At 34.2% G+C, this 57,671-nt stretch carries 48 protein-coding genes (1 of these 48 running past the window's edge); 14 read left to right on the forward strand and 34 right to left on the reverse strand.

The features are described 5' to 3' along the window. Positions 1-516: 516 nt before the first annotated feature. Positions 517-972, reverse strand: a complete 456-nt coding sequence (locus tag VB776_RS06200; protein ID WP_323327091.1) for a hypothetical protein — start codon at positions 970-972, stop codon at positions 517-519. Positions 973-1,154: 182 nt separating this feature from the next. Here VB776_RS06200 and VB776_RS06205 point away from each other — a divergent pair, with 182 nt between their 5' ends. Then, positions 1,155-1,424, forward strand: a complete 270-nt coding sequence (locus VB776_RS06205; RefSeq protein WP_323327093.1) for a hypothetical protein — start codon at positions 1,155-1,157, stop codon at positions 1,422-1,424. Between the two features lie 275 nt (positions 1,425-1,699). Here the strand turns inward: VB776_RS06205 and VB776_RS06210 are convergent, their stop codons facing one another. The 8 genes from VB776_RS06210 to VB776_RS06245 all read right to left on the reverse strand — a co-directional run bounded on the left by VB776_RS06210 (position 1,700) and on the right by VB776_RS06245 (position 11,181). Then, positions 1,700-2,518 (reverse strand): helix-turn-helix domain-containing protein, encoded by an 819-nt coding sequence (locus VB776_RS06210; protein WP_323327095.1) that lies wholly within the window; start codon positions 2,516-2,518, stop codon positions 1,700-1,702. A gap of 58 nt (positions 2,519-2,576) precedes the next feature. Beyond that, a complete protein-coding gene (locus tag VB776_RS06215) occupies positions 2,577-3,614 on the reverse strand; it encodes an SDR family NAD(P)-dependent oxidoreductase (protein WP_323327097.1) in 1,038 nt (345 codons plus the stop codon). A gap of 424 nt (positions 3,615-4,038) precedes the next feature. Further along, a complete protein-coding gene (locus tag VB776_RS06220) occupies positions 4,039-4,539 on the reverse strand; it encodes a YcxB family protein (RefSeq protein ID WP_323327099.1) in 501 nt (166 codons plus the stop codon). A 222-nt stretch (positions 4,540-4,761) separates the two neighbouring features. After that, on the reverse strand, positions 4,762-6,849 hold the full coding sequence (locus tag VB776_RS06225) for an alpha-L-fucosidase (RefSeq protein WP_407653797.1): 2,088 nt from the start codon (positions 6,847-6,849) through the stop codon (positions 4,762-4,764). 236 nt (positions 6,850-7,085) lie between these two features. Beyond that, positions 7,086-8,513, reverse strand: a complete 1,428-nt coding sequence (locus VB776_RS06230) for a M56 family metallopeptidase (protein ID WP_323327103.1) — start codon at positions 8,511-8,513, stop codon at positions 7,086-7,088. After that, positions 8,510-8,881: a BlaI/MecI/CopY family transcriptional regulator gene (locus VB776_RS06235; protein WP_323327105.1), complete on the reverse strand. Its 372-nt coding sequence runs from the start codon at positions 8,879-8,881 to the stop codon at positions 8,510-8,512. The genes VB776_RS06230 and VB776_RS06235 overlap by 4 nt, the downstream gene beginning before the upstream one ends. 315 nt (positions 8,882-9,196) lie before the next feature. Next, positions 9,197-10,021 carry a helix-turn-helix domain-containing protein gene (locus VB776_RS06240; RefSeq protein ID WP_323327107.1) on the reverse strand — a complete coding sequence of 275 codons (825 nt, stop codon included), beginning with the start codon at positions 10,019-10,021 and terminating at the stop codon, positions 9,197-9,199. Positions 10,022-10,182: 161 nt separating this feature from the next. Further along, the gene (locus tag VB776_RS06245) at positions 10,183-11,181 is read right to left on the reverse strand and encodes an SDR family NAD(P)-dependent oxidoreductase (RefSeq protein ID WP_323327109.1); all 999 of its coding nucleotides are present in this window, start codon (positions 11,179-11,181) and stop codon (positions 10,183-10,185) included. Positions 11,182-11,474: 293 nt separating this feature from the next. Here VB776_RS06245 and VB776_RS06250 point away from each other — a divergent pair, with 293 nt between their 5' ends. Continuing rightward, positions 11,475-12,071, forward strand: coding sequence for a hypothetical protein (locus VB776_RS06250; RefSeq protein ID WP_323327111.1), 597 nt, complete (start codon positions 11,475-11,477; stop codon positions 12,069-12,071). Between the two features lie 391 nt (positions 12,072-12,462). Here VB776_RS06250 and VB776_RS06255 read toward each other — a convergent pair whose 3' ends face one another. From VB776_RS06255 to VB776_RS06295, 9 genes are all read right to left on the reverse strand, one after another. Beyond that, the gene (locus VB776_RS06255) at positions 12,463-14,124 is read right to left on the reverse strand and encodes a S8 family serine peptidase (RefSeq protein ID WP_323327113.1); all 1,662 of its coding nucleotides are present in this window, start codon (positions 14,122-14,124) and stop codon (positions 12,463-12,465) included. Continuing rightward, the gene (locus VB776_RS06260) at positions 14,111-14,812 is read right to left on the reverse strand and encodes a hypothetical protein (RefSeq protein ID WP_323327115.1); all 702 of its coding nucleotides are present in this window, start codon (positions 14,810-14,812) and stop codon (positions 14,111-14,113) included. The genes VB776_RS06255 and VB776_RS06260 overlap by 14 nt, the downstream gene beginning before the upstream one ends. Positions 14,813-14,950: 138 nt before the next feature. Next, the gene (locus tag VB776_RS06265; RefSeq protein WP_323327117.1) at positions 14,951-16,822 is read right to left on the reverse strand and encodes a M61 family metallopeptidase; all 1,872 of its coding nucleotides are present in this window, start codon (positions 16,820-16,822) and stop codon (positions 14,951-14,953) included. A gap of 109 nt (positions 16,823-16,931) precedes the next feature. Then, on the reverse strand, positions 16,932-17,513 hold the full coding sequence (locus VB776_RS06270) for a hypothetical protein (protein WP_323327119.1): 582 nt from the start codon (positions 17,511-17,513) through the stop codon (positions 16,932-16,934). 140 nt (positions 17,514-17,653) lie between these two features. Continuing rightward, complete coding sequence (guaA, locus tag VB776_RS06275) at positions 17,654-19,183, reverse strand: glutamine-hydrolyzing GMP synthase (RefSeq protein WP_323327121.1); 1,530 nt, start codon at positions 19,181-19,183, stop codon at positions 17,654-17,656. Positions 19,184-19,323: 140 nt separating this feature from the next. Then, the gene (locus VB776_RS06280) at positions 19,324-20,799 is read right to left on the reverse strand and encodes an MBOAT family O-acyltransferase (protein ID WP_323327123.1); all 1,476 of its coding nucleotides are present in this window, start codon (positions 20,797-20,799) and stop codon (positions 19,324-19,326) included. A 152-nt stretch (positions 20,800-20,951) separates the two neighbouring features. Beyond that, a complete protein-coding gene (locus tag VB776_RS06285; protein WP_323327125.1) occupies positions 20,952-22,910 on the reverse strand; it encodes an ArnT family glycosyltransferase in 1,959 nt (652 codons plus the stop codon). A gap of 94 nt (positions 22,911-23,004) precedes the next feature. Further along, positions 23,005-23,979, reverse strand: a complete 975-nt coding sequence (locus VB776_RS06290; protein ID WP_323327127.1) for a hypothetical protein — start codon at positions 23,977-23,979, stop codon at positions 23,005-23,007. A 45-nt stretch (positions 23,980-24,024) separates the two neighbouring features. Further along, the gene (locus tag VB776_RS06295) at positions 24,025-25,203 is read right to left on the reverse strand and encodes an exo-beta-N-acetylmuramidase NamZ family protein (RefSeq protein WP_323327129.1); all 1,179 of its coding nucleotides are present in this window, start codon (positions 25,201-25,203) and stop codon (positions 24,025-24,027) included. Between the two features lie 167 nt (positions 25,204-25,370). Between VB776_RS06295 and VB776_RS06300 the strand changes: the two genes are divergently transcribed. Beyond that, a complete protein-coding gene (locus tag VB776_RS06300; RefSeq protein WP_323327131.1) occupies positions 25,371-26,591 on the forward strand; it encodes an ABC transporter permease in 1,221 nt (406 codons plus the stop codon). Positions 26,592-26,683: 92 nt separating this feature from the next. Here the strand turns inward: VB776_RS06300 and VB776_RS06305 are convergent, their stop codons facing one another. Beyond that, positions 26,684-27,607 carry an ROK family protein gene (locus VB776_RS06305; protein WP_323327133.1) on the reverse strand — a complete coding sequence of 308 codons (924 nt, stop codon included), beginning with the start codon at positions 27,605-27,607 and terminating at the stop codon, positions 26,684-26,686. A gap of 266 nt (positions 27,608-27,873) precedes the next feature. Between VB776_RS06305 and VB776_RS06310 the strand changes: the two genes are divergently transcribed. Beyond that, positions 27,874-28,035, forward strand: coding sequence for a DUF1328 domain-containing protein (locus VB776_RS06310; protein ID WP_323255719.1), 162 nt, complete (start codon positions 27,874-27,876; stop codon positions 28,033-28,035). Between the two features lie 90 nt (positions 28,036-28,125). After that, positions 28,126-28,920 carry a transglutaminase family protein gene (locus VB776_RS06315; protein ID WP_323327135.1) on the forward strand — a complete coding sequence of 265 codons (795 nt, stop codon included), beginning with the start codon at positions 28,126-28,128 and terminating at the stop codon, positions 28,918-28,920. Position 28,921: 1 nt separating this feature from the next. On the opposite strand, the gene rsgA is transcribed toward VB776_RS06315, so the two are convergent. Both rsgA and VB776_RS06325 read right to left on the reverse strand, forming a co-directional pair. Beyond that, positions 28,922-29,845, reverse strand: coding sequence for a ribosome small subunit-dependent GTPase A (gene rsgA / locus VB776_RS06320; protein ID WP_323327137.1), 924 nt, complete (start codon positions 29,843-29,845; stop codon positions 28,922-28,924). 7 nt (positions 29,846-29,852) lie between these two features. After that, positions 29,853-31,127, reverse strand: a complete 1,275-nt coding sequence (locus VB776_RS06325; RefSeq protein WP_323327139.1) for a 3-deoxy-D-manno-octulosonic acid transferase — start codon at positions 31,125-31,127, stop codon at positions 29,853-29,855. A gap of 111 nt (positions 31,128-31,238) precedes the next feature. Here VB776_RS06325 and ytxJ point away from each other — a divergent pair, with 111 nt between their 5' ends. Next, entirely contained in the window at positions 31,239-31,577 is a 339-nt protein-coding gene (ytxJ, locus tag VB776_RS06330) for a bacillithiol system redox-active protein YtxJ (protein WP_323327141.1), read from the forward strand. 131 nt (positions 31,578-31,708) lie between these two features. On the opposite strand, the gene VB776_RS06335 is transcribed toward ytxJ, so the two are convergent. Then, positions 31,709-32,125, reverse strand: coding sequence for an OsmC family protein (locus tag VB776_RS06335; RefSeq protein WP_323327143.1), 417 nt, complete (start codon positions 32,123-32,125; stop codon positions 31,709-31,711). A gap of 204 nt (positions 32,126-32,329) precedes the next feature. Between VB776_RS06335 and VB776_RS06340 the strand changes: the two genes are divergently transcribed. Continuing rightward, positions 32,330-33,109, forward strand: coding sequence for a hypothetical protein (locus VB776_RS06340; protein ID WP_323327145.1), 780 nt, complete (start codon positions 32,330-32,332; stop codon positions 33,107-33,109). A gap of 190 nt (positions 33,110-33,299) precedes the next feature. After that, the gene (gene lipA / locus VB776_RS06345) at positions 33,300-34,184 is read left to right on the forward strand and encodes a lipoyl synthase (RefSeq protein ID WP_323327147.1); all 885 of its coding nucleotides are present in this window, start codon (positions 33,300-33,302) and stop codon (positions 34,182-34,184) included. A 141-nt stretch (positions 34,185-34,325) separates the two neighbouring features. On the opposite strand, the gene VB776_RS06350 is transcribed toward lipA, so the two are convergent. Together VB776_RS06350 and VB776_RS06355 are read right to left on the reverse strand one after the other, a co-directional pair. Continuing rightward, positions 34,326-35,645 carry a RagB/SusD family nutrient uptake outer membrane protein gene (locus VB776_RS06350; protein WP_323327149.1) on the reverse strand — a complete coding sequence of 440 codons (1,320 nt, stop codon included), beginning with the start codon at positions 35,643-35,645 and terminating at the stop codon, positions 34,326-34,328. Positions 35,646-35,715: 70 nt separating this feature from the next. Further along, entirely contained in the window at positions 35,716-38,730 is a 3,015-nt protein-coding gene (locus VB776_RS06355; protein ID WP_323327151.1) for a SusC/RagA family TonB-linked outer membrane protein, read from the reverse strand. A gap of 213 nt (positions 38,731-38,943) precedes the next feature. Here VB776_RS06355 and VB776_RS06360 point away from each other — a divergent pair, with 213 nt between their 5' ends. Both VB776_RS06360 and aroB read left to right on the forward strand, forming a co-directional pair. Beyond that, positions 38,944-39,711, forward strand: coding sequence for a DeoR/GlpR family DNA-binding transcription regulator (locus tag VB776_RS06360; protein WP_323327153.1), 768 nt, complete (start codon positions 38,944-38,946; stop codon positions 39,709-39,711). Between the two features lie 101 nt (positions 39,712-39,812). Then, positions 39,813-40,838 (forward strand): 3-dehydroquinate synthase, encoded by a 1,026-nt coding sequence (aroB, locus tag VB776_RS06365; RefSeq protein ID WP_323327155.1) that lies wholly within the window; start codon positions 39,813-39,815, stop codon positions 40,836-40,838. A 54-nt stretch (positions 40,839-40,892) separates the two neighbouring features. Here the strand turns inward: aroB and VB776_RS06370 are convergent, their stop codons facing one another. The 9 genes from VB776_RS06370 to VB776_RS06410 form a co-directional block, all read right to left on the reverse strand. Further along, entirely contained in the window at positions 40,893-41,486 is a 594-nt protein-coding gene (locus tag VB776_RS06370) for an OmpH family outer membrane protein (RefSeq protein WP_323327158.1), read from the reverse strand. Positions 41,487-41,512: 26 nt separating this feature from the next. Then, on the reverse strand, positions 41,513-42,154 hold the full coding sequence (locus tag VB776_RS06375; protein WP_323327160.1) for an OmpH family outer membrane protein: 642 nt from the start codon (positions 42,152-42,154) through the stop codon (positions 41,513-41,515). A gap of 142 nt (positions 42,155-42,296) precedes the next feature. After that, the gene (gene bamA, locus VB776_RS06380; RefSeq protein WP_323327162.1) at positions 42,297-44,915 is read right to left on the reverse strand and encodes an outer membrane protein assembly factor BamA; all 2,619 of its coding nucleotides are present in this window, start codon (positions 44,913-44,915) and stop codon (positions 42,297-42,299) included. 46 nt (positions 44,916-44,961) lie between these two features. Then, entirely contained in the window at positions 44,962-45,738 is a 777-nt protein-coding gene (locus VB776_RS06385; protein ID WP_323327164.1) for an isoprenyl transferase, read from the reverse strand. 309 nt (positions 45,739-46,047) lie between these two features. Then, on the reverse strand, positions 46,048-46,716 hold the full coding sequence (gene porG / locus VB776_RS06390) for a type IX secretion system protein PorG (protein WP_323327166.1): 669 nt from the start codon (positions 46,714-46,716) through the stop codon (positions 46,048-46,050). Positions 46,717-46,776: 60 nt separating this feature from the next. Continuing rightward, the gene (locus tag VB776_RS06395) at positions 46,777-47,820 is read right to left on the reverse strand and encodes a DUF6089 family protein (RefSeq protein ID WP_323327168.1); all 1,044 of its coding nucleotides are present in this window, start codon (positions 47,818-47,820) and stop codon (positions 46,777-46,779) included. Between the two features lie 166 nt (positions 47,821-47,986). Next, positions 47,987-48,877 (reverse strand): NAD kinase, encoded by an 891-nt coding sequence (locus tag VB776_RS06400; RefSeq protein ID WP_323327170.1) that lies wholly within the window; start codon positions 48,875-48,877, stop codon positions 47,987-47,989. Positions 48,878-49,118: 241 nt separating this feature from the next. Then, a complete protein-coding gene (locus VB776_RS06405; RefSeq protein ID WP_323327173.1) occupies positions 49,119-49,784 on the reverse strand; it encodes a CBS domain-containing protein in 666 nt (221 codons plus the stop codon). 71 nt (positions 49,785-49,855) lie between these two features. Beyond that, positions 49,856-50,635, reverse strand: a complete 780-nt coding sequence (locus VB776_RS06410) for an alpha/beta fold hydrolase (protein ID WP_323327175.1) — start codon at positions 50,633-50,635, stop codon at positions 49,856-49,858. Between the two features lie 606 nt (positions 50,636-51,241). On the opposite strand from VB776_RS06410, the gene VB776_RS06415 reads away from it, so the two are divergent. Beyond that, positions 51,242-52,459, forward strand: coding sequence for an NAD(P)/FAD-dependent oxidoreductase (locus VB776_RS06415; protein ID WP_323327177.1), 1,218 nt, complete (start codon positions 51,242-51,244; stop codon positions 52,457-52,459). A gap of 24 nt (positions 52,460-52,483) precedes the next feature. Here the strand turns inward: VB776_RS06415 and VB776_RS06420 are convergent, their stop codons facing one another. Then, a complete protein-coding gene (locus VB776_RS06420; RefSeq protein WP_323327180.1) occupies positions 52,484-53,425 on the reverse strand; it encodes an NAD(P)/FAD-dependent oxidoreductase in 942 nt (313 codons plus the stop codon). A 247-nt stretch (positions 53,426-53,672) separates the two neighbouring features. Here VB776_RS06420 and VB776_RS06425 point away from each other — a divergent pair, with 247 nt between their 5' ends. The 3 genes from VB776_RS06425 to VB776_RS06435 all read left to right on the forward strand — a co-directional run. Continuing rightward, positions 53,673-54,992 carry a vanadium-dependent haloperoxidase gene (locus VB776_RS06425; protein ID WP_323327182.1) on the forward strand — a complete coding sequence of 440 codons (1,320 nt, stop codon included), beginning with the start codon at positions 53,673-53,675 and terminating at the stop codon, positions 54,990-54,992. A 92-nt stretch (positions 54,993-55,084) separates the two neighbouring features. Beyond that, entirely contained in the window at positions 55,085-56,434 is a 1,350-nt protein-coding gene (locus VB776_RS06430) for a methyltransferase RsmF C-terminal domain-like protein (protein ID WP_323327184.1), read from the forward strand. A gap of 321 nt (positions 56,435-56,755) precedes the next feature. Beyond that, on the forward strand, positions 56,756-57,671 hold the beginning of the coding sequence (locus tag VB776_RS06435) for a DUF349 domain-containing protein (RefSeq protein ID WP_323327185.1). It continues 1,076 nt past the right edge of the window; 916 of the gene's 1,992 nt are visible here — the first part of the coding sequence; it begins with the start codon at positions 56,756-56,758; its stop codon lies off the right edge, out of view.

The raw sequence follows: 57,671 nt of genomic DNA on the forward strand, positions 1-57,671 counted from the left end.
TAAAGTTTTTTGTTGGGGCTTTGATTTTTTAAAAAATCAAAGCCCCAACAAAACTTACACAACTAAGGGGAGGGTGCCACGTAGGCTCTCCTACAACTTAAAATTTAAATAAGCGTCCGCTCATTCGAGTAAAACTGGTTTTTCCTTCGATGACACAAAACATCTCTCTGGAATCACTTTACATCTCTTCGATGACACAAAATGTCTCTCGGGAATCACTTTATATCTCTTCGATGACACAAAACATCTCTCGGGAATCACTTTACATCTCTTCGATGACACAAAACATCTCTCGGGAATCACTTTTTATCTCTTCGATGACACAAAATTTCTCTCGGGAATCACTTTACATCTCTTCGATGACACAAAACATCTCTCGGGAATCACTTTACATCTCTTCGATGACACAAAATATCTCTCAGGAATCACTTTATATCTCTTCGATGACATAAAATATGGCTAATGATTATTGACCTCATTAGCCATATTCATCATTCCGAAAATAATTAAAGAATTTTAATCTTTCTTATTTTTCTTTTTGTATCTCAATGCAATTCTGGCTAAAAGTTCGTTAATCGCTCCGTCTTCTTTGGCAGCTCCTTTTAGTGAATCATACACTTTATCAGAAGTAACCATCGCATCGGCACTTGCGGCGTCCATCGTATCATCAATTCTTGCTAATAAATCTGCCACCGCTATGCGTACACTCCATAGCTGACTAATCAAATTCACATCCCGTTCAAATTCGGGTGCATCAAAATCCGCTCTCATCTTGGTTGGATATGTTCTAACTCCTTCCAAGCAAAGTCCTACATACTCTACACTGCTGGGTCCCATTTTATGTTTAGGAGCTTGCCCAATAGGCGTACTAATCAAAAAAGGTAATTTGGTTTTTACTTGTTCAAGTAAAGCGAGGGTTGCGGTTTTGTCTGCTTCGGGCAAAACGGCTGAGATTTTGTTTGTGTTACTCATTTTATTGGATGTTTAAAATTGCAATAGATAAGAGTATGCTTTTTTCGGGGCAATCATCCAGAAAGGTGCAATCGTTTTGTAAGAATTTCTTCTCTCAAAAAGAAGCTGGAACGTAAATTTTCTGAATGATAATGGCAACGAAAGGGTATCGCTAAAGATGGTTTATCGGTGTCGAATATCAGGTGCAACTACCAATCTATCAGCGTTATATCAAACATAAAGAAAAATTTGATTGGGACGTAAAAAATGGAGGAATATTTAATCGCTTTTTTATTAAACGGTATTTGGAGACTTTAGGACTGGAGGATTTTAGGACTTTAGGGGAGACTAAAGAAGCAAGAGACAAGAGGCAAGATTTGGGATTTGGGACTTTAGGGGAGACTAAAGAAGCAAGAGATAAGATGCAAGATTTTGGATTTGGGGTTTGGGACTGGAGGATTTTAGGACTTTAGGGAAGACTAAAGAAGCAAGAGACAAGAGGCAAGATTTTGGATTTGGGGTTTGGGACTGTAGGATTTTAGGACTTTAGGGGAGACTAAAGACGCAAGAGACAAGAGGAAAGATTTGGGATTTGGGGTTGGGGACTTTAGGATTTTAGGACTTTAGGGGGGACTAAAGACGCAAGAGACAAGATGCAAGATTTGGGATTTGGGGTTGGGGATTTGGGACTTTAGGATTTTAGGACTTTAAGACTAAAGAGACAAGACTTTGGATTTGGGGTTTGGGATTATTTCCTTGCCGTGGTAAGTTCTGTGGGCGATTGTCCGAACTGTTTTTTGAAAGCGTAAGAAAAATGCGATAGGTTCTCAAAACCAACCTCGTAGAAAACGTCAATGGGTTTTCTGCGTTCTTTGGTAAGTTGATAATAGGCTCGTTCTAAACGTTTTTCAGTTAACCACTTTTGTGGTGTCGTGCTAAATGCTTTTTTGAAGTCCCGTTTGAAAGTAGTCAAACTTCTACCTGTTAAATAACCAAATTTTTCGATTGGAATATTGAACATATAATTGCGTTCCATAAACTCAACAAGGTTGATTTTATGAGGCTCCGAAAAGTCAGATAAAATGTTGTCGATGTCTTTATTTAAAGATTGTAAAACGGTAACAGCCTCATAAATTTTCAATTTGGAAAGTTCTTGTGGCAATTTGTATTCCAAGTCAAAATAGGGTAACATCGAACTGAAAAAGCTATCCAGTAAAGGGCTTTGGGGCAATGGAATGATATGTTCAGATTTAGGAACAATAGCGATTTGATTCTTTTTTTGCTCATAAAAATCCCTCAAAACATCTTGCGTAAGTTTTACAATAATGGCTTGATAAGGAAGCCCGTCTTTTTCGGATGTTATTAATGTAGCCAGTCGATGCCTTGGAAACAAATGCGTTTCTCCTGCTCCAAAAACGTAGGTTTTATTAGCTTGTATCACTTTTAATTCCCCCGACAACACCCGAACAATAGAATGTTCTTCTGCAATTAATTCGGTATTGTAGAAAACTGCTTCACTACAAGTGAACACAATTTCAGCGTTATTATTAGTTTGTCTTACTGGCATACTGCAAAGGTAAAAATTAATGAGGCTCATCAATGTGAACCTCATTAATTTCAAATTATTATATTTCAAATTTAGTCTGCGTTAACTCTTCACTTAGCGTCCAAAGTTTTTGTGCTGATTCCTGATCCAACGCATAAGGTGCTATACCTGCAAAGCCCCCGGGATTTCTATAAGTTGTTGCAATACTATCATAATTAGCCTCATCAAATTGAGCCACTTCAACATCTTCTAAATACACACCTCCAATATTTTGAAGTTGCGGACTGGTTGCTGCCCATACTGCTGTTGCTGCTCCTTGTTCCTTAGTTTTTTGGATGCTTTTCATAGCCGCTTCTGCTTCAGTGTTGGGCGTTCCGTCAGGATGTAAGATGCCTAAAGTAATAAAATCTTCAAAGGTTAAATGCCTACCCAAATTGGTTTCCAAGCTCAAACCTGGATTCAAAGCATAAGACCGAACGCCAAACTGCTGTCCTCCTTTATCTAATTCTACTGCAAAAAGTACATTTGCTGTTTTAGATTGCCCATACGCTTCAAATTTATTGTATTCTCTTGTATAAAAGTTTACGTCTTCAAAACTAATAGGAGAATAATGGTGTGAAGAAGACGAAACATTTACCACTCTTGCTCCATTTGCCTTTTTTAGTGCGTCCCAAAGTTTGGCAGTAAGTTGAAAATGTCCTAAATGATTGGTAGAAAATTGTCCTTCATTTCCTTTTTGGTCACGATACAAAGGCGTCCACATAATACCTGCATTGTTAATGAGTAAATGCAATGGTCTGCCCGATTGTAAAAACTTCTCTGCAAAAGCGTTAATAGATATAGGTTCATTTAAATTTAATGTTTCTACTTCTACATTGGCAATTCCATTTAAAATTTCTTTTGATTTTTCTACATTTCTAGCAGGAACAATAACTGTTGCTCCTGCCGAAGTCAATGCTTTGGTGATTTCTAAACCATAACCTCCGTCACCACCTGTAACGATTGCAATTTTGCCCGTAAGGTCAATTCCTTTTATAACATCTATAGTTGATGATTTTGCGTTGAAGCCAGAACCTACAGGTTTTTGTAATGCTCCGTTGTAATTTGTTTGTCCCATTTTTAAATTAAATTTTAATTTTTTGATGAGACAAAGTTAGATATTGTCTTGTAGGGCAACTTTGTTTTAAAGTCCGAATTGCTTTGTTTATAGGGTCATTAGCAACACGGAATGATGAAAATAATTAGGTTAGTAAAATTTGCAGTCAGAGAAGCATTTATTTGTGGGGCTATTGAAAAAATACTTGGACTAGAAAGAGAACTGGATAACATAATACGTTTGCCGTTTTGGGATTATCATGCCTGCAAAAGGCAACCGCAAGGGATTGCCTCTACAAGGTTTGACAACACAATGTGTTTACTCTCTTGCCGTTGTCTGTTTCTCTCTGACAAATTTAGTTCATTAATGAAAGTAGCAGAGATGTGCAGTTTAAACGTTTATTTGTGGGGCTATTGAAAAAATACTTGGACTAGAAAGTGCTGTTTTATTTACTCAACTTATATATCAATTTACTGTGTAAGCTTACAATATTTTTAAGTGCTTGAAGTTCACCCTCTTTAAAATCTCGCTTTGGCACTACATTAGCTACTTGTTTATTTTGCCAAATCAATATCCAATCTTTATTCTCTGTTACACTATAAATTTTGTCCCATGAAAATTTAGCCTCAAAAGATTCACCAGTCACTAGGACATTTTCATTATCAAATTCATAGCTTATTCTTTCCCCTATTCGTGCATTGGTTTTATAGTTTTTTTTTGCACTAAAGTAAACTGAGATTGGTTGACCAATGGTTAAGAATAATCCAAACACTAATTGAAACCAAGGAAATTCATTGAATGAATGAAATGCATAAAGAAGCGAAATAAGCATAAAAACACCAACACCAGTCATAACTTTGACTGTCAATTTTCGATAAAATAAATGATAATTAATCTTGATGTAGTCTTCAATACTAAGCTTTGTTATTAAAACAATCTTGTCCATCTGTTTATTTATTTAATATTTTCTAAGGTTACGATTATTCCATCATTGTGTTCGCTAAAGTATCAAATTAAAAGTAAATCTCGTGTTAACAACCACCATTTCTTCCAAAAACTTATTAAATGGTATTTTCTTAAGCTAAAATTACTTAGAATATCTTCCTAAAAATAAAATTCCTATTAGCTGGCGAATTAATTCGCCAGCTAATAGGAATTTTATAATAAGCTATTCCGTAATAATATCAATTTCCGAATACCCCACTCTATCGTTGTCCTCGGTATTTTTCAAAGCTCTTAATTTTATATAGCGTGCTTTGCTTGGGCTAAAGGTTTTGGTTTGCCATAAAGGATTATTCTTGATATTTGAAAATTCACCTTCACTTACTTGTTTCCAATCGTTACCATTTTCAGAGATAAAGAAACTGTAATGTGTAATAATGCCCGAACCCCACCAATGTTGGTCTGGCAAGTATTTGAAACCGCTAATGTTCTGATTTTTACCTAAATCAATTACCAAATCAACAGGCATTTTAAGCGTATTTTTTTGATACCATTGCGAATCAGTATTGCCGTCTAATAAGTTGTTTGCCTCCTTATCTTCAATCCCAACAATTTTCCAAGCTTTTTTAGAAACATCAAATTTTTCCTCCGTTAAAGTACTTGTCTTTTTACTTTTCGGGTCATAGCTAATACATTTTAGGAGTACTTTACCATCGTCTGTTTTGATAGGCTCAGTATATTGATTCGATTTTAAAGTAGGTGTGCTACCATCCAATGTATAATATATTTGCGATTCCATGTCAGACGCAATAATACGAACATCTCCCGAACGCTCACGCATGGCTACGGGAGGCACTAATATTTGAGGGGCATCGTAAATGCCAATATTTGAAATCAAAGGACAGGCTTTGGCATCTGTTATGTTCAAACGCAATTTGGTAGCTTTAACAGTTTTGAAACGTAGAATACGTTTATAGCCTATCGTTGTTTCCTTGGCGATTTCTTGCCACTGATTGTTTACGAAGGCTTCTAAAGTAAAGGCTTTTACTCTTTGTCCTAATTTGATATACTCCTGAACCAAAAAGCGATTGAAGGTAGTAGGTTTTGCAAAATTGAAAGTCAAACTAGCAGACTTTACCTTATCATCGGTTGTCCAATAACTTTCTGTACTTACATCAATTGCTTTGTTTCCTCCAAATTTCGGGTCGTTCCCACGCACATTAGAAGCTACTACTTTTGCCCCTTTGATAAGGTTTACAGCAAATGCTTCTTTAACGGCTTTACCAAAATCTAAGGCAGCTTTTTCGTCAAAAGGGTGAATCAAACCATTCGGCATGATGGGAAAGTTTAACAGCAAAGTAGCATTTCTACCGATAGAATTATAATAAGTATCCATCAATTGTGGCAACGTTTTTACTTGGCTATCTTCTTTGGGATGATAAAACCATTCAGGTCTGATAGAAGTATTTACTTCGCCTGGGACCCAAGCATTGCCATTTTCTACACCATAACGAAGCATTTCTTCGGGAACATCGCCTTTGTCGTTCAATAAACTCCAATTGGTTTCGCCAACATATCCTCCTTCTGTTCCTACCCAACGAAGGTCGGCTCTGTCGCCACCATCGTTCCAAATTACGATTTTGGGTTGTAAAGAACGAACAAGTTTATACGTGTTTTCCCAATCGTAGTAAGTAGTGCGGTCAATTTTACGAGTTTCGTTTGCTCCTCCATAATATCCAGAACCCCCATTTGCACCGTCGAACCAGACTTCAAAGATTTCTCCGTAGTTGGTCAAAAGTTCACGCAATTGGTTTCTGAAATAAGTAATGTATTCGGGTTTTCCATAGTCTGGATGGTTTCTGTCCCACGGAGAAAGGTAAATTCCTAGTTTTAAGCCATACTCTTTACAAGCATCGGCCATCTCACGCACCATGTCGCCTTTTCCATTTTTCCAAGGTGAATTCTTTACTGAATAATCTGTGTATTTTGATGGCCAGAGGCAAAAGCCACTGTGATGTTTTGCCGTAATAATAATGCCTTTCATGCCTGATTCTTTGCAAATTCTTGCCCATTGACGGCAATCTAATTTATCAGGATTGAAAATTCTTGGGTCTTCATCCCCTTTTCCCCACGACATATCCGTATAAGTATTCACTGAAAAATGGACAAAAGAATAATATTCCATTTGTTGCCATCTCATTTGGTTTTGGTTTGGTATCGGAAAAAGCGGAGAAGGTGCTTTTACTTGTGCGAATGTTGAAATAATGGCATTGGCAAAGATGAAGCATGTTAAAATAAAGTTTTTAAAATTCATGTTTTTGTAAGATTTGGATAAAGTTATCGCTGTCTCCTTCAAAAACAGCTCTTTGATTAAAGTAAATTTACTTAGAAAATACTTTATCAAAAGCCAATATTTTCAATAGAGCATTATGCAATACTTATTCCCGACTTTAGGATTTGTAGATTTTGGGCTTTTTGACATCAAAAAAGAAGCTTTGCTAAATTTTGGAAATTTAACAAAGCTCTTCAATTACTCTTAATCATAGAAGGTCAGCTCTTCTTAATCATTTTACGAGGTTTAATTCCTACGAAAACAGACATATAGTACCTATTTTCTCCTGTTGTCTCTTCTTTATAATATTTTTCATAGCCTTCATTCGTCATTAAGTTTATCTGATAATAATGCTTTCCATAATTGATTGCATTTTTCTCAAGCTTACTTACAAATTCATGTGCAAAATCAGTGTTTTTGTATTGATTTAATACGGCGTTATTTACTCGTTTATCATCAATCCAAACGCCATAAATCTTATCATTTTTCCAAGCTTCGATTTGTTCTTGAGTTGGAACAGTTTTTGGAAATGGTGGGAGATTTGGAACAAATGTTACACGCTGTTTGGCTTGTTGAGCTTTGCTCATTGATAAATATATAGTCTCTAACCTTTTTCTTTCTGCATCTGTAATCTTAAATATTAGAGGGATTCCCTTTTTATTCTTTTTACTGTTAACAATTTGCTCGTACTCATCTAATAATGCTTGAGAAACGCCATCTTGAGTAGATGGTACTACAATCTCTTTGGCTTTTTGGGTACTACTGGGCTTTTCTTGTGCAAGAGATATTGTACTAAATGCAAATACCGCAATTGACAACACTGGAATAATAGTTAATTGCTTGAATAAAGCCTTTTGAGGTGATTTTGATTTGGTCATCATGATTAATCGTTGTTTAGTTATGAGATAATTGAAAGAACTTGAAAGGTTATACGTATTACTTTTACTGGCTTTTTCAATCAGTAGATACTGATAACTGGCTACATTTGGATATGTATTTATCACGGCTTCATCCGCTAAAAATTCATGATTTAGCTGTATTGCTTTTTTATACATGAATAGGGTTGGATTAAACCAACAAACTATTTGTAGGATTTCTACCAACAAAATATCGTAAGAATGCCTCTGCTGAATGTGTGCGTATTCATGCAATAAAATTTCCTTTTCAATTCCTCCACTCAAATATTCTTGGTTATTGACAAACAAATAATTCAAAAAACTATGAGGACTCAGTGCTTCATCACTTAATACTATTTGAGAATTGATAAAGGGAATCTTTTTACTATTACGGGTTTTAGCAAGAATTTTATAGAGATTAATGATAAAACGTACCAAGAAGAAAGTACTAATCAAGCCATAAAGTATTGGTAACACTAATAAAGTGTAATCTGTCTTTTCAATCGTTGATACTTCTTGAATGATGTTATTATTATTTATAAGATTAGTTGGCAAGATTTCATCTCCTGAAATAGGTAATGTAGGTGTCGTATAATGAAAAGTTATTAGAGGTATCACAAATGATAGTAGCAGACTTAATAATAAGTAGCCTCTATTGAAGCCGTGCATTTTTTCTTTTTCAAGCAGTAGTTTATAAGTAAAAATAAACACTGCCGAACAGAGAACTAGTTTGATGATGTAGGTTATCATTGTTCTTTTCTTTTGATTTCTTGTTCAACAATTTTTTTTAGATCTTCTAATTCTGAGGACGACAAATCTGTAGAGGTTGTAAAAAACGAAGCGAATTGTATGGGCGAATTGTTAAAAAAGTTTTCAATAATCCCTTTTACATGCTTAGAAAAGTAATCTGATTTTTTCACTAAAGCATAATACTGTCTGGAATTCCCAAACAGATTATAAGCTACAAAACCTTTGTCTTGCATTCTTTTTAATAAAGTAGCTATAGTTGTTGATGCGGGTTTTGGGTCTGGATAGCTATCGATTAAATCTTTCATAAAGACTTTTTCATACTTCCAGATTACTTCCATTAGTTGTTCTTCTGCCTTAGATAATTGCATTGCTCTATGTTTATGTAATTTACTCTACAAATGTAGAATAAAATTTCAATAAAACAACATTCATGTAAAAATATTTAGAATGATTCATTTACTTATTTTACATATTCAACAGCAGGAAAAAAGGGTTGTTAAAATAACAATTTCCACTTCAAAAAATAACTTACGTAAAACAAATGACTTTTACGTAGGTTAATCTAGGGTTTAGTCACATGTAAGTAATGAATACAATTTTAGCGACGCCATATCAATAATAAACACCTAATAATCATCAACTTAAAACAGAAAAAACACCAATTACAATTTTCCAATCACTACTTATGAACGACTAATATTCTGCTGCCCCATTAACTCTGAAGGAGTATAACCAAATTGTTTTTTGAAAGCAAAAGAAAAATGTGAAAGATTCTCAAAACCCACTTCATAGCACACATCTATGGGTTTCTTCTTCTTTTCTACAAATTGATAATGTGCCAATTCCAAACGCTTTTGGGTCATCCAACGTTGGGGAGTTGTGTTGAAGACTTTACCAAAATCACGTTTGAAAGTGGTCAAACTTCTTCCTGTTAAATAACCAAACTTTTCCAAAGGTAGGTTAAACATAAAGTTCTTTTCCATGTAGTCTATCAAATCAATTTTTCCCGGTTCTTCAAAGTTTGCCAATACATTATCTATTTCTTTGTCGATAGTTCTCAGAATACTGATTGCTTCAGTTATTTTCAGTGAAGCTATATTTTCGGGCAGTTCATTCATATCAAAGTATGGAATCAATGAAGCCAAACAACTTTCTAAAAGTGGATGATTATTGAAACAATATATTTTTGATGATTCCAATACTTTAGGTTTTATGTTCAGATTGGCATAAAATTCCCTTAATCTTTGCGTGGACAAGTGCATGACTACAGTTTTATGTGGCTGTCCGTCTTTAGGATAATTGATAATCGTAGCCAACTGATTTCTTGGAATTAAAAATATATCTCCTTTTTTGAAAATATAAGTTGCATCCGCTTGAACGATTTTGGTTTCTCCAGAAATAAACCAAATCAACATGTGGTGGTCGAACATAATATCCGACTTAAAAAACTTATCTTCATAACAAGAAAGTTTTATATCATCTGTTATATATTTTGCTTGATATTCCATCGTCTTTTTTTGATTTCATTCAAAATGAAATTCAGTATTACAAAAGTAATCATCTGTTTTAGGTTATATAGTGAAGGTTAATATTTTTAAAAATTTCACATGAACAATATCGGTTTACTTATTTTGATAAACGGATATTGTTCGTGTTTTTTACTTATTCCTTAAAGAATATTGAATGAAATACCTGTCATTTCTTCCGTCAATTTCCACAAGTGTTTTGCATTAGCTTCCTCCAAAGAATACAATTTCACGCCTCCAGCCATCGAAGTATCAGAAGCCAATTCGGCAATGTCTGCATCTTCACAATATACGCCTCCAATTTCATTAAGTAAAGGACTGCTTGCACACCAAACGGTAGTTGCCGCACCTTGAGGAATTGTTTTCAGCGAGGCTACTATTTCGGGTAAAATATTACCTTCGGCATCGAAAAAACCCATTTGTTGGAACAACTCTAAAGATGCTTCTCGGGCTAACTCTGTTCCATTAATTGAACCCGGATGCAACGAATAAGCTCTTACTTTGTGGGCTTTAGCACGATTATCTAATTCTAGAGCAAATAAATTACTGGCAGTTTTTGATTGTCCGTAAGCTTGAAGCGTTTCGTATTCACGGTTTAGAAAATTAGGGTCTTCAAAATTGAATGGTGCAAATTGATGACCTTGTGAAGAAACATTGATTACTCTTGCTCCTTCGGCTTTTTTAAGAGCAGTCCAAAGTCTTGCCGTTAGTTGAAACTGAGCTAAATAATTAGTGACTAACTGCGATTCAAAACCTCGACTATCTCTACGAAGTGGAACCCACATAATTCCTGCATTATTGATGAGTAAATGAAGTGGTCTGCCCGAAGCCAAAAACTTATCGGCGAAGCTGTCGATTGAATCAGGATTCATCAAATCCATTTTTTCTAATTCTACATTTACCATGCCTTCCAGATTTTTCTTTGCTTTTTCGGTATCTCTTGCCAACACGATAACCGTAGCTCCAGCGGCTGCAAGCGTTTTAGTCGTTTCCAAACCAATACCAGTATTGCCACCTGTTACGATAGCGATTTTTCCAGTTAGGTCAATACCTTTGATTACCTCATTTGAAGTAGATGATGCGTTGAATCCAGAACCTAATGGGTTCTGTAAAGTTCCTTGGTAATTATTAACTTGTCTCATTTTGTTAAAATTTTAATTGTTTCGATGAGACAAAGTTAGATAGGATGTATAGGAACGACTTTGTTTAAACGTCCGAATACACTTTGTTTAAAAGGTCGTTTAGGAAGTGGTTACAATGTTTTAAAATAGAAAAGGAAGCTTTTTTTCTTGTTGTTTCAATATTCTTAGTTTTTGGGGATCAATGTGGGTAATCAAAGGAAAACTCTCATAATTGGCTGTAAAATTCTCTTTTTTTTCATGGTTAATAGGTGAAAATACAGTAATATTATGTGTAATTTTCTCTATTATTTTATATGAAAAACCTGTCTGCTTTACTATTAGCACTATTTGTGCTGGGTTTCGTTAGTTGTGCTAAAGAAGATAATCCATCTGGCACCACCACTCCAGTAACTCCCGGTACGTCTGAAGAACCGTATTTTGAGTATAAGATTAACAGTAGCACTGCCGTGCATGTCGATTGTAGTGCTATTAAGTTTGAGGCTACTAGTGGTGGCAGTTCGGTGGTGTTGGTTGTAGCATCTTCTGCTTCTACAAAATCAACATTTACTTTTGCTTTTTATGGTGCTTCGGCAGCTTTAGATACAGTAAAAACTGGAACTCATCCTTTGTTGGAATATTCCAGCTTTACATCTCCTACAACAGCTATTCCTATGCACCTAAGTGTAAAAGTGCCACAAACTACTGGAGGTACAGATTATTTCTATTCATTGGCTCCATCTGAAGCAACTCACAAGCATACCATAAAGTCTATCACCAAAGCTGGTGTTGAAAATGGTAAAAGAATCTATTGGGTAGAAGGTGAGTATAGCTGTAAAGGGCAGCAGTTGCCAGGAACAAACACAGCAACCATATCAGGAAAGTATAGGTTTAAATTATTGGCTATGCAATAACAGCATTTTGATAAAGGATATTTGCTTGGATTGGTGGTTGTTAGATTGTCCTTTAGTACAAAATACTATCACGCCATCAAAAAGAAAACCATCCAACAGACAAAAATTAAGACGGTTGAAATACTAACGATTTTGTGTTGCGATAACAATAGGGTTTCAGTCATACTCATATCTTCTCTTGTATCTGGAAATGTAAATAGGTATTGAATAGTTTTTTCTATGCCAATTGAACTTGCAAGAAACAAAAAATGCCAATAAGATTGTAATGGCTGCTCATTACGTATTTCTTCTATTTTATAATAGATGTACATTTTAAAATGTGTAAGAGAAACTATTGAAAAAACAGATACCACAAAAAGAATGGCAAACAACGCACTTATACCCATAGTATTTACTCCATTTTTAAAACCTTCACCAAAGTACTTTTACTTTCATTACCAATACGCAAGAAGTAAGTTCCAGTGTTTAAATGAGCTAATGATAGTTTGAAGGTTTGGGAATTAATAGGCTGATAAAGTAACGTTTTGCCAGTAATATCCATTAAACTGGTAAAATATTGATTGACTTTGTTCTCATTAAGCTGAATTGTAATTTCTCCAGAAGTAGGATTCGGATATGCTTTGAAAAGTGAATTGCTTTCATCTTGAGTCGATAAAACTACAGTAGGTGTATTGGCTCTTGTAAAATCAGGAATGCCATAACCTAATCTTTCATCTGGATTTTCGTATTGACTTCCAGATTTTCTTAATCTATCAATTACTTCCATAGCCGTTAATGTTGGATTCGCTTGCCAAAAACCTGCTACCAAACCACATAAAATTGGTGAGGAAAAAGAAGTGCCATTACTTGTACTAACTGTTCCAGAAGGAGAAACAATCGCTGGACTTTGACCCATCGCCACTAAATCAGGCTTTACTCTTCCATCAGCCGAAGGACCGATGGAGCTAAATGAAGCATACGTTTTCAACGCAGTTACTGCCCCTACAGTAATAATAGAATCGGCATCCGCAGGGGTTGAAATATATCGCCAAGCATCATTTCCTTCATTGCCCGCACTAATTACACAAACAATTCCAACCGATGCCGCCCAAGTAGCAGCCTTGGCGGCAATGGTTGTTTTCCCATTGAGGTCAGCATATTTATGACTGGTACTAGCATCATCAAAAGTACTGTAACCTAGCGACGAATTGATTAAATCAACCCCAACGCTATCGGCATATTCTGCTGCAAAAAGCCAATTGGCTTCTTCAATTAAGTATTCTGAAGCCGCATCTTCTGAACGTAACAATAGAAAGGAAGCTTTATAGGCTGTTCCAACAATTTGTCCATCTAAGTAAGCACCCATGCACGATAGTACCGATGTTCCATGTCCGTCATCTTCATATACAGCCTTTTCTTTTTTTACAAAATCATAAGTACCAACAATCCTATTTTCATCAAAAAGTGGTTTCAAAGCCGCAATATTATTAGCATTGTTAAATCCTGCATCCAATACAGCAATCATCATTCCTTCACCATGAAAACCTTGTTCGTGCATTTTATCTGCACCAATCATTTCAATTTGCGTTTTTGATAAACCATAATTCAGGGCTTCGGTTTCATAATTTTCAAACTTAGATGATTTTCGAGCTGTTCTATTATTTGGATTATCAATTGAAGTATTGATTTCCAAGCCTTTTACAAAAGATAATTGTAAAATACTCGTCAAAACTGTAGAAGAACATTCTATCAAAGCCGCATTCATCCAACGTGAAGTATAAATTACTTTAGCACCCTTCTTCTTTACTTCTTCGATATAACTTGGATTAACAGGTAAATCTCCAGTGGTAAAAGCAATTTTCTGTTTCTGACGACGAGCCACTGAGCGTTCAGACAAATAAGCGAAAGGCTGAGAAATGGAATAAGGTGAGTTATTTTTATCTTTAAAAACAACAAGGTATTTAGCTGAAACTTGCGAAAAAGCTGATTCTGAAAAGAAAAATAGGAATAACAGTAAAGAAACTATCGACCATAGTTTGTTGTAAAAAGAGAAAAGTAATTTATTCTGTTCCATAATCTTTGATTTTCATAATAAAGCTTTTTCCAAAATCAATCGTATTTTTTCCTAAACAATCTGGTTTATTACAATAAGTAAGGTCTTTATTTTCTGCATAAATCAACCCTACTCCTTCTGCATAAACTTCAATTCTTTTCTTTAAATCAACTAAAGTAGAATCATCTTGTTGAATTATTGTCGCAGTTTTACGAAATGTTTTATTACCAATACTGAAAGGTTGATGCAGTTTTTTCACAGTATAATCGTCTTTACCTAAAGCATTATAAGCATTACCATCCCAAGTTTGGTTTTCATAAAGAGGAAATACAAATTTCACAAAAGTTTGATTATTTTCGGTTTTTAGAGCTTCGTTTGAACGCTTTTTAGCGGTAAAAACAGAATCTATTTGCCAAGCTTCGTTTTCTGTAGTTCTTTTAAAACGTTCGATTCTAAGTGTTTCTTTTCCATCCAAATCCGTAAAAAATGAAGCTACACTTTCTTTGATTTGATAGTTTTTAATACTAGGATTTTGTGTTAGAGAGTAATCTATTTCTTGTACTTCGTAAATCGTAAACTGTTTGATAGAAGTATAGAAATACGAGATTCCAGTTTCGGGAGGAGCCACACAACCACAATCTTTATTAACACAAGCTTGGAGAAGTAGAAAAGAGAGGATTAGCAATAAATAGGTTTGTTTTGGTTTCATAGTTATTAGAGTTTAAATTTTGTTAAATGTAAATGATAGTAAGCTAAAGATTAGACATCAATAGCTTTATTTTCGTTGCACAAGTGTGAGAATAAAAAAGCCAGTCAAATATAAGATGACTGGCTTTGATTTTTTTGATTATTGTTCTTCTGGTACTAACCAAGCTTTACGCAAAGTAACTTGTGCTTCAGTTGGATTTTCCATTGGAGATAGAAGGTTTTTCTCAACTACTTCTGGTATAAAGATTTTTGCCGAAAGCTTTGTTTCTACTTTTTTGTCTCCGTCTTTTCTCAACACTACAAAATCAGCATTATCGCCTTCTTTGCTATTATTAATAAAATCTGAACGAGTAGCTCTGAACGTTTCTAAACCTAAGGCTTTTCCATTTAGAGAAACCAATTCATCACCAGCTTTGAAACCTATTTTCTGTCCAAAAGCATCAATTCCGTCTTCGTCGATGATAAAAATACCTTTGGTTTCTGGATTGATTCCTAAATTATAGACCGAGAAGCCTAATGTCTTTTCAAGTTTTTTATTCGTTTTTTGGAAATTAATTCCTACACTATTCAGCGTTTCTTCTAAAGGAAGTGGCTCTTTCCCTTCTACATATTTAGCAAAAAACTGACGAATTTCTGGGAATTTAGTTACTTCTGCAATCTTATCGAAAAGCTCATCATCATTAAATGATTTATCTTTTCCATAATATTTTGATAAATCTCTCATCAAATTCTGAGTACCATATTTTCCTCCCGATAATTGACGGAGTTTAATATCCAAACAAAGTCCAATCAAAGCACCTTTTTCATATACATTTTGGTATTGATCTTTGTATTTTTCCAACACATCTGCCGACATTACCGTAAAAGGAACATCATCTTTGTAACGGTCGTACATATTTCCAATTTTAGAACGAAGCATGTTCATGTACATAGGCAATTCAATCAAACCATATTTTGCTTGCATGTGTCCAGCCGCATATTCTGTCATTCCTTCATACATCCAAAGGTGTTTAGACATCTTAGGTTTGTTGAAATCAAAGTCTCCAATTTCTTTAGAATGAATACTTAATGGCGTTACGATATGAAAAAACTCATGCGAACAAACATCTTTTACTGTTTGCGAAAGTTCGTCTGAAGACGATTCTGGCAAATAATAGAAAGAAGAGTAAGAATGTTCTAAAGCACCATAACTTCCGTTTTTCAAATTATCAGAAAGTACAATCACAAAAGCATATTTTTTAATGGGCAAAGTGCCTCCTAAATACTCTTTTTGGGCTTCCAATAAAGTTTTAACATTTTCAGCAATTTCAGCAGAAGTAGCTTTTTTGTTTGGCGAATAAACTGAAATCAAAATATCAGCACCACCTACCTTTAAAATTGTTGTATCAGGTTTGCAGTACATGATAGGTGCATCTACCAAATCATTATAATTTGAAACACTGAAAACATCTTTTTTATCGTCTGATTTAGTAGCCGTCAATGACGACGCTCCATAAAAACCCGCTGGTTTGCTGAAAGTAAGTTCGAAAGTACTACGCTTTAAATCATCGAAGTAACCAAAGAAACCATGCGTATTAATCGCAAAAAGTGTATTTTCTTCAATATCTGTTCCAGCAGGTTCAAAAACATATTCGCCAGAAATCTCAGGAGAATCCCAAGTATCATCTACCAAATACGTGATTTTATTTAGTTTTTTCGCTCCTTTAATCTTGTAGCTATTAACATCAACCTTTGTAACAGATAATTCTTTACCTTTTTCATCAAAAGCTTTCAAACCTGAGATATAACGACCAAAATCATAATTGGCATAAGTACCCGGAACAATTTTAGGAAAATTATACACAACTTCATCTTTCGAGATTTTAGGAGTAGTCAATGATACTTCTAATTTATCGTTTTGAACTTTTGTTAAATCAATAAAAAACTGATAATTGGCATTTTGAGTTACTTTCTGAGCGAAAGTTGGGAGGCATGTTATTAATGCCAAAAACAGCAAGAATTTAATCTTCATGGGTTAAATTTTTCAGTTAAAATAAAATCAATTAGCATTCAATTTCTGGTAAACGCAAAAAATGAAAGTAAATTATGATTAATAAAGTATTCGCTGATTACTTTGATAACTAGCGTTTAAGATTAATTGTACCTTGAAAAGAAGTTACTTCTTTAATTTCCTGTTCAGTTCCTTTATATTGTAAAGCAAGCGTTCCCAAGAGTAAATCAAATAAATCTTCAAACCCTGAGTCCTCAAATTTGCCATTTGAATCAGCAACAAATTTCTTTAAGCCAAACACAAGTTCATTTGTTGTTAAATTTAATACAGAGAAAGTAAATACCTGAAATTTTCCATCAAAACCTCTTGACACTTTTGAAGTCAATACGATTGTTTTTCCATCACTTGAAGACTTCCATTTTCCTGAATCATTTCCAGCAATATAAGTACTATCGGTTTTAAATTCGTAAGTCAATGCAGTTGAAAGCGAATCACCACTCGACTGGGTAGCACCAGGAATTTTCGAAAAGTCAGCAGGTGTCATTTCGTAGCTTTTTTTGTTAGTAATTGTACCCAAACTTTTAAACGACCATTTACCTATGATAGTAGCTGCTGCTGGCGTTGGGTCAACGTCTGGACCAAATTTTTCTTCACAAGAAACAAGAGTAATAATAGAAATTACTAAGAGGAGGAATAAGGTGATTTTGTTCATTTTATTAGATTTTTAGAGTTTGAAATCAAATTTAATAAATATGTAAAAAAGTTACGCTAAAACTTATTAAACGGTAAGTAAAACAAAAGCAAAAAGCCCGACAATTCATCGAGCTCTTTGCTTTTAAAGAATTTTATTGATTATTCCCACTCAATCGTTGCTGGTGGTTTTGACGAAATATCATACACTACTCTGTTTACACCTTTTACTTTATTGATAATTTCGTTAGAAATCTCTGCTAAAAACTCATAAGGTAAATGACACCAGTCAGCCGTCATACCGTCAACAGATGAAACCGCTCTTAATGCTACTACTCTTTCATAAGTACGTTCATCGCCCATTACTCCAACTGATTGAATCGGTAATAACATCGCTCCTGCTTGCCAAACGTTATCGTACAAACCTTTATTTTTCAATCCGTTGATGAAAATATAATCAACTTCTTGTAAAATCTGTACTTTCTCAGCCGTAACATCTCCCAAAATTCTAATCCCTAAACCCGGACCTGGGAATGGATGACGACCTAAAATAAACTGTGGTATTTCTAAAGTTTTACCTACCAAACGTACTTCGTCTTTGAACAAAGTTTTAAGTGGCTCAACAATTTTCAATTTCATATAATCAGGTAAACCGCCAACATTGTGGTGAGATTTAATCGTTTGTGAAGGACCGCCACTCACTGATACTGATTCAATAATATCTGGATAAATTGTCCCTTGTCCCAACCATTTTACGTCTTCAATTAAATGAGATTCTTGGTCGAAAACGTCAATAAATACTTTACCGATGGCTTTGCGTTTTGCTTCTGGGTCTGTCAAACCAGCTAATGCCGAATAGAATTGTTCTTTGGCATCAACACCTTTTACGTTCAAACCAAGATTTTTGTATGATTCAAGAACGTCTTCAAATTCATTCTTTCTCAATAAACCGTTATCAACAAAAATACAATAAAGGTTCTTGCCAATTGCTTTATGAATCAAAACGGCTGCAACTGAACTATCTACACCACCTGAAAGCCCTAAAACTACTTTATCGTCGCCCAATTGTGCTTTCAATTCGGCTACGGTTGTATCAACGAATGAATCTGCCGTCCAATCTTGTGAACATCCGCAAACGCCAATTACGAAGTTTTTCAACATCGTTTTTCCTTCTAAAGAGTGTGTTACTTCTGGGTGAAATTGAATCCCATAAGTTTGTTCTCCTTTGATATGGAAAGCGGCAATTTTTACAGATTCTGTCGAACCAATGATTTCAAAATCTTCTGGAATCGACATAATTGTATCACCATGCGACATCCAAACTTGGTTATTTTCAGAAACATCATTCAATAATGGATTCTCTGCTACTTTTTGCAATTTTGCTCTTCCGTACTCACGATGTCCAGAATTATAAACTTCTCCGCCACTTGTAAAAGCCAACAATTGTGCTCCATAACAAATGCCTAAAACTGGTAATTTTCCTCTGAAAAGACTCATATCCACTCGTGGAGAATCTTCTTCACGTACAGAACATGGACTTCCTGAAAGAATTACGCCTTTTACGTCTTCGCCAATCGATGGAATTTTATTGTATGGATGGATTTCGCAATAAATATTAAGTTCACGAACTCTACGGGCAATTAATTGAGTGACTTGTGAACCAAAGTCGAGGATAAGAATTTTTTCGGACATTTTTCGATTTCGGATTGCTGAATTCGGATAGCAAAATTAAGCGACCCGAAAACTATGCTAAAAAATAAACCGCAAATTTCGGGAAAATTTGCGGTTTTGAAGTAATATATTTTACTTTTTTTGAAAAATCTATTCAGAATTTAAAATTGAAAATAAATAAACTGCGACGGTGCATCGAACATTCCTAAGAAAAGTATCGCTAAAACAATTCCGTAGTAGAGTATCCAACGGAATAAAACTGGTTGCTGATTCAATACCGTTCTTAAGCTTTGTCCTCTTTGAAAATAATGAACAGTTTCCATCACTAACAAAGCAAAAACAACCATCACAAAATTGGTAATACCTTGACCTAGAAAGATGTTTTTTTCGATAAAACTTCTATTACTTATCTGCGAAAGCTGTTCGCCGATACCTGTAAATAAATGCGTAGCGATATAAGAAGCCGATTTAAAATCGACTGCACGAAAGAAAATCCATGCAAAACTTGTCAAGCAAAAAACAGTTGAAATTTGAATAATTTTATAGAAAAAAGGTAGTTTTTTAATCCCAATTATTGCTACAATTTTATTCCTATAATCAACAGTAAGATTGGCAAAAATCAGATAAAAACCATGCATTGCTCCCCAAATAACGAAATTCCAACTTGATCCATGCCAAATTCCTGACATTAAAAAAACGATAAAAACATTATATTCTCTTCGCCATTTTGAAACCCTGTTTCCGCCCATCGAAATGTACAGATAGTCACGAAACCAAGTAGAAAGTGAAATATGCCAACGTCGCCAAAATTCTGAAATGGTTTTTGAAAAATAAGGTCGGTCGAAATTTTTCATTAAATCAAAACCCATCACTTGTGCCGAACCCAAAGCGATGTCTGAATATCCTGAAAAATCACAAAAAATTTGAATTGAAAACAGTGAAGTTGCTACCAAAAGTGGAATACCTTTTTGCTCAAAAGGATGGTCATACACTTGATTGACCATCACCGCCAGACGGTCGGCAATCACTACTTTTTTGAACATTCCCCAAGCCATCAATTTCAAACCATCAGTTACTCTTTGATAATCAAAATCATATTTTTCATGGAATTGATGGAGTACATTTTGTGGTCTTTCAATTGGTCCAGCCACTAATTGCGGGTAAAACATCACGTACAAAGAGTAAATCCCAAAATGTCTTTCTGCTTTTTGTTTACCACGATATACTTCAATTGTGTAAGACATCGCCTGAAAAGTATGAAACGACAAACCGATTGGCAATAAGATTTTGAGATAAGGAATAGGATTTTCAAGTGCAAAACCTTTGAGTAAAAAGCTGATGTTTTCGTTCAAAAAGTTATAATATTTAAACACAGCCAACACGCCAATATTGGCAATGAGGCTCATCGTTAAAAACATTTTTCGCTTACTTCCCTCCGATTGCTCAATATAAATTCCAGCGTAATAATCAATAACGATGGTAAAACCCAAAATCAGCATGTAAATCGGCACGAAAGCCATGTAAAAATAACAGCTCGCTACCAACAGTAAAAGCCAACGAAAACGATACGGTATCAAAAAATAAAGTATCGTTACGACTGGGAAAAAGATTAAAAATTCTAATGAATTAAATAACATAATTTTTGAAAGCCCAAATCAGTTTTCATGCTTTGGTATAAAGATTTTCAACGAGAAATGTTGATATTTTCAAGGCTAACGCCCAATTTAATTGACGTTTGTTTTTCGTAAATAAATGATAATTAGCAGGTTGAAATGCTAATCACTATTTATTATCTTTTGTAAACACTTAAATACTTACCTTTTGCTATTCTATGATAAATATGTTCATGAAATTGAATTGTTTGAGTCTTACTTCTACTTGAAACAATGGCGTCTGGCAAGAATGTTTTACTTTCTAATTTACCTAAAATACCTTTCACTGCAATTTGCCGTACTTCTATCCTCTCTGGAATTAATACTCTCAGCATTAAATAATCTTTATCGTCTTCCAGCAATTCCAAACCAATAGATTTGAAGTGATTTTTCAAGATAATTTCATTCATTGCTAAAAAATCTGCGGCTTGAATATCCAATCCTTCGTGGGTAAGTACATCTTGATAAGTAGCATCAAGAATACTCTTTTTTTGATACAAAGCCAAAGCACCAGATTTTTCATTTATTGGTACAAATTTCTTGGCAAGCATCGTCAATCCATGAAATGAAAGAATTGGTTTCTGAAAATTCAACAGTAAAAAAGGTAAAGTAGCCAAGCTTAATACAATTACTATTGGCTTGACAATTGCTTTTCTTTCGCCAATTACTAAAGCACAAAAACATGAAATTAACAAGAAAAAAGGACTATGCAAGCGACTTCCGAAAAGCTGAAATCTTAACAAAGCACAAAACATGATAAAACCTAAAACACAAGCAAACCAAAATAAACTAAGTGTTGGCTGTTTTTTTACTTTCAGAAAATAGAAAAATGAAACAAACGCAATGAGTAAAAAATGTAGAAAATTCCCAGAGAAATCTTCCGTTGTTGAAAATCTTGGAATTTTAAAAACACTGTCTTCGCCAAAAGTAGTCAATGGGTCAGAAATGCTAATTCCTAATAAATCATGTAAATTCAACAAGATATTCATCCAGAAATTATTCCAAATATTTCCGGGAGAGTGCATGCCAATATGTAAAGCAATTTGACGAGTAATATTTGAAATCAATGCTGCTGGTGAGTGATTTTCTAAAGAAATTCTATCAGAAGCATGACCAAGTGGGTCATGAAAAATCACCCAATTTCTGGCATAATACCCCAAATTAATCGCAACACTTACAATCACAATCAGAACAAGTCCCGTCCAAATCTTTGAAGATTTCCACCATTTTTTTTCCAGCAAAACACGATAAGCCAACCAAATACAAAATGGAAATAGAAAAATATAACCAGTTCCTTTCGTCAATTCAGCCAAACCTAGGCTCAAACCAAAATAAATGGCATTTTCTAGCGAAAATTCTTGAACATATTTGAAAGAAAAGTAAACGCCACAAACTACAAAAAATGAAACTATTAAATCATTTTGTGTAGAAGTAGCTTGAAGTACAATCATCGGAATTGTTGATACAATTAATGCCCCAAACCATTGCGTTTTGATACTTCCTCCTAGTTGTTTTATCAATAATGAACAAGCCGTAATTCCGCCCAAAAAGCTAAACCATTGCACCAAATTGGCTACAAAATCAGATTTTCCAAGTACATACAAATGAAGTATTACTAATTCAGAAAAAATATTGTAGGCTACTTGTCGGTGATTATTGGTTGCAAAATGAGTAAGATGTTCATTTTGAAGCCAATACATAATTCTTGACAAATGATAAGTAAGTGAATCTGTATTATTGACGGGCGAAATCAGAGCAAGAAAAAGCGTAATGCTCAAAATGATCAAAATAGGAATTAAAAAAAGACTTACTCCAGTACTTTCCTTTTTGATATTTTCAATCAATTCAACAACTTTCTCTTTTTTACTTTTATGTTTTGATAAGCGAAATAGCAAGAATGCGATGAATACAATCCAAAAAACTAAAATATAAACGAAGTTAATTTTGAAGCATAGATTTATAATTTCAGTACTAAAAACTATCGCAACTGAGTTCAATAATAATGCTTTTATCAAAGACTCTCGGATTTGCTTTGAAGTAAAATATCCATCAAAAAAAACTAAAGTAATGGCAAGGAAAATAAGAAAATTAAGCATTGATTTTTATATTTTTGGATAGTCCACGAAGGCTAAAATGAGGAGTATCAACAAATAAGTTTTATGTTTTTGATGCGAAGTTAGCGATAATAACTTATTCTAAAATCTCCTTCTTTTCATTGAATCCGCTGTTTTCAAATAGTGTTAAAAGTCTTTTTGTGAAAATTTCTCTTCCTTTAGCATTTGGATGATAGGCGTTATCGTAGAAAAAAGTATCGTCCATCAACGCATTTTCTGCCGTTCCTAAAATCGGAATTTTAAGTTCTTTTTGAATTTGTTGACTTATTTTCCGAATCGTATCCATATTTTCTTCATAGCTTTTTTGTGCTAAACAAGGATAAGTAAAATAAACCTTCGCTCCTTTTTTTTGTGCAAAAGCATAAAAATCATTCAAATCTTTGATTTGCTTGGTAAAATCTGCGGATGATAATGTTGGATAGACAATTTCAGTTTTAGGATTATTCAAATGACAGAGTAAATCACCTTTTGGTGAAAAACAATTTCTGTAAAAAATAGAAGTTGTATCGGCAATACTGATTGGTTTACTTCTGGAATGATTCAAGGCTTCGCCAATAATTAATCTAAAATCCGTTAAACGATGTACTGCATAAGCACTCATTTGTTCAGTAATGGATGGAAAATGAATCCATTCTTTTGAAAGCGGATAAAAATCAGCAGCAATTAATTGTTCATTATATTCTCCTTCAGAAGTAACCATGTACTCTAAACTCAACAGTACAACATCGCCTTTTTTCAGGTACGTTTTTAACTCTTCCATCATATAACGACTACCGAAATTGTAATGCAAAGCCGCATTGACAACGTGTAATTTCAATTCATTTTCGAGCAAATCGCTATCTACACCAAATGCCATACTTGAGCCACTCATCAACACCAATCTGGGACTTGGCACAGATGCCAGCATCTTAGTTTTGTCGATAATCGTTGCGATGTAGGCATTTTGTGAGCGAGGGTCAAGACTTAAATCTAATTTCCTTGCTACATCAATGGCTAACAATGGTAAAAACCCAATCAAAAACAGTTTTATGAAGAACTTTAGGAGTTTCAAAATGTGTGATTTTTAATATTTGAGAAAAAATTATTTTCCAATGTCTTATTCAGCATACAGCAAATACTTTTTTCTGATGACTTTATACACTTCTAAATCTTTTTGCCAAGTTGCACGAATTTCAGCTTCTGTTTTTCCTGCAATAATTTGTTTACGTAAATTGTCTGAACCAGCCAATCTATCGAAGGCAGAAACACTTGTAAAGAACTTTGTTTTATCCGTCGCTTTTTGATAAAAGTCAAGTACATATTTCAAAGTAAAACCCTCTTTTCGGGCATCTACTTGGGTTAAATCTAAACCATAGCAAAGTTTGTCTTTTTGCGGTGGATTTTTGGCTCCTGGTTTATCTACAGGCGTAAAAGTAAAAGTTCCATTTGCTGGATTTGGCGAACCAATTACTTGAAATTGCTTATCTGTTCCACGCCCCACACTTACTTCCGTTCCTTCAAAAAAACAAATAGAAGGATATAAAAGTATCGATTGTAAATTGGGCAAATTGGGTGAAGGTGCAATCGGTAAAGTATATGGCGTTGAATGTTTGTAATTCAAACATTTAATTACTTTTAAATTGGCTTTTACGCCATCTTTTAACCAACCTTCTTGATTTATCATTGTTGCTAATTCTCCAACGGTACAACCATGAACCACTGGTACAGGATTTAAACCGACAAATGAAGCAAATTTTCTATCCAACACTAGACCATCAACTAAATGTCCAGTAGGATTTGGGCGGTCAAGAACAAGTATTTCTTTGCCAGTTTCTGCACAAGCTTCCATCACATAGTGCATCGTAGAAGTATAAGTATAAAATCTGGCTCCTACATCTTGAATATCAAAAATTACAATATCAATACCTTCTAATTGTGCTACACTTGGCTTTTTATTTGAACCATATAAAGAAACAATTGGCAAGCCTGTTTTTTTGTCAACACCATTGGCTACATGTTCGCCAGCATCTGCTGTTCCTCTGAAACCATGTTCTGGAGCAAAAATTGTTTTAACTTTTACTCCTAATGCAATTAAAGAATCTGCCAAATGCGTTTTCCCAATCACAGAAGTGTGATTTACCACCAAAGCCACTGTTTTGTTTTTCAACATTGGCAAGTACAAAGCCGTTTGTTCAGCACCAGTTTTTAGCGTTTCTGTCGTATTTTTTTGGATAGAAACACAAGAAATAAGCAAAAAACCTGTTAAAATGAAGATTATTTTTGTTGTATGAAGCATAAGGTAAGCTTTGAGTTGTGAGTTTTGAATGATGAGATTTAAGTTTTTTAAAAGATAAAAAAGCAAGTGCTTTACTAAATTACACAGAACGAAAATCGGCTCATCAATTATTTTACCAGTAAAAACTACTTAATTTGTATTCAAAAAACAAAATTACAAAATACTGCATGAATTTCCCTTATTTCATTTCTCAGCGCATTCAAAATACTAAAACTACTTCTTTTTCGGGAACGGTTACTCGCATCGGTGTGGGAAGTATAGCTATTGGTTTGTCGGTGATGATTGTTGCATTTGCAGTATTATTTGGTTTTAAAGATGCCATTCACCAAAAATTATTTAGCCTTACGCCACACATCAAAGTTTCGAAGTTTTCGGCAAACGAATCTTACGAAGAAAACCCGATTACTCAGCAAAGCGACCTTTTTAGAAACTATAAAAGCATCAAAGAAATTGCTCATATTCAAACTGCGGCTACAAAAGCAGGCATTTTAAAAACTCGTCAAGACATTTTAGGCGTAGTGATGAAAGGCATAAATCGTGACTTTGATTTTAAAAGATTTGAACCCAACATCATCAAAGGACAGCAAATTAGTTTTTCAAAAGATGAGTATTCAAAAGATATTTTAATCAGTAATATTATTGCCAACAAACTGAATTTAACTGTTGGAAACGATGTAATTATTTACTTCTTAAATGCTCCAGACCGACCAAGGAAATTAATCGTAAAAGGTATTTATGAAACGCAAATGGAAGAGTTTGACAAAACTTTAATCATTGGCGACATCCGTTTAATACAAAAAATGAATAATTGGGGTGCAGATTCAGTAGGGAGTTATGAAATCTACATCAGTGATTTTGAGCAATTGGATGCTGTTACGAAAAAGATTCAACGTAAAATTCAGCCCGATATGAAGTTAGAAAAAGTAACGACTTTGTACATGGGTTTATTTGATTGGCTAGGAATGTTGGACAGAAATATGGTGATTTTCCTGAGCTTAATTTTATTTGTTGCTTCCTTTAATATGATTTCAATATTATTGGTTTTAATGTTAGAACGTACTCCGATGATTGGTGTGTTAAAGGCTTTAGGAGGAAGTAATTGGCAAATAAGAAAGATATTTTTATGGAGTGGTTTTACGATGATTTTCAGAGGGCTAATCTATGGAAATTTACTTGGAATTGGACTTTGTCTTTTACAAAAACAATTTAAACTCATTCCTCTCGACCCTGTAAATTATTATATGAATACTGTTCCGATTATGATGAATTGGCCAGTAATACTCCTACTGAATTTGGCTACAGTTTCATTAGTGCTGTTTGTGCTGATTATTCCCACTTTCGTTATTACTCGTATAGAACCTGTCAAAGCGATTGTTTTTAGAAAGTAGTTTGTGGATTTCGTTATCGGTGAAAAGTTAATTGTTAGCTGGAAAACAAATGGGATTCCGAACAAAACAAGTTCAAAATCCCATTTTCAAAATCACAAAAGTGCTGCACCAAAAACGCCAGCACTGTCGCCTAAAAGTGGTTTCACAATTGGCGTTGAAATCTTTTTATCATTAAAAATATACTTTTTGATTCTTTCGTAGCCTTCTGTGTAAAGTAAATCTATGTTTCCCACACCTCCACCAATCACGATTAAATCTGGGTCAAGTACATTAATCAATGTCGAGATTCCTCTTCCATAATATTCTAATAATCTTTCAATCGTTGCTGTGGCAAACTCGTCGGTATTAGCTAGATAACGTTCAAGTATTTCCTTCAGCTTTAGTGATTCTCCACTTATTTTTTGGTAATACTTTTCAAGTGCTGGTCCTGCAATTACTTTTTCTACACAACCTGCTTTTCCACAGTAACATGGTTCTCCGTTTTCTTCGATGATATTGTGTCCCCATTCGCCACCAATTCCATGATGTCCTGATATTACTTTTCCATGAACGACTAAACCACCACCAACGCCAGTTCCCATGATTACGCCAAATACTAACTCAGCTTTGGGGAAACTTTTCCCTGCTCCCATCAATGCTTCTGCCAGTGCAAAACAATTAGCATCATTGGCTAATTTCACAGGAATACCCAATGCTTTTTCTAAATCTTCGTGCATTGGTTGTCCGTTCATACAAACGGTATTACAGTTTTTCATAGTCTGCGAAGCTGGGTCTAAAACACCTGGCGTAGCAAAACCAATTTGAACTGGCTGTTCGTCAATTTCCTCAATGACCAAATTAACTAACTTAACAATCTGACTGATGATGTGCTGATAACCTTTATCGGCTTCGGTAGGAATACGTTTTCTACAGATTACAGCCAAGTCATTTGTTTTATCTAACACGGCACATTCTATTTTTGTACCTCCTAAATCAATACCCCAAAGATGTGTAGGATTTGTAATTGATGGTTTCAAGTTTTTGGATTTATTTAATTTATAGTTTACAAATTTTAAGCACTGCAAATTAACTATTTATTCTTACTTTTGGAAGGAAATCACTTTTTACACTTATTTACCCTGTAATTCAAACAATCTCCCCTAAATGAGTAGCTTTTTACTCATTTTATTTGTTATTTATCATCTTTTTGAGGAAATGGCAATAATTCCGTGTGATTAATCATGGTATAAAAATTTTAAGGTTGATAGCAATATATTCTTGTTCAACTTAAACTTTTATAGCTATGATACGCTGGTCAATCACATTCTTAATTATTGCCTTAGTTGCAGCCATTTTGGGTTTTGGAGGTATTGCCGCCAATGCTGCCTATTTCGCTAAAATACTATTCTTTGTAGCCTTAATATTTGCCGTATTTAGTTTTCTAAGAGGCAGACGAAATAACTAATTTTTCGGGAAACAGGTTACTCAATTATTTTTAATCAAAACAAATTCAAACATTTTCACGAATATCTAAACAAGAATAAAAGCTAAAATCATGAAACTTCAAATAAGTTGCCAACTTGATTACGAAGCTTACTCCTCTACTCCATTAATTCTGATGCTCAGACCCAGAAGTGGTTCTGGACAATGGATTATTAAGGAAGAATATATTCTTGAGCCAAGTGTTCCAATTACAGAATATACAGATATTTATGGAAATTTATGTCAGCGTTTATTAAGCCCTCTTGGTAAATTCACTGTTCATACTTCATCAATTGTACAAACTGCTGATGAAATTGACGTAGCACCAGGAGCAGAATTTGTGTTGATTGAAGATTTACCCGCCGAAGAACTGATTTATCTACTCCCAAGTAGATATTGCGAATCTGACCAATTAGGAAATCTCGCTTTCCAAATTGTTGGAAATGCTTATCCGGGTTATGATCAAGTAGAACTTATCCGACAATGGATTCATTACAATATCACTTATCAATATGGTTTTAGTAATGTTTCAACTTCTGCGAAAGATACTGCTTATGCTAAAATTGGTGTTTGTCGGGATTTTTCTCATTTAGGAATTGCCCTTTGTAGAAGTTTGAGTATTCCTGCCAGAATGGTTGTGGGTTATTTATATGAATTAAATCCAATGGATTTGCATGCTTGGTTTGAAGCTTTCATTGGCGGACGTTGGTACACTTTTGATGCCACTCAAGATTATCCAAAAGGTAACAGAGTTGTATTAGCTTATGGCAGAGATGCTGCTGATGTTGCTTTAGCGACACAGTTTGGAAGTATTTTTTTATTAGATATGCGAGTTTCGGTGTCGGTAGCAGAAGATATAACGGTCTAAATTATCTTCTGTTATCATCATCGCCCATCATACTCAAATAGCTGTTATATCTGCTTTCTGCAATTTCACCACTGCCTACAGCTTCCATTACTGCACATTTCGGTTCATTAAGATGTTTGCAATTATGGTATTTGCATTCGCCCAATAACGCTCTCATTTCTGGAAAGAAATGTGATAATTCTTGCTTCTCAATATCAATCAATCCTAATTCTTTAATGCCAGGTGTATCAATGATGTAAGAATTTTCTTCGATTTCAAACATCGTTGCAAAAGTGGTTGTGTGTACACCTTTATTGGCAAAGCTTGAAATTTCCATTGTTTTCAAATCTAATTCTGGTGCAATCTGATTCACCAAAGTAGATTTTCCAACGCCTGAATGACCAGAAACTAAAGAAATTTTATCTTTCAAAATATCATTAAAAGCTTTGATTCCGATTTTACCAACTGCCGAAGTAAATACACAAGGATAACCAATACTTTCGTAAAGTGCTGCTAAATCAGCTAAGTAATCTTTTTCTTCCTCAGAAAGTAAATCTATTTTATTAAAAACAATGGTTGTTGGTATTCTGAAAGATTCTGCTGAAACTAAAAAACGGTCAAGAAAACCCAATGAAGTTCTAGGATAATTTAAAGTAACGATGATAACCGCTTGGTCAAGATTCGCAGCTAAAATATGCCCATGAGCCGTTTTGTGTACTGATTTACGAATAATATAATTTTCACGAGGCTCAATTTTAAAAATTGTCGCCATGTTTTCTAATTTATCTTCAATTTCAAATTCTACTCTATCTCCAACAGCAATTGGGTTAGATGTTTTTAATCCTTGAATTTTAAATTTCCCTTTCAAACGGCATTGCCATACGTGCTTGTTTTCATCAAGCACTTCATACCATGAACCCGTTGAACGTAATACTAATCCTTTCATTATTGTATCAGAATATTGATAATTCCTTGATAAATTTTATAATTTTTCCCGTCCCTCCTAAATTCTCTTGCACATAACTTAATATCGTAGCAGACTTCTCTTTTCTTAAAGTTTCATCAAAATATAATTGCTCAAAATTACTTTTAAATTGAGCGGTATCCGCAATCACAAATGCACCGCCAATATTGATTAAATCCATTGCTTCTTGAAATTTTTGGTAATTATTATTGCCAAAAAAGATAGGTAAACCAAAAGTTGCAGCCTCTAAAGTATTATGTAATCCTTTACGATAAGCACCGCCAATCCAAGCAAATTCTGCATATTGATACAGCGATGAAAGCATTCCTATGTTATCAATAAAAAGCGTTTGAGCGGCTTCTAATTCTCCATTTTTTAACTGTTGAATTTCGGAAAATTTGATAGATTTTCCTTTTAACACTTTTTGCCAAGCCGTTATTTCTTCCTCATGAATTTCGTGTGGGGCAATAATTACTTTTAAATCATGCTTAAAATCATTCAACATTGGTGCAATTACTTCAAAATCTTGTTGCCAGCACGAACCAACAATTAATACAGGTTGGTTATTCTTAAATTGATTTACTACATCAATCTCTTTTTTAGCATCAGCAATTTGTTTTACTCTGTCGAAGCGAGTATCTCCACCAATACTAATCTGCTGAATACCAATACTGTTTAACAAATCATACGATTTTTTATTCTGTACAAAAATATGAGTAAAATAAGCAAGAATACTTCTATAGAATCCACCATAATTTTTGAAAAATATTTGATTCTCTCTAAAAATAGTTGAAAAAGAAATTACTGGAATTCCCTTTTCTGAAAGTATTCTCAAATAGTTATACCAAAATTCATACTTCACAAAAAAGGCTACTGATGGTCTAAATAATTCGATAAATTCACGAGCATTCGCAGAAGTATCGGCAGGTAAATAACAGATATAATCTGCACCAGTATAATTTTTACGAATCTCGTAGCCAGAAGGCGAAAAAAAAGTAAGTAAAATATGATGTGTTGGAAATTCCTCTTTGTATTTTTCAATTACAGGTCTGGCTTGTTCAAATTCTCCTAAAGAAGCACAATGAAACCACGCCAAAGGTACATTTGAAGTATTTTTTTTTATCCAGAAATCACTAGCATAAACCTGATGGCGAAAGTTTTTTCTACCTTGAATCCAAAGTTTAGCTTTACTGTTGAAAGGACTTGCAAACCAGACTAATAACTGGTAAATGTAAATTGAAATATGATAAAGTAGCTTTGACAAATGAAATTTGAATTAATTTTGAATCAAAATTACAGCTAATTAGTTTCATATTAAAACAAACACAAAGCATTTACATAATCTGAAGAAGCGAAGAAGCGCTAAATAATTACAATGAACTGGAATCAATTAACAGATTTATCTCAATTAGAGGCTATCAAAGAGGAATCTAAACAACAACCCATTTTGATTTTGAAACACAGTACAACGTGTTCAATTTCATCTACTGCCTTAAATCGTTTGGAAAGAAATTGGAAACAAGAAAGTGTAGGAGAGCTAAAACCTTATTACTTAGATTTATTGAAATTTCGTCCAATTTCAACCGAAATTGCTAATACTTTCGATGTTGAACATCAATCTCCACAAGTATTGGTCATTCAAAATGGTGAATGTATTTATGATGCTTCACATTTTGATATTTCATTTGCTGAATTAAAAGAAGTTGTGAGTTAGGAGTTTAGAGTGCTGAGTTTTGATTTGTCCTTGCCTAATATTACGCTTATTAACCGTGCATAATTTACGTGAATAACTCATGGCATGACTAAAGGTTCAAACTCACAACTCAGCACTAGAAATTCAGAACTCTAGTCGTTCCACTCAAAACTCACCACTTGTTCTAAATCTGGATGCAAACTTAGTGAAACAGGACATTTGTGTGCGATGTTCTCTAGTTTCTTAATTTGTTCTTCTGTCAAGACAATATTTGTCTTCATTTTTAAGTTTATTTCTAAACGAGCTACTTTTCTTGGGGGAGTCTGAGACATAATTTTTGCTACCTCAACACCAGAACCTGCTAACTCAATTCCGTCACGTTGTGCAAAAATTGCCATAGTAGTTAGCATACAAGTTCCCGTAGCAGTCGCCAATAAATCGGTTGGAGAAAAAACCTCACCTTTACCCATATTATCGGTAGGTGCATCAGTAAGTAATTGTGTACCAGATTGCAAATGTGTTGATTCGGTACGGAGGTCGCCTAAATAGGTAGTTTTTACTGTTGGCATTATGTTGTTGTTATGTGTTAAATATTTGATGATTTTTGTCCTAAATTTAAACAAATAGCGTCATATTACGTATTTTAATCATAATTATATACATTTGTTGACATTGATTTCCAATTTTAGAAACAAAACCTGTGGATTGTCTGATAAATATCAATATTCATTGTATGTTTAGTTCATTCATATAAAATTTTTGATTAAGCCATTGTGAAAAAACTACTAAATACACTCTTATTCTTCATTTTAGCTTCGTTGTCGTTTCATACAATTGAGGCACAACGCCGAAATACTTCGACTAAAACTACTCAGACAAGAGAAGTAGTCGATGAAGAAAACTACCATTCTATTTTATCTTTTGGATTAACAACCAATACCAATTCTGGTTTATTGGGTGGTTTAATGGCACGTAAAGAAATCGTGATTGATAATAATGCTTTACATCGCCAATTTCATTATTTTAACCTTGAAATTGTGAATGTAAACCATCCAAAAGAAAATACAATTAGCTTTTTAGGGAACGGAAGTAGCTATGTTGATGGCAAACAGAATTATCTTTTTGCGATTCGCCCTCAATATGGTCGTGAAATTAACTTATTTCATAAATCATCAGATGGCGGTGTAAATATCAACGGAATTATTGCTGGCGGACCAACGATTGGAGTTGTAAAACCGTATTACGTACAAGTATTTTATGGAAGAGGAAATATTCGTGACGAAGCATACGACCCATCCAAACATAATTACAATAATATTTATGGAAGTGGCGGTTTCTTTGAAGGCTTAGGGAATGCAAACCTTGTACCTGGCGTGAATTTAAAAGCTGCTTTGAACTTTGAATTAGATGCTTTTCGCCAATCAAATATTAGTTTAGAGATTGGTTTTTTGGCAGAAGCTTACTCAAAGAAAGTAAATATCATGGCATTAGCAGACAATAGAAGTGTATTTACTTCAGGATATTTAACCATCTTTTTTGGTGGAAAAAGGTAATTATCAAATAAGCTGAAAAATCTAAAATGAAGCAATTGAAAGATGGTTTAATAAAATATTACTCTTGAATTAACTGAATATTCAAAAATAGCGTCAGGAAAATGTAAACCAATTTCATTTTCCTGACGTTTTTATTTTATTAGCATTTAACTTTGTAGCATAATAGTATTGTTCAAGGAATAGACAGACGATGATAGAACTTCCAGTAATAGCTCCAAAAGCAGAGACAGCCTCAACGCATTCTAAAAAACCAAGTTGGTTAAGAGTAAAATTACCGATTGGTCAAGAATATGCAAGGGTACGTAATATTGTAGATGAATATAAACTACATACCATTTGTCAATCAGGAAATTGCCCAAACATGGGCGAATGTTGGGGTGCAGGTACAGCAACCTTTATGATTTTAGGAAATGTATGTACTCGTTCTTGTACTTTTTGTGCGGTAGCAACAGGTCGCCCGAACGAATATGATGCCGACGAACCACGTAGAGTAGCTGAAGCCATCAAATTAATGGGTGTAAAACACGCTGTAATCACTTCAGTAAACCGTGATGAATTGAAAGACCGTGGTGCTGAAGTTTGGTATCAAACCGTAGTACAAGTAAAAGAAGCATCGCCAACAACGACGATTGAAACCTTAATTCCTGATACAAAAGGAAATTGGGATGCACTTTACAGAATGATTGAAGGGGGACAAGAAGTAGTTTCTCATAATATGGAAACGGTAGAGCGTTTGTATAGAAACGTGCGCCCACAAGCAAAATATGCTCGTTCTTTAGAACAAACTAAACGTACCAAAGAGTTTGGAAAAAGAACCAAATCAGGTATTATGTTGGGCTTAGGCGAAACACAGGAAGAAGTATTCAAAGCGATGGACGATTTAGTGGAAAATGGCTTAGATGTATTGACATTAGGACAATACCTCCAACCTACTAAAATGCACCATGAAGTAATAGAATGGGTACATCCAGATACTTTTGCGATGTATAAAGAAGAAGGATTAAAACGTGGTTTACAATATGTAGAATCAGGAGCTTTAGTTCGTTCAAGCTATCATGCAGAGAAGCATATTTAGTACAGCTCAATGATTAGTACCGAAAGCCTCAGTTTTACTGGGGCTTTTGGCGTTTAATGGCTGATACTTTTCCCCAAAAACAATAAAGGGCAAGCTTTCGCTCGCCCTATTATTTGGCATATATTAGTTTGATTATGATGATTAAATACTTGGGTCGGTTGGCGTATTAGGATTCGTCAACCTTTCTTGATCTGGATATGGATAGAAATTACGGGTACGTTCTACCAAGCTTGTTGGTGGTGCTGGTCTTCCGAAACGACGACTGTCTTCTAAACGCATTCCTGTCATGAACAATTCTGCACAGCGTTGTTTGTAAACTTCTATGAGTAAAGCATCTTTTGTCTGACTTCCTGAATATGCTCCTAATCCAGCATTTACTCCAAAAGCATCACCTGACGCTTGTGTTCTTACAGCATTAATATCTGCCAAAGCAGCATTAATGTCTGGAGTAGCTTTTCTTAAATTTGCCTCTGCTCTAATTAAACGAATTTCATCTGGCAAATAGACAGGAATTGCACGGTCAACAGCATCGAAGAAGCCAACCAATTTCTTCAAGGTCTCACCTCCTACTACTACATTTGGTGTACTTAAATAGAAAGCCAAACGCTTATCGTCAGCATCTACTAAAGCTGTTGGTAAACCGAAGTTATCACGAGGTGCATAATCCTTACTAATTTGTGTGGCTGCGTAAATTGGATTTTGGCTTTGTGAAGAATAAACAAATGATGACTTCTTTGACAAGTCCACTGCATTGGCAGATGCAATGGCTGCGTCAAAGTTGCCAAGCATCATGTTGTACCTTGCACGATAAGCTTGAATGCTATTAATTAGGTCGAAATCTGCACCTGTTACTTTTGTTCTGAATTCTGCTGAAGGAGCTGTTGCTGAAACCATCGCTACGGCTTCGTCTAATAATTTTACGGCTAATTTTAAAGCTTCTGTTCGGTCTGAATAAACGGCTTGTCCCAATTTATCCGTTTGTAAAGGCATTTTTTCGAATGAAGTAGCCAAACCTCCTAAAGCCATCGCTTTGAATAAATTAGCATGAGCAACCACTCCACTTTTCATGGCAGCATCACTTGCTAATGCCGTTGGAGCACTGGCAATAATATCGTCTGCCATGCCAATTACTCTGTACATTCTTGACCAAACTCCCAATACGTTTCCATTAAAAGTTGGCAAGGCTGTTCCGCCTGCTTCTATTTCAATGATGTTAGTAAAGGTTGTAATTCCTTTTATTTCACGAGCAGTAGTGCCTGGTGTTAAAATCAATGAACTAATTCCAAGTGTTGAATAATTCTGACGTAAACCTACACTTAGAGTAATGAGTCCGTCACGAGTTGTTAAAATCTGAGCGTCTGTTGGTCCATTCGGATTTTTAATATCCAAGCTACAATTAGTCAGCATCAAACTAGAAGCTACTAAAAGGCTGGTTGTTAATATTTTTATCTTGAATTTCATCGTCTATTCTTTATTAAAAAATGAATAATCTATTTATCACTTATTAAACATCTTTAAAATCGCTGGATTTTTAGAAATTAGCTGTTAAGCCAATTGAGTACTGACGTGGAATTGGTACCTCCACAAAGTCGAAACCACGAACAGCGTTAGATTGTCCAGCTGAATTTACTTCTGGGTCATAACCGCTATAATTATCGAACGATAATAAGTTACGTCCAGCCAATAAAATACGAATGTTTTTCAAACCCAAGGCTTTTGGAGTAGCCATGTAAGAAATAGATAATTCTCTTACTTTCACAAAAGAACCTTTTTCGATATAATTTTCGAAAATACTAAACAAAGCCGCACTTGTTCCTTTTGGTACTTCTCCTTTTAATTCTGCTTCGTATCCAGCCAAACCTCCGTACAAATCACGTTCGCCTACTCTACGAGTGAAGTTGAAAACATCAAAACCTTGCATTGCATCTAATTGTAAACGGAAAGTAAATTTCTTGTACTCTACTTCATTTATGAATGAATACACCGCAGTTGGGTTCGGATTACCTATTACTTTACTCAAAATCGCTCCACTTGGTTGCCCTGTTGCATCTCTACCAACTGTGTATTGTCCATTTGCTAACTGAGTACCTCTCTCACGTTGCGGAAAACCTGTTGGCGTTAATAATAAACTTCCATCAGGATTACGAGCAAAAAATGTTGAATAGAAAGCTCCAAGAGAATAACCATTTACTGCGGCAACTTGACCGAAACCACCAGCAAATGGCAATACTCCGTTCCCTTCTACGCCGTCGATAACATTTTTATTTTGTGTGTAAGTGATAGTCGAAGTCCATTTAACATCTTTATTCTGAACAGGAATCGCTCTAACCATTACTTCAAAACCTTTGTTAGTCATCGTTCCGATGTTTACAAAACGGTTATTGTAACCTGTAGTTGGTGCCAATGTACGATTCAAAATCAAGTCTTTTACTTCTTTGTTATAATAAGTAAATTCAACTCCGATACGATCTTTCAATAAACTAAAATCTGTACCGATTTCAAGTTCGGTTTGTCTTTCTGGTTTTACAGTAAAGTTACCCAACGTCAATGGTGCTAAATAGCCATTCAAACCCGCAGTAGTTACAGGCGAATAATTTGTAAAGCGGTCGTAAGCACCGATAGCAGTTAAGTTACCAGCTTGCCCCCAAGCTGCTCTTACTTTAAAGTTTGGTAAAATATCAGCTAAAGTATTTTTCCAGAATTCTTCATTAGCAAGTACATAAGATGCACTTGCTTTTGGATAAAACTGCCAACGATTATCTAAACCATACACCGAAGCGGCATCCCAACGACCCGCACCCGTTAAGTATAATTTACTAGCAATACCAAAAGTTTGTTGTACAAAAATCCCTGCAAAAGCTCTTTCCGAACGACTTTCTCCCGATACAATCAAAGCTCCATTGTTAATAGTTTCTCCGAAAACACCTAATTGTTGTGCATTGATAGAAGTAGTTTGTGAACGGTCGTATTGAATCGTTCCGCCAACGCCTGTTGTTGACTCAACTAATTCACCAATTTTTGTTTGATAACGAATATTCAAATCGTTGTTCAATTGTAAAACATTGGCATCAGCACGACGAGACAAACCTGCATCATAACTTGGCGTTGTGTTTACAGGAGGAATATATGCCGTTCCTGATTGAGAATAAGTATCTAAACCGAAAGTATAATCAATTCCTAAACCTTCAATTGGTGTAAGGTTTAATTGAACATCGCCCGTAAAACGTGAAGTATTTTGCTTGAATTTGAAACGGTCGATTGCCTCTAAAGGATTTGTTCTACGAAGTACTGCCGTTGGAGCCGTAGAAGGGTAAGCACCAGTCGTTTCATTTTTAGCTGGATTCACAAAATTGTTTGAGAAAATAAATCCTGTTAAAGCACCATAAGCTTCGTTGATACCACCATTTGGAATTTCGTTTGAACTACTATAAGTATAATTTCCACCTACAGTAATACTTGCCCATTTATTCAGATGTTGTCCGATTCTCATTCTTACATTTGAACGACCAAAATCTGAGCTTTTAATAATTCCTTGATTCTGAAACATCGAACCAGAGAAGAAGTAATTCGAATTCTGATTTCCACCCGAAACCGATAAATATTGTTCATTACCAACCGCCTGACGGAAAATGTCTTTTTGATAATCGTAACGAGTTACGTCCATCTGGGTTTTGTCAGTTATTGTAGTATTTACAAATGCTTTTCCATAAGTATTATAAGGTAAAGTTTTACGTACTTCGCTTACTCTGAAAGTTGACGAAAAACTAACACTTGCTTTTCCATCTTTTCCTTTCTTCGTGAAAATCTGCACAACACCATTACTTGCTCTTGAACCATAAATAGCGGCAGCCGCTGCTCCTTTGATTACTTCTATTCTTTCAATATCATTTGGATTTAAGTCAACCAAACGATTTTGTGCATAACCACCCAAGTCTAATAATTCACGAGAATCATTGTTTACAATTACACCATCTACGATATAAAGTGGGTCTGATGAACCTACAATCGTGCTTGGTCCACGTAAACGAACGCTGATACCACCAGCAGGGTTTCCAGAATTTTGCGTAATTTGTGCCCCAGCAATTTTTCCAGATAAAGCTTGGTCAATTGAAGTAGCCGACGAATATTGTAAATCTGAAGCTTTTAATGAAGTAACAGCATTTCCTAACTGTTTTTTACTCGTTGCTACTGAAGTACCTGTTACAATTACTTCATCTAAACCTAGTGCATCTGTTGGTAATTGTACTGACAAAATAATTGGACTCTCTTTACCAATTATTACTTTTTTAATCACTGAACGAAAACCTACAGAACGAAATTCAAAATCATAACTGCCAGATTTTACATTGACATTTAAAGTAAATTCACCATTGACATTCGTAGCTGTACCAAGTTGAGTACCTTTTAAGATGACAGAAGCACCGATGAGTGGCTCATTACTCTCATCCAAAACTTTACCCTTTACGACAGTGGATTGTGCCAAAGCGTTCAGAGCGAACAACATGACAAACAGTCCAAGCAAAGTAGATAGGAAATGTTTTTTCATTTGGATTTTTGGGGTTTGAGTGAAGGTTTAAATGCCTTTTTCTGCATCTTTCATTTGTCACAAAAACAAAAAACAGGCGAATTCACGCAGAAATCAGAATCATATTTAAACAAAAATAATGAATTTATTCAAAAATGTTTATTTTTATTGTAAAATTTCAACCTAAATCTGCTTTTTCAACAAATATTCAATCAAAAACCCGCAAAAAAACGCATGAGTGTTATTGAAAGTAAAATCTTGCTCAAGAAAGAAAGACAATTAGAGATTATCCATCAGATTAATCTTCATAATAAAATACTGTCATCCGATCTCAGTCTCATTTTGAATGTTTCTGAAGATACTATTCGCCGTGATTTGAACGAATTAGCACTGGAAAACAAAATCGTAAAAGTACATGGTGGTGCATTATCAAAATCATACAATGTTTCGGCTACACAAGCAGATACTTATGCTTATGATGAAAAAAAAGTAATTGCCACAAAAATGATTAAACTGATTAAAGATGGCATGACAATTCTGACCAGTGGCGGAACTACGATGCGTGCCATTGCGAATCAGCTCCCAAACAATTTACATGTTACTTTTTTTACGGTAAGTCCGTTAATTTCTTTGGAATTAGCCGAACACCCGAATGTTGAAGTGATATTTTTAGGCGGAAAAATTTCTAACATTTCTAAAATCAGCGTTGGTGGCGAAGTAGTCAGTAAAATCAATGACATCAAAGCCGATTTATGTGTGTTAGGAATTAATGGTTTCGACCAAGAAGGCATCAGCGATTCTGATTATGAAGTAGTACAAGTAAAAAAAGCGATGATTAAATCCTCCAGACAAGTGGTAGCCACCACGATTTCAGAAAAATTAAACTCTGATTTACGTTTAAGAGTATGTACTTTGAATGAAATTGATTATTTAATCACAGAGCTTTCGCCAGAAAATGAATTATTGAAACCCTACAAAGGTTTGGTGAAATACATTTTATAAAACCAAAAAGGTAAGCCTTGATGGAAAATAATTGATTAATTTTGTAGCCCATTCAAAGCTATGGATGAAAAGGAAGTCCAAAACGTTAATCAAACTCAAAAATGTCTGTCATTATTTCCAATATTTCTGAAAGTCTCCCAGCATTTCTGGCTGAAAACCAATACACCAAAATTCATGTAATTGTTGATGAAAAAACGCATCGTCATTGTTATCCAATCGTTAAACCCTTATTGCCAAAGCACCAAGTAACAAAAATTAAGTCGGGCGAAGCCAATAAAAATTTAAGTACTTGCGAAGCTATTTGGACAGGCTTGACGAATCAATCTTTAGACAGACATAGTTTGGTGATTAATATTGGTGGCGGAGTAATTGGCGATATGGGCGGATTTTGTGCAGCCACTTACAAACGTGGGATTGATTTTATTCAGATTCCAACCACTTTACTATCACAAGTAGATGCCAGTGTGGGCGGGAAATTAGGAATTGATTTTAATGGATTGAAAAACCATATTGGTGTTTTTAAAATTCCGAATACGGTACTTATCGACCCAGCTTTTTTACAAACTTTACCCAAAAGTGAATTGCGTTCTGGCTTCGGCGAAATCATCAAGCATTGTTTAATCAGAGATGCAGCCAAATGGGAAGAGATTCGTAAAATTGATTTTGAAGAGCAAAACTTTGCCGATTTAATTGCTCATTCTGTGGCAATTAAAGAAGAAGTTGTAGCTATCGACCCAACTGAAAAAGGTTTAAGAAAAATACTAAACTTTGGGCATACATTGGGTCATGCCATTGAAACGTTTTATCTGGGCAAACCAAAATTACATTTACTTCATGGTGAAGCTATTGCAGCTGGAATGATTTGCGAAGCTTACATTTCTTTCAAAAGAGAAATGATTGACCAAAAATCATTAGAAGTAATTGAAGAATTTATCTTTGCAGTCTATGGAAAAGCGACGATTAAAGAAACTGAAATTGAAGAAATAATCGCTTTGACAGCACAAGATAAAAAGAACAAAGGCAAAGAAATCAGATTTTCTTTATTAGAAGGAATCGGGAAATGTACTTATGACATTTCGGTTTCTGCCAGCGAAATGAAAGAATCCTTACTTTATTATATTGGTTAAAAAGAATAGGCTGTCTCGATGAGACAGCCTATTCTTTTTAACCTTAAAGTTCTATTATTTTTTAGGAGCTGCCCCTGCTGGAGTTGTAGCCGCTGGAGTTGCTGGTGCTGGAGTAAGCGGTTTTGGAGTAACACCCATTCTTTTTAACACTAAGTCAGAGATGTTTGCATCGTCTGGAGCATGTAAAACGATTGGAGTAGTTCCTTGTCCTGCATCGTAATTGAATACGAAGGCAAAACCATTTTCTTTCGCTACACCGTGCATGTTGTCTTCAATTTTCTTCAACAATGGTTGTAACAATTGAGCTTGTTTCTTTTGTAAAGAAGTAGATGAATTCTGACGGAATTCCTCAATGCTAGACTGCATACCTTGCAATTCTTTCTCTCTATCCGCTTTAATTACATCTGCCATTGTAGCAGCATTTTTCTCATAATCAGCTAATTTCGTTTGAAAATCTTTTACTTTTTGCTGATACATGTTGTCATATTGCGTTTTAGTAGTCGTCAATTCAGTTTCTACTTGTTTTGCTTCTGGCATTTGAGCTAAAATGTAATCTAAGCTGATGTAACCGATTTTTTGTTGTGCATTTACATTAGCTGTTGCTAAAGCAAAAATTGCAAATAAAGCAATTAAAAATTTGTTCTTCATTTTGTTTGTTATTCTGATTTGGTTAATTACTCTTTTTTGAAGTTGCTTACCGCTCCTTTTCTATTTGATTTACTTTTTGTTGTATTACTATTTTCTTTATTCTCTTCTGCCTGTTTAGCTTCCTCTTCTTGTTTTTCCTTGATTTGTTCAGGCGAAATTCCAAGCTCTTCCATTACGTAATCCGTGTAATCATGAGTAGGATTGGTATATAACATGGCTAAACCTTCCGAAGATTTATCAAAGAGAATGTCTAGTTTTTTCAGTCTAGCTACTTTTTCTACCGCTTTTGCTACTTCGTCCAAAACGGGTTTCATAATGTCTTGTTTTTTCTTAAACAACTCACCTTCAAAACCAAATATTTTGTTTTGTAGCTCTTTCGCTTCTTTCTCTTTTTCAGCAATTACTTTTAATCGCTGTACTTTCATTTCCTCTGTTAGAAGTACCTCTTCATATCTATAAGCTTTTTCTAATTTAGTAAGCTCATCGTTTTTAGCGGCTACTTCTTTTATCCATTTGCTTGTTAGTTTCTCAATTTCTTCCTGAGCATTTCTGTATTCAGGCAATTTAGAAGTAACATATTCGGTATCTATGTAACCAAACTTCTGGGCTTTTATACTAGCACAAAAACACAGGAATGGCAAAATTAGTAAAAATATCCGCTTTTTCATGGCTAAGGTGGTTAATTTAGTAAATGTATTTGATTAACGCCTTGAACAATATCTTATTGCTATTCTATGTCGATTAACAAAAGATTAACAATATTGAAAAACCAAGCCAATTTGATAATTGGCTTGGTTTTTCAATTCTTTATTAGCGTATTTGCTGACCGATTGAGAAAGTAAAGGCTTGTTGTCCAAAGCCGTTACTTGAAGTTTGTCCAGGAACTTTATCAAAAGCAAAACCATAGTCAATACCAATCATCCCGAAGGCTGGCATAAAAATTCTAGCACCAAAACCTGCCGACTTATATAATTTGAATGGATTGTATTCTGTATAATTAGCGAAGTTATTTCCACCTTCTGCAAAACCTAATAAGAAAATCGTTGCTGATGGGTTTAAAGAAACTGGATAACGAACTTCCATTACGAACTTGTTATAAGCAACCCCACCACTTGGTAAACTACCTTGCGAACCAAATACTCTGTCTTTATAACCACGAAGTGCAATGATGTCACGGCTAATAACATTATAACCTGTTTGCATACCAGAACCTCCAAGGTCAAAACGTTCGAAACGAGTAATGTCTTTATTCGAATTATATGAACCAAGGAAACCCATGTGCGTTCTCATGTGGAAGACCAATTTACTTGTAATTGGTGTAAACCATGAGGCATCAAACATCCATTTATGATATTCAATTAAGTTTTTATTATCACCTCCAAATAAAGAGTACGGTGGAGTTAACGAAGCCGTCAATGAGAAACTAGAACCTGAACGTGGGAACGTTGGGTTATCAATACTGTTTCTTGAAAAATTAGTTACAAATGAAACCGCTACCGAATTACCTTCTGGATAACCATAATATGGTAAGTTCTTCACATCAATTAATTGTAACGATAATGAATTACTTAATGAGAAATAATCATCAGGTACTTTCAAACGCTTTCCTAAACTGAATGCTAAAGTAGTACTGTTAAAGTGAGCATCATTCTGAGCGGCTGTAGCACTATCAGATGTTGAAGTATTTAAACCTAAACCTGTACCATAGCCATAACCATATCCATAACCGCCTCCATATAAACTACTTCCATAACCATTATTATAACCACTCAACTGGTTGTACTGTTGAATTTTGTATGGATATGAAATACTTCTACTCAATGAAATTGAGAATGAATTTGGTTTCTTTCCACCTAACCAAGGCTCTGTAAATGATAAAGAATAGTTTTGGAAAGAAGTACCATTCGCTTGAAAACGAACAGATAGTTTTTGTCCATCTCCCGAAGGCAATGGTTTCCAAGCACTTAAGTTACCGATATTTCTTGCAGAGAAGTTATTGAAAGTTACACCTAAAGTTCCAACAAAACCAATGTAACCACCCCAGCCACCTGAAAGCTCAATTTGATCTGAAGGTTTTTCTTCTACATTATATTCAATATCAACCGTTCCATCTGCTTTTGGAATTGGGTTCGGTGTAATTTTTTCAGGGTTGAAATAACCGATGGTTGATAATTCACGAACAGTACGAATAATAGCAGATTTACTAAATTTTTGTCCTGGTAAAGTTCTAATCTCACGCATTACAACGTGGTCAGAAGTTTTGGTATTCCCGTTTACAATTACTTTATTAATAGTTGCTTGTTTACCTTCAGTAATTCTGAAAGTTAAATCCATTGAATCTCCAGCAACTGCTGTTTCGATAGGTTCACACTGATAAAATAAATAACCATTATCCATATAAGCCGAACTAACATCTTCTCCTGGCTTACCATTCAAACGCTTTTCTAAATCTTCAACGTTATAAATATCTCCTTTTTTTACTCCTAATAATTCAGTCAGGACAGAATCTGGATAGATGTAGTTTCCTTCCCAATATACATTTCTGTAATGATATTGTTTTCCTTCATCTAATTTCAGGATAATTTTAACCGTTTTATCAGAATCCTTAAAAACTGAATCAGAAATCAATTGTGCATCTCTGTACCCTTTTTTATTGTAGAATTCTATCAATTTTAATTTATCTTCTTCAAACTTTTTAGGAACATATTTTGAAGAAGTAAAGATTTTATAAAATGCTTTTTGTTTCGTTCCTTTTAATTTACGACGAAGTACACTTTCTTTAATCTCAGTTCTACCAACAAACTCAATTTTTGAAATTTTTACTTTATCACCTTTTTTAATAGCTACTTTCATCGTTGCATTATTCCCACGAAGCGAATCGGTTTTTTCAGCAATTTTGATATTTACATTCAAATAGCCTTTATCTTGATAGAACTTTCTGATAGCTAACTCCACATTTTTCTTAACCGTTTCAGTAACGATTTTTCCTTTGTAGGTTTTAATTTTATCGCTTAATGTTTCCTGCTCTCCTTTTTTAATACCTGTATATTCTAATTTATACAATCTAGGACGCTCTTTGATGACAATATTTAACCAAATTTTTTCTCCCTCAATTTTGGTAGCTTCTACTTGTACTTCTTCCAAAATCCCTTGACTCATCAGTTTCTTAATGGCAGACGTAGCAGCATCTCCAGGCACTTTGATTCTATCTCCTACTCTTAACCCAGAAAGAGAAATCATTGAATTACCATCGTAGAATTTAGAGCCAGTAGTAGTAATTTCAGCAATTTCATATTCTTTAGGTTCAGCATAGTTCATTTCAATTGCTTTTTCGGCAATTGGCGAACGTGCCCCCATTGCTCCACGCAATTGGGCTTGTGAAAGAAAAGAAATGAATAAGCATGAAAGTAATAATGTATATTTTTTCATTTTGCGAATAGTTCTCATTTCAGATGAGAAAGAAAACATTTGTATTTTAAGCATTTACTGGGTTTTTAATTTGCTCTGAGGTTTTCCCAAATCTACGTTCACGTTCTTGGTAATCAAGGATTGCCTCAAAAAGGTGTTCACGTCTGAAGTCTGGCCAGAACAATTCTTCAAAAATATACAATTCAGAATAAGCTAATTGCCAAAGCAAGAAATTACTAATACGGTGGTCGCCTCCTGTACGAATCATCAAATCAGGATTTGGAATTCCTTTGGTATCTAATGATTGTTCGAAAAGTTGCTCATCAATATCTTCTACAGCCAACTCTCCATTTTTTACTTGTTCGGCTAGTTTTTTGGCAGTTTTAACGATGTCCCACTTTCCACTATAACTTAGCGCTAAAATTACAGTGATACCTGTATTATTTTTAGTTTCTTCAATGGCATTTCTAAGTACTTTTTGTGAACTTTCTGGTAATGTATCGATAGCACCTATGGTATCTAGTCTTACATTATTTTTCTTCATATCTTCAAGTTCATCTTTGAGTGCACTGATTAAAAGCATCATCAAAGCATCAACTTCAGCCTTTGGGCGATTCCAGTTTTCAGTTGAAAAAGCATAAAGTGTTAAATATTTCACACCTAAATCTGCACTACCTTCAATGGCTTCTTTTACTGCTTTTAAAGCATTTCTATGTCCGAAAATTCTGTCAACGAAGCCTTGCTGTTTTGCCCAACGTCCGTTTCCGTCCATGATAACGGCAATATGTTTTGGTAGATTGTTAGGGTCTAATTGTTCTTTCACCGATTTAACACTTTTTAACACATAAAACTTATAATAATAGGCTTCCAAATACGCAATAAGCAGGTTTGAAGCCCTTTATTCCTAGTATGATGGGTAACTCTTGTAGCTTTTGAAACTTGGATAATAAGTCAAAAAATAGACTAGGAGTACTTTTTGGGAATAATATGACAAATTTAACGAATTCCCTATCCTATTCAAAATCAAGGAAGCCCTTATTGCTGGCAAGTATGATATTAAAAGGGCATAAAAACAGTATTGAACATAAATAATGTAAAGCTTTTCAGCTTTTATTCATTACGTTCAATACTTCAAAACACGAAAATTTCTTATTTAAGGACAATATACTTTGATGAATTTGTAGGTTAAAGACAGTGAAGTATAATAATACATATCACCACGACTGTAGTCATTTTGTTGGTTTTTAGGTAAGGCTGGGTTGTCGCCGCCTAAATTATCTAAATAATCTGTGAAGGTTTTTCTAGCCCCAAATTCGAGGTTAATATCCCAAGGACCTGTCACATTATATTTTATGCCAATTCCAAAAGGAATCACAACTTGTAAAGTTTTATAATTTGTTACTGGTGTATCTCTAGGAGAGAATTTCATCAAACCTAATCCACCAAAAACATAAGGACTCCAATCTTTGTGATAACGATTGTACTTATAGTCGAAAAAATTATACTCAGTAATCAAGTTTAATTCATTAATTGACGTTTTAAAAGTCTGCCCTCTTAATTGATTGAAAGAATCGTTTACTTTACTATCGTCTCCATAAATTGAACCTAAAACAATACTTGACCTGAAACTAACAATTTTGTTGGGATTGTATCTAAAAAGCAAATTTCCACCCAAACGAGCTAACGCTGGGTTAAAGTCTGGAGAAATATCTCCTTTATAATTCATTACTCCTAAACCACCTCCTATTTCTATTTTTTGTGCGAAAGTATTTACACTTAATAAGCTAAATACTAAAAGGAGAAACTTTTTTGATAATGTCATAATTAATAAAAAAGTCAGGTGAAAAACACCTGACCGTTCATGAATGTTATTCCAGACTGATTAACGAGTAACTGGACATTTAATTTTATTAGGAATATGATAAATCAACTTCACAGTTGTTAACATATAAGCATCATTATATTTTGGATTTCCACGTAAATCAGCTTTGTCTGAAAAACCTGGAATAGAAGTTAAAGTAAAAGGGTCGAATGGTGCGGATGCATTATAAATGTTTATGTCTGTTAAATAATTAATTACTCCTTGTGTACGATCATTTCCAGAACGAGCCGCAACTCTTTCCAATGATCTATTTCCCATTGAAGCCGCTAGTGGGCTTTGAGCTGATAAATCAGCAGGATCTGCAAAATTACCACTTACATCATCCAAATAATCTGTCAAAGTATAACGATAACTCATTTCTATTCCTAAATCCCAATGTTTATTCAGTTTATACTTTACGCCAACACCTAGTGGAAAAGAAACGCTAATAAGTGAATAAGGATTATTAGCATAACCCGGAAGTCCTTGTCCCTCCGTATTTAAAGGTTGTAAGCGAACCCAATCATTTCCATATAAAGAAGCATCGGGTTTAGCCATTGGGTCGTGGGCAAAAACAGCAACACCACCAAAAATATAAGGAATAATATTAGCTCTACGTAAATAACTGCGGCTTGTACGTACTAAATCGTATTGTCCAACAATTGAAAGCTCTTTAATATCATTTCTGAAATGCAGGTTTCTTATAAAGTTGCCTTCATAACCTTTTACTCCTTCAAGATAATTATCATCACCAGAAATTCTAGCATAAGTAAGCCCAAAACGAAGCGCAAAAGTTGGTGAAAACTGACGAGTAAAATTGAAGTTAACATTCCAACGCATTCCATTTACTGTAGATTGTAAAAATCTGTTGTAAGGAGAAATATCACCATAATAACTTGAAGTACCAACGCCTAAACTAACTGTAGAATTTGGTTCGAACAATCTATTTTTGCGTGGTTTATCTTTGCCCCCGAAAAGATTTGAAAATCTAAATTGTGCCACAGAATCTTGTGTATTCAAGGCACAAATTAGCAGTATCAGAAGTATTGAAGAATATTTTTTCATATTTGTCTGGTAATGGATGGAATCTATGTGGTTATTCTATTTCAATTGAATCAACAAACAATTTGTTAACGTAAAACCATTAAGTTTGTTATGAGCTTCATTTAAATTTTACAACGAAAATAATATATTAAGATGGATTCGTCTTGCTTAATTTTAATTTAAATGATTAATTCCTCGTATCAAATCCCCAATTGAGTTTACTTCTTAAAGTATTCAAGAAATTACTATCACTCAGTTTGATAATGTTCGCTTTAAAAGCTTCTCTTTTCATCCTGATTTTCACATTGCTATCAATTACTTTTGAACGGGCATCCAAAGAAATCAAACAACTGTTGCTTCTACTTTCTACCTCAAAATCCAGAATTACATCGGTTGAAACTACCAAAGGACGTACATTTAAGTTATGAGGACTCATCGGTGAAATTACAAAAATATCTGAACTTGGCATTACCAAAGGACCACCAACACTAAGATTATAGCCCGTAGAACCTGTTGCAGTGGCAATAATCAGTCCGTCAGCCCAATAAGTATTCAGAAACTCGCCATTCAAATATGCTTTTAACATAATCATCGAAGAAGTATCGGTTTTCATAATTCCTAGTTCATTCAAACCAAAATTCATTCCATTAAATACATCTATTGGTTCATTATTTAAGCGAGTTTCAACACTAACTAAAGTTCGTGGGTCTAAGGTATAGTGGTGTGCAAAAATTTCTTCCAGACTTTCATTGATCTTGTCTGGTGAAACTGTCGCTAAAAAACCTAATCGACCAGTATTTATTCCTAGTATTGGCGTTTCACGCTTGGTTACATGCGTAACTGTATCAAGCAAAGTTCCATCTCCGCCTAAACTTAATACGATATTGGCATCAAATAAATCTTCTTGAGAAGTATAAAATTGCGTTGCATGGTGGTTTACTCCAATCTCAGTCAAAAATTGCTGATAGATTTCGGAAATTTGGATTTCGACTCCTTTCTGAGCCAAAAAATCAAACATTAGTTGAACAAAAGGTCTGATTTCATCCTTAAAATTTCGCCCGTTAATGGCTATTTTCATCTTGTATAATCTGTGTTGATTGGAAGCTTATTTTCTAAATTTAAGAAAAAAGCCTGATTTTCTATCTGAAAAACAAAAGAAGAAAGAAGAAAGTGAATTCCCAAACTTTTGGGAATTGAATATTAGATTTGTTAATAGTTTTCGAACAATTTACTAATTTTTCACTTTTTGCAATTAAAAAAAGTTTTAACAAGTGCTTAAAAACAAAAAACTCTTGAGAAAACCTCAAGAGTCTTAAATATTATAAATTCAAATATTTCATCAGCATATCGTATCGTTCTTTATCGGGTGAAGTAATTTCTTCAAAATTATATGCACCGACGATATCATATTCAAAACGTTCGAGTGTTGCGATTACTCTTGAAATATCTTGTTGATTTAATTTCAAGGTTAAAATATCTTTTGAGTCTTCTAATCCAGAACCACTCGTATAATATGAACTGATAATTTTAACATTATTAGATTCGATTAAACGACTAATTTCTGAAAGTGAATAACTTCTATTCTCAACTGCAATTTCTAAAACGGCTCCAATTTCTTGTGAACCCAAGTTTTTAGAAAACTGATTTAATAACTCTTGAACACTGATTGTTCCTACAAAATTTTGCTCTTCGTCAAGCACAACTACTGCTTGTAAATCGTATTGTTGAACAATTTTTAGGATTTCAAAAAGATGTTGATTTATATTGACAAAAGCGTCTTCAAATTCAGGTTGTAATGCCAAAAGTGGTAAATCTTCATCGGCATCAAGCAAAATATCATGGCTAATTAAACCTTGATATTCTTGTTCATGAATCAATGGCAACTGTCCTATTCTATATTCTTCCATCCAGTTTAACGCCTCACCTACAGTATCTGTAGATTTTAGCACTGGTAACATTGGATTTATAAAGTCTTTTGCGTGCATATTCTGTTGATGAAATTTATATAATTAAGCTAATATACTTGATTATAGATAAATTCCAAATTTTAAGTTGATTATACCAACTCAACTACACGAATAGGAGTTTTTTCGAGCCAACCATCCAAAATTTCGTTAAATCTTTCTGGACATTCCATCATCGGTGCATGACTACACTTATCAATAAAATATAACTCAGAATTTTCAATTAAACGATTGAATTCATGACCTACTTGTGGCGGCGTTATGGTGTCGTTCAATCCCCAAACCAATAGCGTTGGTACTTTGATTTTAACAACATCTTTAGCCATATTGTTCCGCTGTGCTGACTTTGCTATCGAGATAATTCTAATTACTTTAGAAGCACTATTTGTAATTTCAAATACTTCGTCAATCAATGCTTTTGTAGCCGTTTCTGGACGATAGAAAGTATATTCTACTCTTTCTTTGATGTATTGATAATTTCCACGTTTTGGATACGAACCGCCCATTCCATCTTCAAAAAGACCTGAACTTCCAGTTAACACCAATCTTTTAACTTTCGAAGGATTTCTCAATGTGTAAATCAATGAAACGTGTCCGCCCAAAGAATTTCCTAAAAGTGTTAATTCATCAAAGCCTTTCCAATTTACGAAACCTTCAATGAATTCAGTTAATCCTTCACACCCAGCTTTTGCTATTGGCATTTCGTAAATTGGCATCATCGGAATAATTACTCGATATTTACCTTTGAAGCCCTCAATTACTCCTTCCCAGTTACTTAATGCACCGAAAAGCCCGTGAAGTAAAAAAAGAATTTCGCCTTCTCCTTCGTCGATGTACTTGTAACCATTTTCTTCGTGAATTTGATAGTTCATATCTTAGTAATATTAAAAATTTGATGATGATTTCACTTTTCAGCCCAATCAAAATACTTGTATGTGGATAATTTAACCCTTAAAGCAATCTAAATAAAATACAATTTTCCTCAAAATTTTAATAATCTATCAAATAGTTTATCGGTTTAATTCAATTTTATTTAGATTTTAAATGTGATGCAAAATAATAAAAAATCTCTGAAAAGTATATTATTTGTATGTTATTAGTTTTAACAAATTAGATTAAGATAAATTCATTTTAAAGCAAAAAAATACATAAACAACTAAATATCAACATATTAAATATTAAAATAGAAAATCAAATTCTTGTAATTCTTTAGATGAATGTAAATATAAAAAACTGATCAGATGTAATTTGTCTGATGAATGACATATTTTTAAATATTAGAATATTTATATTTTCCTTCATTTTGTCATAATGGTTTTATATAATTTTCAAGAAAGTCAAAACTCTTTACGAAATAGCTAGTTATTTTTAATAAATAAGTGGAAATAGTCAACATGATACGAATCCTATAAACATACTAGATTTTATATAAAATTGAGACAAAAAATAAATTCTATCATTATTAAATTAATACAGAAATGATTATCATCATCGGAGCTGGCATAGCTGGATTGACTTGTGCCAAATACTTAAGAGACAGAGGAATTGAATCTTTGATTTTGGAAGCTAGTGACACAATCGGCGGAAGAGTAAAAACTGACAAGCAAGATGGTTTTTTACTTGATAGAGGCTTTCAGATTCTATTGACAGCTTATCCAGAAGCACAAAAATTGCTGAATTACGGGCAATTAAACCTCCAATCTTTCAAATCTGGTGCGTTGATTCGTGATAATGAACAAAATAAATTCACGAAAATGCTTAATCCGATACAAGAACCGACGGCTTTGTTTTCAACGCTTTTTTCAAATGTTGGGACATTTGCCGACAAGCTCAGAGTACTTCGTTTGATTATCGAAACCCAAAATACCCAAGAAGAAATTTTTGAAAACAAGTATCAATCAACCTTGCAATATCTTCAAAATTATGGAGTTTCAGATAAAATGATTTTGCAGTTCTTCAAGCCTTTTTTTGGTGGAGTATTTCTTGAAGATGAGTTAAATACTTCTGCCAATTTTTTCAAATTTATTTTTGGAAAATTCTATGAAGGCGATGCCGTAATTCCAGCCAATGGGATGCAAGAAATTCCTTTACAAATTGCAAGTTATTTACTGAAAGATGCAATTCGTTTCAATACAAAAGTTACCAAAATTGAAGGAAACAGAGTTTATTTAGAAAATGGAGAAAAACTATATGGTGAAAAAATCGTTTTAGCAACAGATGGTTTAACTGCTGAAAAGCTTTTAGGGAAAGCTCAAAATCTGTCATTCAACAAAACTACTTGTACTTATTTTTCAGCAAGTAAATCTCCCCTTACAGAAAAACTTTTAGTACTCAATCCAGATAGAAAAGCTAAAATCCATAATTTGTGCGTACCGAGTGATATTGCTCCTAATTATGCACCAACTGGTAAATCTCTAATTGCTGTTTCGACACAAGGAAACGTTGTAGAAGATGAGAAAACCTTGACCGAAGATATTAAAAAGGAATTAATTACTTGGTTTGGTATAGAAGCATCCACTTGGCAACATTTAAAAACCTATCATATTCCACAGGCTTTACCAAGTTTAAATCAGAAAAATAAGGAAATATTTCCATTGAAAATCAGTGACATACTCTATCAATGTGGCGATTATACTGCTTATCCATCTTTAAATGCAGCGATGTTGACCGGTAGAAAAGTTGCTGAAATTTTATAAATTTACGTCTCTTGAAACTGCGAATTATCTAGCAGTTTTAAGAGATTTTTCTACAATAAATTCAGCTACCTTTAAACCTGATAAAAATGCACCTTCAACATTTCCAATACCAAAGCCGTCGCCTGCCATAAAAATAGCTTTGTCATCAAATTGATAAAAACTTGTAGGATAACGACTTGATGCCAAACTGTATCGCCAACGATGTACTTGAAAAGTTTCGATGGATGATTTTGGAATAAATTCTTCTACAGATTCAAGCATTTTTTGAGCAATTCCGTTTAAATCTCCTTCTAAATTCTCCGTACTAAAATCAGCCGAAGCATGAAGAGTAACGCAAGGTTTGTCCGATATTCCTTTCTGGAAATTATCAGCAATCCAAGCTACAGGTTGATTTTCCAGCATTATTCCGCCACTTGGGATTTCTGTTACTTGATTTAAAACAGTCATTACAGCGATACAAGGCTCATATTTAATACCATTCAAGGCAGATTCATCTTTAGCAGAAATAAGCATTGATGATTGCTTTAATAATTCTTGAATTTGTGGAACAGGCTGTGTTAGAATTAATTGGTCGAAAAAGTATTCATTTCCACTTTCTGTGAGAAGCTTGTTATTAACAATTTCACTTACTTTTTCATTGAGAATCACATTGATATTTTCCGCCATTTTCTTTGGAATTGTTTTCATTCCTTTACTTCCAAAATAACGGATATTTGTTCGTTGTGCTAATTGCCATGTTGAAACAACATTTTCGGTAAGCAATTGGTTAATTAAACTTTGAAAATCATCTGATTGTACAGAAAAATATTGTGCTCCATGATCTGCTTGGCAATCGCCAATTTTTCGAGTAGCCATTCTTCCTCCTACTCCTCTGCCTTTATCAACAACAGTTACTTCATGATATTTTGCTAAAATTCTAGCGGCTGAAAGTCCCGCCATTCCTGCACCAACAATAAGTATTTTCAACGTTTTTATAATTTGATTCTATTAGTGAACTTCAAAAAAAGCTTTATGTTTTAAAATTTACAGAATAATCAGCTGTTAACTAAAAACAAGCCTAAAGACATAATTAGAGGCAATTTAGCTTGTCAATTTTCATGACCATTATCAGAATAATTAAAAAAAAGATAAAAATCATCCTTAAAATTAATAATTTCCATTTTTTAGGAAAAAAAGTTTTGTAATTTTGATTTACCATTTTAAAACCCAAACAATGAACAAAAACATTCTACTGATATTATCGTGCATTACTTTATTATTCAGTTGTAAAAAAGATGACGGTAGTTGGAAACAAGCCGCTGAAAATCCTGAGTTCCTAAGAAAAACACAGTTACAAGTTACTGAATCAATCATTCATGATATTTTTGCCCCACCAGTTTCAAGTCGTATTTATAGCTATGCTTCATTGGCGGCTTATGAAGCGCTTGTTCCTGCAAACAAAGGGTTAAAATCAATGGTTGGACAATTCAATGGTTTTGAAAAAGTTTATCAACCAGATTCAAGTAAACAATATTGCTACCCATTGGCGGCTACTAGAGCATTTTTAACCATTGGCAAAAACCTTACTTTTGCCCAAGATGTTTATGTAGATTTCGAGAAAAAACTTTGGGAAGAATACAAAGCAACTGGAATGCCTGAAGAGGTTTTTGACAATTCAATTGCTTTTGGTGATTCTGTAGCGGCTTCTATCATGAATTATTCTAAAAAGGATAATTACAAACAAACTCGTGGTTTCCGTTTTACGGTAACTAATAAAGTAGGAACTTGGGTGCCAACGCCTCCTGCTTATATGGATGCTGTTGAACCAAATTGGCAAAAAATTCGCTCTTACACCTTAGATTCTTCTGCTCAATTTCCTCCGCCAGCACCTTCAAAATTTGATTTAACAAAAGGAAGTGCTTACTATAATGAAGTAATGGATTGCTATTATACTGTTAAAAACCTAACGGACGAACAAAGAGCTATTTGTAATTTCTGGGATTGTAATCCTTTCAAAATGAATATTACAGGGCACGCTATGTTTGCTACCAAGAAAGTATCTCCTGGTGGACACTGGATGGGAATTGTTTCGCAAGTAAGCCGTAACACAAATGCTGATATTTACAAAACAGCTCAGGCTTATTTAATGACTTCAGTGGCAGTTTTTGATGGATTTATTTCTTGTTGGACAGAAAAATATCGTTCAGTTCGTATTCGTCCAGAAAGTGTTATCAATGCAAATATTGATAAAGATTGGCAGCCAGTACTACAAACGCCACCTTTCCCAGAATATACTTCTGGACATTCTGTAATTTCTGGAGCTGCGTCGGTGGCATTATCATCAATTCTAGGAGATAATATTGCTTTTGCAGATTCTACAGAAATTCCTTACGGTTTACCTGTACGTAAATTTACCTCTTTCAAACAAGCAGCCGACGAAGCTTCTATCAGCCGTTTATATGGCGGTATTCATTTCCGTCCAGCTTTAGACAACGGTTTAGTACAAGGTAGAAAAGTAGGAAATTGGATTGTTGGGAAAATAAAAACTAAATAATCAGAATCCTTTCCAAGCGTTTTTAAACATTGAAATCTATAAGCAAGAAGCCAAACTTTCGTCAGTTTGGCTTTTTTGTGTAATTTCACTTTATGAAAGTCCCCCAAACATTAATTAATTCATTGCAAAACATTCAAGGTTTTAATGAAAGTACCTTTATTAAAGCCCATGAAAATGAAGTTTCTCCTACTTCTATCCGTATAAATCCATTTAAAAATTCTGATTTTTTTATTGATGAAGCTCCCGTAATTTGGTCTAATTATGGAAAATATCTATCCTCTCGAAGCGACTTTTCATTGAATCCACTTTATCATGCAGGTACTTTTTTTGTTCAAGAAGCAAGTTCAATGTACTTAGAACAAATTTTGAAAAACACAGTCGATTTATCTCAAGATTTAAAAGTACTTGATTTATGTGCAGCACCTGGTGGAACTAGCACATTAATTGCCAGTTTACTAACACCAGATTCTTTATTAATCAGTAATGATGTTATTCAAACTAGAAGTAATCATCTGAGTGATAATCTGACAAAATGGGGTACAATGAACGCCATTGTGACTAATAATGACCCAAAAGATTTCATGCGACTTTTTGGTTTCTTTGACGTATTAGTGATTGATGCACCAAGTTCGAGTTCAGGTTTGTTTAGAAAAGACCCCAATATTTTAAAAGAATGGTCGGTCGCTAATGTTAGCACTTGGGCGTTGAAACAAAAGAAAATAATTAGTGATGCTTGGTCTAGCTTAAAACAAGGTGGAATTCTAATTTATTCAACTTCATCATATTCTAAAGAAGAAAATGAAGATATTGTAGATTGGATAGAAACTACTTTTAATGCTGAACATTTGACAGCAAAAAATACCGACTTGCTTGGAGGAGCAATAATTTCCGAAGGTTCGTATAGACTTTTTCCTGACCAAGTAAAAGGTGAAGGTTTTTTTATCACAGCTTTCAAAAAAAAATCTTCTGAAAAAGAAGTATTTATTCGTTCTGGAAAACCCATCAAAAATAATAATCGTAGAACTGAACGGGAAATTTTCAGAAATTGGATAGAAGACATCGATACTCATACTTGGTTTGAAAAAAATGGAGATTATTTTTTAATCAATCCAACACACGAACATGCAATCAATTTAATTCAGTTTAATTTTAATCTTAGGAAAGTAGGCACAAAAATCGGAAAACTGTCTAATAAAGATTTAATTCCTGACCATGAGCTTGCTATGAGCATATTTTTATCCCAAAAAACAAACAAAGTTGAACTAAGTCCAGAAGAAGCAAACAAGTACTTAAGAAGAGAGGAATTTGTTTTGGAAGAAGTGATAAAAGGCTGGTCTTTAATGACTTTTAAAGACTTTGGACTAGGTTGGGCGAAAATTCTTCCTAATAGAATCAACAATTATTACCCAAAAGAGCTGAGAATTTCGAGTAAAGAAGCTTAATCTTCCTAAAAAAGCGACAAGGATTCTGTGAAAAGATGATTATTGAGCTTTGTTTGTAAGTATTTTACTTATTTTTGTAGCAAATTCTTTGTGAAGTAATTAAACAAAAAAATTACCTAAAAAACTCATCAAGAGAATTTGATATTTTCTTTTAATGATTGAATTTTAAATTCATTATTTTTAGTAATAAATTCAAACCAACAATCATTAATTGTCTGTCAGCAGGTTGAAAAACCTGATTGTTAAATGTTTATCTCAAATGTAACAGCCGACTCTAATCTTATTAAATCCTGATTTGTAGAGCGGCTGTCAAAAGAACGCATGATTAACGAAGAAGCAAAAGAAATTAAAGAAGAAATCGAAGCACAAGCTATCGAAGTAACAGAATCCGTAGCCAACACACAAGCGGAAGAAGTATCTATTCTTGAGGTTGCAGCAACCCCTGAACCCATTGAAACAATCTCTGAAGTAACACCTGAGCCTATTCTTGTATCAGCGGTACTTGAAACAATTGAAGAGACAGAAACAATTGAAATCCAAGCAATTGATTATTCTAGCTTTCAAAAAGCAGATTTTGTAAAAACTTTAGAGAAAGTATTGGCAGAAGTAAAAGAAAATCCTTCAGTAGGTATTTTCAGAAAATCTGAAGATACTTTGAAAGAAGTTAGACCATTATTTGAGCAAATCAAAAGTGCAGAAAAAGCAGAAGCACTTGCTAAATTTAAAGAAGCTAACGAAGGTTCTGAAGATGGATTCGAATTTAAGCTAGACACTACAAGTGAACAATTTGATACGCTTTTTAAAGCTATTAAAGAAGAACGTTCAAAGTATTTTGCCAACATCGAAAAAGAAAAAGATAAGAATTTCAGTCAAAAAACTGTATTGATTAATCGTCTTCGTACTTTGGTTGAAGGCGAAGACAGTAGCGACCCAGCTCATATCAAATCTGGTTTTAATGAATTTAAGAAAATTCAAGAAGAATGGAAAACTGCTGGAAATGTAAATTCGCCACACAATAATACTCTTTGGCAGACATTTCACGCTTTAGTTGATAGATTTTACAGTAATCGTAGTATTTATTTTGAGTTATTAGAACTTGACCGCAAGCGTAACCTTCAACACAAAATTGAGTTGTGTAGCAAAATCGAAAGAATAGCAGAAACGTCGAAAACAGAAAACGTTACTGGTAAAATGTTGGATGAAGCTGTAGCAACTTTTGAAGAGTATAAGCACGTTG

The organism is Arcicella gelida (assembly GCF_034931025.1).
In the GTDB taxonomy this organism is placed as follows: domain Bacteria; phylum Bacteroidota; class Bacteroidia; order Cytophagales; family Spirosomataceae; genus Arcicella; species Arcicella gelida.

Coding starts and splice junctions, on each gene's coding strand:
- VB776_RS06210 (WP_323327095.1), bottom strand. CDS start 2,518: ATGCCAGTAAGACAAACTAATAATAACGCTGAAATTGTGTTCACTTGT.
- lipA (WP_323327147.1), top strand. CDS start 33,300: ATGATAGAACTTCCAGTAATAGCTCCAAAAGCAGAGACAGCCTCAACG.
- rsgA (WP_323327137.1), bottom strand. CDS start 29,845: ATGAAAGGATTAGTATTACGTTCAACGGGTTCATGGTATGAAGTGCTT.
- VB776_RS06235 (WP_323327105.1), bottom strand. CDS start 8,881: ATGCAATTATCTAAGGCAGAAGAACAACTAATGGAAGTAATCTGGAAG.
- VB776_RS06215 (WP_323327097.1), bottom strand. CDS start 3,614: ATGGGACAAACAAATTACAACGGAGCATTACAAAAACCTGTAGGTTCT.
- VB776_RS06220 (WP_323327099.1), bottom strand. CDS start 4,539: ATGGACAAGATTGTTTTAATAACAAAGCTTAGTATTGAAGACTACATC.
- VB776_RS06410 (WP_323327175.1), bottom strand. CDS start 50,635: ATGAACTATCAAATTCACGAAGAAAATGGTTACAAGTACATCGACGAA.
- VB776_RS06200 (WP_323327091.1), bottom strand. CDS start 972: ATGAGTAACACAAACAAAATCTCAGCCGTTTTGCCCGAAGCAGACAAA.
- VB776_RS06400 (WP_323327170.1), bottom strand. CDS start 48,877: ATGAAAATAGCCATTAACGGGCGAAATTTTAAGGATGAAATCAGACCT.
- guaA (WP_323327121.1), bottom strand. CDS start 19,183: ATGTCCGAAAAAATTCTTATCCTCGACTTTGGTTCACAAGTCACTCAA.
- VB776_RS06225 (WP_407653797.1), bottom strand. CDS start 6,849: ATGAATTTTAAAAACTTTATTTTAACATGCTTCATCTTTGCCAATGCC.
- VB776_RS06360 (WP_323327153.1), top strand. CDS start 38,944: ATGAGTGTTATTGAAAGTAAAATCTTGCTCAAGAAAGAAAGACAATTA.
- bamA (WP_323327162.1), bottom strand. CDS start 44,915: ATGAAAAAATATACATTATTACTTTCATGCTTATTCATTTCTTTTCTT.
- VB776_RS06245 (WP_323327109.1), bottom strand. CDS start 11,181: ATGAGACAAGTTAATAATTACCAAGGAACTTTACAGAACCCATTAGGT.
- VB776_RS06430 (WP_323327184.1), top strand. CDS start 55,085: ATGAAAGTCCCCCAAACATTAATTAATTCATTGCAAAACATTCAAGGT.
- VB776_RS06265 (WP_323327117.1), bottom strand. CDS start 16,822: ATGAAGATTAAATTCTTGCTGTTTTTGGCATTAATAACATGCCTCCCA.
- VB776_RS06335 (WP_323327143.1), bottom strand. CDS start 32,125: ATGCCAACAGTAAAAACTACCTATTTAGGCGACCTCCGTACCGAATCA.
- VB776_RS06355 (WP_323327151.1), bottom strand. CDS start 38,730: ATGAAAAAACATTTCCTATCTACTTTGCTTGGACTGTTTGTCATGTTG.
- VB776_RS06270 (WP_323327119.1), bottom strand. CDS start 17,513: ATGAACAAAATCACCTTATTCCTCCTCTTAGTAATTTCTATTATTACT.
- VB776_RS06425 (WP_323327182.1), top strand. CDS start 53,673: ATGAACAAAAACATTCTACTGATATTATCGTGCATTACTTTATTATTC.
- VB776_RS06250 (WP_323327111.1), top strand. CDS start 11,475: ATGAAAAACCTGTCTGCTTTACTATTAGCACTATTTGTGCTGGGTTTC.
- VB776_RS06415 (WP_323327177.1), top strand. CDS start 51,242: ATGATTATCATCATCGGAGCTGGCATAGCTGGATTGACTTGTGCCAAA.
- VB776_RS06295 (WP_323327129.1), bottom strand. CDS start 25,203: ATGCTTCATACAACAAAAATAATCTTCATTTTAACAGGTTTTTTGCTT.
- VB776_RS06285 (WP_323327125.1), bottom strand. CDS start 22,910: ATGCTTAATTTTCTTATTTTCCTTGCCATTACTTTAGTTTTTTTTGAT.
- VB776_RS06240 (WP_323327107.1), bottom strand. CDS start 10,021: ATGGAATATCAAGCAAAATATATAACAGATGATATAAAACTTTCTTGT.
- VB776_RS06315 (WP_323327135.1), top strand. CDS start 28,126: ATGAAACTTCAAATAAGTTGCCAACTTGATTACGAAGCTTACTCCTCT.
- VB776_RS06255 (WP_323327113.1), bottom strand. CDS start 14,124: ATGGAACAGAATAAATTACTTTTCTCTTTTTACAACAAACTATGGTCG.
- VB776_RS06350 (WP_323327149.1), bottom strand. CDS start 35,645: ATGAAATTCAAGATAAAAATATTAACAACCAGCCTTTTAGTAGCTTCT.
- aroB (WP_323327155.1), top strand. CDS start 39,813: ATGTCTGTCATTATTTCCAATATTTCTGAAAGTCTCCCAGCATTTCTG.
- VB776_RS06300 (WP_323327131.1), top strand. CDS start 25,371: ATGAATTTCCCTTATTTCATTTCTCAGCGCATTCAAAATACTAAAACT.
- porG (WP_323327166.1), bottom strand. CDS start 46,716: ATGACATTATCAAAAAAGTTTCTCCTTTTAGTATTTAGCTTATTAAGT.
- VB776_RS06370 (WP_323327158.1), bottom strand. CDS start 41,486: ATGAAGAACAAATTTTTAATTGCTTTATTTGCAATTTTTGCTTTAGCA.
- VB776_RS06395 (WP_323327168.1), bottom strand. CDS start 47,820: ATGAAAAAATATTCTTCAATACTTCTGATACTGCTAATTTGTGCCTTG.
- VB776_RS06230 (WP_323327103.1), bottom strand. CDS start 8,513: ATGATAACCTACATCATCAAACTAGTTCTCTGTTCGGCAGTGTTTATT.
- ytxJ (WP_323327141.1), top strand. CDS start 31,239: ATGAACTGGAATCAATTAACAGATTTATCTCAATTAGAGGCTATCAAA.
- VB776_RS06280 (WP_323327123.1), bottom strand. CDS start 20,799: ATGTTATTTAATTCATTAGAATTTTTAATCTTTTTCCCAGTCGTAACG.
- VB776_RS06375 (WP_323327160.1), bottom strand. CDS start 42,154: ATGAAAAAGCGGATATTTTTACTAATTTTGCCATTCCTGTGTTTTTGT.
- VB776_RS06405 (WP_323327173.1), bottom strand. CDS start 49,784: ATGCACGCAAAAGACTTTATAAATCCAATGTTACCAGTGCTAAAATCT.
- VB776_RS06260 (WP_323327115.1), bottom strand. CDS start 14,812: ATGAAACCAAAACAAACCTATTTATTGCTAATCCTCTCTTTTCTACTT.
- VB776_RS06310 (WP_323255719.1), top strand. CDS start 27,874: ATGATACGCTGGTCAATCACATTCTTAATTATTGCCTTAGTTGCAGCC.